Annotated in this window: 56 protein-coding genes (1 of these 56 running past the window's edge); 29 read left to right on the forward strand and 27 right to left on the reverse strand. The window is 40.8% G+C overall.

Annotated features, from left to right (window positions below; genetic code table 11):
• The first annotated feature begins 244 nt into the window (after nucleotides 1-244).
• The 3 genes from V7783_RS12670 (at nucleotide 245) to V7783_RS12680 (ending at nucleotide 2,702) form a co-directional block, all read left to right on the forward strand.
• Nucleotides 245-961, forward strand: a complete 717-nt coding sequence (locus V7783_RS12670; protein ID WP_335679017.1) for an enoyl-CoA hydratase/isomerase family protein — start codon at nucleotides 245-247, stop codon at nucleotides 959-961.
• Between the two features lie 62 nt (nucleotides 962-1,023).
• Nucleotides 1,024-2,013 (forward strand): RDD family protein, encoded by a 990-nt coding sequence (locus V7783_RS12675; protein ID WP_335679018.1) that lies wholly within the window; start codon nucleotides 1,024-1,026, stop codon nucleotides 2,011-2,013.
• Nucleotides 2,014-2,126: 113 nt separating this feature from the next.
• Nucleotides 2,127-2,702: a hypothetical protein gene (locus V7783_RS12680; protein WP_335679019.1), complete on the forward strand. Its 576-nt coding sequence runs from the start codon at nucleotides 2,127-2,129 to the stop codon at nucleotides 2,700-2,702.
• Between the two features lie 75 nt (nucleotides 2,703-2,777).
• On the opposite strand, the gene V7783_RS12685 is transcribed toward V7783_RS12680, so the two are convergent.
• The 3 genes from V7783_RS12685 to V7783_RS12695 all read right to left on the reverse strand — a co-directional run bounded on the left by V7783_RS12685 (nucleotide 2,778) and on the right by V7783_RS12695 (nucleotide 5,662).
• A complete protein-coding gene (locus tag V7783_RS12685) occupies nucleotides 2,778-3,749 on the reverse strand; it encodes a glutathione S-transferase family protein (protein ID WP_335679020.1) in 972 nt (323 codons plus the stop codon).
• A 21-nt stretch (nucleotides 3,750-3,770) separates the two neighbouring features.
• Complete coding sequence (locus V7783_RS12690) at nucleotides 3,771-4,613, reverse strand: pirin family protein (protein ID WP_335679021.1); 843 nt, start codon at nucleotides 4,611-4,613, stop codon at nucleotides 3,771-3,773.
• A 71-nt stretch (nucleotides 4,614-4,684) separates the two neighbouring features.
• Nucleotides 4,685-5,662, reverse strand: a complete 978-nt coding sequence (locus V7783_RS12695; protein WP_335679022.1) for a YihY/virulence factor BrkB family protein — start codon at nucleotides 5,660-5,662, stop codon at nucleotides 4,685-4,687.
• A gap of 189 nt (nucleotides 5,663-5,851) precedes the next feature.
• Here V7783_RS12695 and V7783_RS12700 point away from each other — a divergent pair, with 189 nt between their 5' ends.
• Nucleotides 5,852-6,943 carry a mechanosensitive ion channel family protein gene (locus V7783_RS12700; RefSeq protein ID WP_335679023.1) on the forward strand — a complete coding sequence of 364 codons (1,092 nt, stop codon included), beginning with the start codon at nucleotides 5,852-5,854 and terminating at the stop codon, nucleotides 6,941-6,943.
• 167 nt (nucleotides 6,944-7,110) lie between these two features.
• Nucleotides 7,111-7,983, forward strand: coding sequence for an MYG1 family protein (locus tag V7783_RS12705; RefSeq protein WP_335679024.1), 873 nt, complete (start codon nucleotides 7,111-7,113; stop codon nucleotides 7,981-7,983).
• A gap of 48 nt (nucleotides 7,984-8,031) precedes the next feature.
• Here V7783_RS12705 and V7783_RS12710 read toward each other — a convergent pair whose 3' ends face one another.
• Nucleotides 8,032-9,549: a DUF3360 family protein gene (locus V7783_RS12710; RefSeq protein WP_335679025.1), complete on the reverse strand. Its 1,518-nt coding sequence runs from the start codon at nucleotides 9,547-9,549 to the stop codon at nucleotides 8,032-8,034.
• Between the two features lie 353 nt (nucleotides 9,550-9,902).
• The gene (locus V7783_RS12715; protein ID WP_335679026.1) at nucleotides 9,903-10,301 is read right to left on the reverse strand and encodes a YkgJ family cysteine cluster protein; all 399 of its coding nucleotides are present in this window, start codon (nucleotides 10,299-10,301) and stop codon (nucleotides 9,903-9,905) included.
• A 157-nt stretch (nucleotides 10,302-10,458) separates the two neighbouring features.
• Between V7783_RS12715 and V7783_RS12720 the strand changes: the two genes are divergently transcribed.
• Nucleotides 10,459-11,049: a LysE family translocator gene (locus tag V7783_RS12720; protein WP_335679027.1), complete on the forward strand. Its 591-nt coding sequence runs from the start codon at nucleotides 10,459-10,461 to the stop codon at nucleotides 11,047-11,049.
• Here the strand turns inward: V7783_RS12720 and V7783_RS12725 are convergent.
• The gene (locus tag V7783_RS12725) at nucleotides 11,046-11,882 is read right to left on the reverse strand and encodes an AraC family transcriptional regulator (protein WP_335679028.1); all 837 of its coding nucleotides are present in this window, start codon (nucleotides 11,880-11,882) and stop codon (nucleotides 11,046-11,048) included. The two genes, V7783_RS12720 and V7783_RS12725, sit on opposite strands and share 4 nt — an antisense overlap.
• A gap of 150 nt (nucleotides 11,883-12,032) precedes the next feature.
• Complete coding sequence (locus V7783_RS12730; protein WP_335679029.1) at nucleotides 12,033-12,971, reverse strand: LysR family transcriptional regulator; 939 nt, start codon at nucleotides 12,969-12,971, stop codon at nucleotides 12,033-12,035.
• A 94-nt stretch (nucleotides 12,972-13,065) separates the two neighbouring features.
• Between V7783_RS12730 and V7783_RS12735 the strand changes: the two genes are divergently transcribed.
• The 6 genes from V7783_RS12735 to V7783_RS12760 all read left to right on the forward strand — a co-directional run bounded on the left by V7783_RS12735 (nucleotide 13,066) and on the right by V7783_RS12760 (nucleotide 15,905).
• Nucleotides 13,066-13,500: a DMT family transporter gene (locus V7783_RS12735; protein ID WP_335679030.1), complete on the forward strand. Its 435-nt coding sequence runs from the start codon at nucleotides 13,066-13,068 to the stop codon at nucleotides 13,498-13,500.
• Between the two features lie 9 nt (nucleotides 13,501-13,509).
• Entirely contained in the window at nucleotides 13,510-13,971 is a 462-nt protein-coding gene (locus tag V7783_RS12740) for a DMT family transporter (RefSeq protein WP_335679031.1), read from the forward strand.
• A gap of 233 nt (nucleotides 13,972-14,204) precedes the next feature.
• Nucleotides 14,205-14,621 carry a tetratricopeptide repeat protein gene (locus V7783_RS12745; RefSeq protein ID WP_335679032.1) on the forward strand — a complete coding sequence of 139 codons (417 nt, stop codon included), beginning with the start codon at nucleotides 14,205-14,207 and terminating at the stop codon, nucleotides 14,619-14,621.
• Between the two features lie 36 nt (nucleotides 14,622-14,657).
• Nucleotides 14,658-15,086 (forward strand): GNAT family N-acetyltransferase, encoded by a 429-nt coding sequence (locus V7783_RS12750; RefSeq protein WP_335679033.1) that lies wholly within the window; start codon nucleotides 14,658-14,660, stop codon nucleotides 15,084-15,086.
• 16 nt (nucleotides 15,087-15,102) lie between these two features.
• Nucleotides 15,103-15,321 carry a DUF6500 family protein gene (locus V7783_RS12755; RefSeq protein WP_335679034.1) on the forward strand — a complete coding sequence of 73 codons (219 nt, stop codon included), beginning with the start codon at nucleotides 15,103-15,105 and terminating at the stop codon, nucleotides 15,319-15,321.
• A gap of 62 nt (nucleotides 15,322-15,383) precedes the next feature.
• Nucleotides 15,384-15,905: a YgjV family protein gene (locus V7783_RS12760; protein WP_335679035.1), complete on the forward strand. Its 522-nt coding sequence runs from the start codon at nucleotides 15,384-15,386 to the stop codon at nucleotides 15,903-15,905.
• A gap of 37 nt (nucleotides 15,906-15,942) precedes the next feature.
• On the opposite strand, the gene V7783_RS12765 is transcribed toward V7783_RS12760, so the two are convergent.
• The 4 genes from V7783_RS12765 to V7783_RS12780 all read right to left on the reverse strand — a co-directional run bounded on the left by V7783_RS12765 (nucleotide 15,943) and on the right by V7783_RS12780 (nucleotide 20,032).
• Entirely contained in the window at nucleotides 15,943-17,913 is a 1,971-nt protein-coding gene (locus V7783_RS12765; RefSeq protein ID WP_335679036.1) for a pectate lyase family protein, read from the reverse strand.
• A gap of 486 nt (nucleotides 17,914-18,399) precedes the next feature.
• Nucleotides 18,400-18,879 (reverse strand): YchJ family protein, encoded by a 480-nt coding sequence (locus tag V7783_RS12770; RefSeq protein WP_335679037.1) that lies wholly within the window; start codon nucleotides 18,877-18,879, stop codon nucleotides 18,400-18,402.
• 38 nt (nucleotides 18,880-18,917) lie between these two features.
• Nucleotides 18,918-19,352 carry a SulA-like leucine-rich domain-containing protein gene (locus tag V7783_RS12775; protein ID WP_335679038.1) on the reverse strand — a complete coding sequence of 145 codons (435 nt, stop codon included), beginning with the start codon at nucleotides 19,350-19,352 and terminating at the stop codon, nucleotides 18,918-18,920.
• 224 nt (nucleotides 19,353-19,576) lie between these two features.
• Entirely contained in the window at nucleotides 19,577-20,032 is a 456-nt protein-coding gene (locus tag V7783_RS12780) for a tetratricopeptide repeat protein (RefSeq protein ID WP_335679039.1), read from the reverse strand.
• Nucleotides 20,033-20,159: 127 nt separating this feature from the next.
• On the opposite strand from V7783_RS12780, the gene V7783_RS12785 reads away from it, so the two are divergent.
• Nucleotides 20,160-21,452 carry an NCS2 family permease gene (locus V7783_RS12785; protein WP_335679040.1) on the forward strand — a complete coding sequence of 431 codons (1,293 nt, stop codon included), beginning with the start codon at nucleotides 20,160-20,162 and terminating at the stop codon, nucleotides 21,450-21,452.
• Nucleotides 21,453-21,489: 37 nt separating this feature from the next.
• Here V7783_RS12785 and V7783_RS12790 read toward each other — a convergent pair whose 3' ends face one another.
• Nucleotides 21,490-22,248 carry a hypothetical protein gene (locus V7783_RS12790; protein ID WP_335679041.1) on the reverse strand — a complete coding sequence of 253 codons (759 nt, stop codon included), beginning with the start codon at nucleotides 22,246-22,248 and terminating at the stop codon, nucleotides 21,490-21,492.
• A gap of 318 nt (nucleotides 22,249-22,566) precedes the next feature.
• Between V7783_RS12790 and cysB the strand changes: the two genes are divergently transcribed.
• Nucleotides 22,567-23,544 carry an HTH-type transcriptional regulator CysB gene (gene cysB / locus V7783_RS12795; RefSeq protein WP_335679042.1) on the forward strand — a complete coding sequence of 326 codons (978 nt, stop codon included), beginning with the start codon at nucleotides 22,567-22,569 and terminating at the stop codon, nucleotides 23,542-23,544.
• 60 nt (nucleotides 23,545-23,604) lie between these two features.
• Here cysB and V7783_RS12800 read toward each other — a convergent pair whose 3' ends face one another.
• The 3 genes from V7783_RS12800 to pabB all read right to left on the reverse strand — a co-directional run bounded on the left by V7783_RS12800 (nucleotide 23,605) and on the right by pabB (nucleotide 27,017).
• The gene (locus V7783_RS12800; RefSeq protein ID WP_335679043.1) at nucleotides 23,605-24,981 is read right to left on the reverse strand and encodes an L-serine ammonia-lyase; all 1,377 of its coding nucleotides are present in this window, start codon (nucleotides 24,979-24,981) and stop codon (nucleotides 23,605-23,607) included.
• A 99-nt stretch (nucleotides 24,982-25,080) separates the two neighbouring features.
• A complete protein-coding gene (locus tag V7783_RS12805) occupies nucleotides 25,081-25,665 on the reverse strand; it encodes a CoA pyrophosphatase (RefSeq protein ID WP_335679044.1) in 585 nt (194 codons plus the stop codon).
• Between the two features lie 5 nt (nucleotides 25,666-25,670).
• Nucleotides 25,671-27,017 carry an aminodeoxychorismate synthase component I gene (pabB, locus tag V7783_RS12810; protein WP_335679045.1) on the reverse strand — a complete coding sequence of 449 codons (1,347 nt, stop codon included), beginning with the start codon at nucleotides 27,015-27,017 and terminating at the stop codon, nucleotides 25,671-25,673.
• 175 nt (nucleotides 27,018-27,192) lie between these two features.
• Between pabB and V7783_RS12815 the strand changes: the two genes are divergently transcribed.
• From V7783_RS12815 to V7783_RS12845, 7 genes are all read left to right on the forward strand, one after another.
• Nucleotides 27,193-28,719 carry a fumarate hydratase gene (locus V7783_RS12815; RefSeq protein WP_335679046.1) on the forward strand — a complete coding sequence of 509 codons (1,527 nt, stop codon included), beginning with the start codon at nucleotides 27,193-27,195 and terminating at the stop codon, nucleotides 28,717-28,719.
• Between the two features lie 402 nt (nucleotides 28,720-29,121).
• The gene (locus V7783_RS12820) at nucleotides 29,122-30,162 is read left to right on the forward strand and encodes a Leu/Phe/Val dehydrogenase (protein ID WP_335679047.1); all 1,041 of its coding nucleotides are present in this window, start codon (nucleotides 29,122-29,124) and stop codon (nucleotides 30,160-30,162) included.
• 249 nt (nucleotides 30,163-30,411) lie between these two features.
• Nucleotides 30,412-31,047, forward strand: coding sequence for a CatA-like O-acetyltransferase (locus tag V7783_RS12825; protein WP_335679048.1), 636 nt, complete (start codon nucleotides 30,412-30,414; stop codon nucleotides 31,045-31,047).
• 185 nt (nucleotides 31,048-31,232) lie between these two features.
• Nucleotides 31,233-34,145: a two-component regulator propeller domain-containing protein gene (locus V7783_RS12830; protein WP_335679049.1), complete on the forward strand. Its 2,913-nt coding sequence runs from the start codon at nucleotides 31,233-31,235 to the stop codon at nucleotides 34,143-34,145.
• 208 nt (nucleotides 34,146-34,353) lie between these two features.
• Nucleotides 34,354-35,574 (forward strand): M23 family metallopeptidase, encoded by a 1,221-nt coding sequence (locus V7783_RS12835; protein ID WP_335679050.1) that lies wholly within the window; start codon nucleotides 34,354-34,356, stop codon nucleotides 35,572-35,574.
• Between the two features lie 197 nt (nucleotides 35,575-35,771).
• Complete coding sequence (locus V7783_RS12840; RefSeq protein WP_335679051.1) at nucleotides 35,772-36,596, forward strand: M90 family metallopeptidase; 825 nt, start codon at nucleotides 35,772-35,774, stop codon at nucleotides 36,594-36,596.
• A 130-nt stretch (nucleotides 36,597-36,726) separates the two neighbouring features.
• Nucleotides 36,727-39,909, forward strand: a complete 3,183-nt coding sequence (locus V7783_RS12845; RefSeq protein WP_335679052.1) for an amidohydrolase family protein — start codon at nucleotides 36,727-36,729, stop codon at nucleotides 39,907-39,909.
• A gap of 49 nt (nucleotides 39,910-39,958) precedes the next feature.
• Here the strand turns inward: V7783_RS12845 and V7783_RS12850 are convergent, their stop codons facing one another.
• Nucleotides 39,959-40,540 carry a TetR/AcrR family transcriptional regulator gene (locus tag V7783_RS12850; RefSeq protein WP_335679053.1) on the reverse strand — a complete coding sequence of 194 codons (582 nt, stop codon included), beginning with the start codon at nucleotides 40,538-40,540 and terminating at the stop codon, nucleotides 39,959-39,961.
• 94 nt (nucleotides 40,541-40,634) lie between these two features.
• Here V7783_RS12850 and V7783_RS12855 point away from each other — a divergent pair, with 94 nt between their 5' ends.
• Nucleotides 40,635-41,111, forward strand: a complete 477-nt coding sequence (locus V7783_RS12855; RefSeq protein ID WP_335679054.1) for an HPP family protein — start codon at nucleotides 40,635-40,637, stop codon at nucleotides 41,109-41,111.
• A gap of 29 nt (nucleotides 41,112-41,140) precedes the next feature.
• Here the strand turns inward: V7783_RS12855 and V7783_RS12860 are convergent, their stop codons facing one another.
• Nucleotides 41,141-41,509, reverse strand: a complete 369-nt coding sequence (locus V7783_RS12860; RefSeq protein ID WP_335679055.1) for a hypothetical protein — start codon at nucleotides 41,507-41,509, stop codon at nucleotides 41,141-41,143.
• Nucleotides 41,510-41,659: 150 nt separating this feature from the next.
• Here V7783_RS12860 and V7783_RS12865 point away from each other — a divergent pair, with 150 nt between their 5' ends.
• Nucleotides 41,660-42,412 (forward strand): Nif3-like dinuclear metal center hexameric protein, encoded by a 753-nt coding sequence (locus tag V7783_RS12865; protein WP_335679056.1) that lies wholly within the window; start codon nucleotides 41,660-41,662, stop codon nucleotides 42,410-42,412.
• Between the two features lie 9 nt (nucleotides 42,413-42,421).
• On the opposite strand, the gene V7783_RS12870 is transcribed toward V7783_RS12865, so the two are convergent.
• The 4 genes from V7783_RS12870 to V7783_RS12885 form a co-directional block, all read right to left on the reverse strand.
• Nucleotides 42,422-43,186 (reverse strand): YdcF family protein, encoded by a 765-nt coding sequence (locus V7783_RS12870; RefSeq protein ID WP_335679057.1) that lies wholly within the window; start codon nucleotides 43,184-43,186, stop codon nucleotides 42,422-42,424.
• A gap of 54 nt (nucleotides 43,187-43,240) precedes the next feature.
• Complete coding sequence (locus V7783_RS12875) at nucleotides 43,241-44,128, reverse strand: LysR family transcriptional regulator (RefSeq protein WP_064667478.1); 888 nt, start codon at nucleotides 44,126-44,128, stop codon at nucleotides 43,241-43,243.
• A gap of 536 nt (nucleotides 44,129-44,664) precedes the next feature.
• Nucleotides 44,665-44,811, reverse strand: coding sequence for a DUF2897 family protein (locus tag V7783_RS12880; protein ID WP_335679058.1), 147 nt, complete (start codon nucleotides 44,809-44,811; stop codon nucleotides 44,665-44,667).
• A gap of 57 nt (nucleotides 44,812-44,868) precedes the next feature.
• Complete coding sequence (locus V7783_RS12885) at nucleotides 44,869-45,411, reverse strand: acyloxyacyl hydrolase (RefSeq protein ID WP_335679059.1); 543 nt, start codon at nucleotides 45,409-45,411, stop codon at nucleotides 44,869-44,871.
• A 243-nt stretch (nucleotides 45,412-45,654) separates the two neighbouring features.
• Between V7783_RS12885 and V7783_RS12890 the strand changes: the two genes are divergently transcribed.
• Nucleotides 45,655-46,251 carry an MlaC/ttg2D family ABC transporter substrate-binding protein gene (locus V7783_RS12890; RefSeq protein WP_442961374.1) on the forward strand — a complete coding sequence of 199 codons (597 nt, stop codon included), beginning with the start codon at nucleotides 45,655-45,657 and terminating at the stop codon, nucleotides 46,249-46,251.
• 216 nt (nucleotides 46,252-46,467) lie between these two features.
• Nucleotides 46,468-47,805 (forward strand): ankyrin repeat domain-containing protein, encoded by a 1,338-nt coding sequence (locus V7783_RS12895; protein WP_335679060.1) that lies wholly within the window; start codon nucleotides 46,468-46,470, stop codon nucleotides 47,803-47,805.
• A 57-nt stretch (nucleotides 47,806-47,862) separates the two neighbouring features.
• On the opposite strand, the gene V7783_RS12900 is transcribed toward V7783_RS12895, so the two are convergent.
• Genes V7783_RS12900 through V7783_RS12920 form a run of 5 tightly spaced genes read right to left on the reverse strand, consistent with a single transcriptional unit; the run spans nucleotide 47,863 to nucleotide 51,410 of the window.
• A complete protein-coding gene (locus V7783_RS12900; protein WP_335679061.1) occupies nucleotides 47,863-48,330 on the reverse strand; it encodes a DUF2069 domain-containing protein in 468 nt (155 codons plus the stop codon).
• Nucleotides 48,327-48,881 carry an NAD(P)H:quinone oxidoreductase gene (wrbA, locus tag V7783_RS12905; protein ID WP_335679062.1) on the reverse strand — a complete coding sequence of 185 codons (555 nt, stop codon included), beginning with the start codon at nucleotides 48,879-48,881 and terminating at the stop codon, nucleotides 48,327-48,329. Before wrbA ends, V7783_RS12900 begins: the two co-directional genes overlap by 4 nt.
• Nucleotides 48,881-49,228: an arsenate reductase (glutaredoxin) gene (arsC, locus tag V7783_RS12910; protein ID WP_335679063.1), complete on the reverse strand. Its 348-nt coding sequence runs from the start codon at nucleotides 49,226-49,228 to the stop codon at nucleotides 48,881-48,883. The genes wrbA and arsC overlap by 1 nt, the downstream gene beginning before the upstream one ends.
• Before the next feature lie 54 nt (nucleotides 49,229-49,282).
• Nucleotides 49,283-50,743 (reverse strand): M48 family metalloprotease, encoded by a 1,461-nt coding sequence (locus V7783_RS12915; RefSeq protein WP_335679064.1) that lies wholly within the window; start codon nucleotides 50,741-50,743, stop codon nucleotides 49,283-49,285.
• A gap of 1 nt (nucleotide 50,744) precedes the next feature.
• A complete protein-coding gene (locus tag V7783_RS12920) occupies nucleotides 50,745-51,410 on the reverse strand; it encodes a hypothetical protein (RefSeq protein ID WP_335679065.1) in 666 nt (221 codons plus the stop codon).
• 133 nt (nucleotides 51,411-51,543) lie between these two features.
• Between V7783_RS12920 and V7783_RS12925 the strand changes: the two genes are divergently transcribed.
• The 3 genes from V7783_RS12925 (at nucleotide 51,544) to V7783_RS12935 (ending at nucleotide 55,198) form a co-directional block, all read left to right on the forward strand.
• Nucleotides 51,544-51,762 (forward strand): sulfurtransferase TusA family protein, encoded by a 219-nt coding sequence (locus V7783_RS12925; protein WP_335679066.1) that lies wholly within the window; start codon nucleotides 51,544-51,546, stop codon nucleotides 51,760-51,762.
• Nucleotides 51,755-52,828 (forward strand): AI-2E family transporter, encoded by a 1,074-nt coding sequence (locus V7783_RS12930; RefSeq protein WP_335679067.1) that lies wholly within the window; start codon nucleotides 51,755-51,757, stop codon nucleotides 52,826-52,828. Before V7783_RS12925 ends, V7783_RS12930 begins: the two co-directional genes overlap by 8 nt.
• A gap of 120 nt (nucleotides 52,829-52,948) precedes the next feature.
• On the forward strand, nucleotides 52,949-55,198 hold the full coding sequence (locus V7783_RS12935) for an aminotransferase class V-fold PLP-dependent enzyme (RefSeq protein ID WP_335679068.1): 2,250 nt from the start codon (nucleotides 52,949-52,951) through the stop codon (nucleotides 55,196-55,198).
• A 71-nt stretch (nucleotides 55,199-55,269) separates the two neighbouring features.
• On the opposite strand, the gene V7783_RS12940 is transcribed toward V7783_RS12935, so the two are convergent.
• Nucleotides 55,270-56,298, reverse strand: a complete 1,029-nt coding sequence (locus V7783_RS12940; RefSeq protein ID WP_335679069.1) for a LacI family DNA-binding transcriptional regulator — start codon at nucleotides 56,296-56,298, stop codon at nucleotides 55,270-55,272.
• A gap of 349 nt (nucleotides 56,299-56,647) precedes the next feature.
• Between V7783_RS12940 and pgi the strand changes: the two genes are divergently transcribed.
• Nucleotides 56,648-57,671, forward strand: partial view of a glucose-6-phosphate isomerase gene (gene pgi, locus V7783_RS12945; RefSeq protein WP_335679070.1) — the 5' portion only. It continues 623 nt past the right edge of the window; only the first 1,024 of its 1,647 coding nucleotides appear in the window; the start codon lies at nucleotides 56,648-56,650; its stop codon lies beyond the right edge, outside the window.

Raw genomic sequence — 57,671 nt, forward strand, 5'->3', positions numbered from 1 at the left:
AAGTAACAACGCTGAGAGTAAGTGCCTGTGAAACGCCCAAAGGGTTGGTTTAAAAGCGATTTATACTGCGTTATTGACTTTAACAATAGAACCACTATTACTTGCAATCAATGCCTTGCCTAAATCACTTTTAATTCCAACTGAAACTCGCATCTTGAGGTGGTTTGGGTATAAGTTAATAATCCTCTAGTTATTGAAGAGGAGCTCCATTACAGAATGACAATAAAAATATCAAGGGATTTTCATGAGTATTATGACATTGACGACTCAAGACAGCGTTGCTGTAATCACATTAAGCAACGGCGAAAACCGCCAAAACCCTCAATTTGCAGCAACATTAAAAGATACACTTGCACAGGTATTAGAAAACGAGCAGCACAAAGCGCTAGTGATCACTTCAAACGATGAAAAGTGCTGGAGCTTAGGTATCGATACGGATTGGTTTCTACCAGCGATGAAAGCTAATAAAGCCGATGAAATACGTGGCTTTATGCATGATATGGACGATGTATTTAAAACCTTATTACTGTTTCCAATGCCTGTGATCGCAGCGATTAATGGCCATGCCTTTGGGAACGGTGCAATTTTAGCGTGCGCGTGTGATTTTAGGTTTATGCGCGGCGATCGAGGCTTCTTTTGCTTCCCCGAAGTAGATTTATCCATTCCATTTCTGCCGGGCATGATTGCCTTTGTAAAAAAAACCATGCCTTACTACCGTTTTAATGAAATGAAACTAACAGGGCGTCGCGTATCTGGAGCAGAGCTGGCAATTGACCACGTTATTGAAAAAGCCTCAACAGATCAGCAAAGCTTACTTATTGATGCGATGACATTTGCCGCTACGTTTGATAAAAAACGCGCCATTTTCGCCGAGCATAAAAAGCGTTTACACAAACAGATAATTCAAATCATTGATGAGGAAAATAAACCCTTTATAGATAATTTGGCTTTAATGGTTTGATAAAAAGTAATTTGTTAAAGCTGCTGTAACAGCGCGGAATAATGTTTAAGGACGAGAGCATAATGAAAGTCGAACAAATAGAAGAGTTAGGGTTAACGCGTGCTGAAACTAGAGAAGTCATTACTCCTTATGCATTTGAGCTTGATCAAGCGTTATTGGGGTTGCCGCTGGCGTCTCCTTCACGGCGTGCTGTGGCGATGATCATCGATGTTATGTTGATTTTTGTAGCAGCAAAACTCAGCGCTGCGTTAATCGCCTTTGTGGCTGCAATGGCTCTTTATAAAGGCACAGCCCAAAAGCATCTACCGAAAATGTCGATGTTTTGGCGTAGAGTACTAAAAGTGACCGCGGCCAGTATACTATTTGTAAGTTCGTTGGCAGTACTTTCACTCGCCATTGATTTTTTTGAGGACGATAGCGCAATTCAAGGGATAAAAATCAACCAAGAAATGCCATTAACTACAGACGAAAAGCAGCTGATCCAGACGTATTTAGCTAACACAGCGCAAAATCAACATTGTGACCAATCATGCCAAAGTAATGCATTGGCTAATTTACTGACGCAAGTACCGACACTTTCCCAAATTGAGGGGCTTGAAAATCAGCAGGTCACTCGCGTGTTATTGCAAGTAATGGTTGAAGCTGATGGTGCTAAGCCTGCTCTTGAAGACAAAAACGCGCAAACAGAACCCGTAAATAGCGTGCTGCAGTGGGGCAAGGGCATTATTCAAGATTTAGGCCTTGGCTTTGGTTGGGCTGCTGTGTACTTCACACTATTTTCGCTGCTTTGGAAAGGCCAAACACCGGGCAAAAAAATATGTGACATTCGAGTAGTCGCACTCAGTGGTGAATATTTAAGTCTATGGGATTCGTTTGGCCGCTACGGTGGTTACGGCGCAGGATTTGCGACTGGTTTATTAGGGTTTTTACAAATTTATTGGGATCCAAACCGCCAAGCGATTCAAGATAAAATTGCTGCAACCGTTGTAATAAAAGGTAGTATAAATCAGCCAGTCAATGCACATACCATCGAACAAGCCATTAAGGATTAAGATTTTTTTAAACGTATGTTGTACGGTTTTACTCAAATTACACTGCTATAGTTTGTATAATAGGCACTTACTACGCCACCTCAGGTCATAATTTATAAGGATTTTAAATTTTTATGGCAAAAACTCAGCTTTTTTGGATTATTTTAATATTATTTATTACCTGCATCATGCCTTGCGGTTTTATCATCTGGCATGAAAGTGTGGATCCCGCATTTATTCCTAACGCTAATTACCATTTTATCCTCAACTGGGTTTTACCCTCGCTGACAGTGCTGACGATTGGTTACCTTTTTAGCCGTTATAAGAATTTTGCTCAAGTGAAGGAAAGTTTAGATGAGCACTTTATTGCTGAGGGACGCTTAGTTAAGTATTTTACGCTGCTTTTTAGTCCTGTGTTTATTTACTTTTACTTTTGGACATTCATCAATATCCCAATACAGTTATGGGCACAGTACCGTTTAGCTGAGTATTGGTCGCAAGAATATTTATTAGTAGAGGCAACAACATGTAATAGTGACTATGAAGCGCACTGTGTAGAGCTAAAGTTTGCCGATTTAGCAAATGAAGAAACACATTCAGTAAGATGGTATTTAGATAAAGCTGAATTATTAACGCTTAAGGATAAAAGAGTAAACCTAGTCGGAGAACAAAGTTATTTTGGCTATATTATCAATGAAATACAGTGGTAAGTTGGTTTAAAAAGGCGATTAGTAAGATTAACCCCAGTTATTTTGCTGGGGTTAATTTATAGCAAGTTTCAACAGTTAGCCGCGCTTATGTTGGCGCGAAAAATCTATGTTGGGACCTTTAGGCACTACTTGGGTTGGGTTTATCATGGTATGGCTAAAATAGTAGTGCCGTTTAATATGATAAAAATCAACCGTTTCTTTTACCCCGTCAACTTGATAAAGCTCGCGTAAATACTCACTCAGTGCAGGATAGCATTCTATGGTACGCAGGTTACATTTAAAATGCCCAACATACACGCTATCAAAACGGATCAAGGTGGTAAACAGTCGCCAATCTGCTTCAGTTAATGTGTCACCCACTAAGTAACGCTGCTTGAGTAAAATACTTTCTACTTTATCCAGCGCGCTGAACAAGTCATTAAATGCCTCTTCATAGGCTTTTTGTGTGGTTGCAAACCCTGTACGGTATACACCGTTATTAATGTTGTTGTATACCAGCTCATTTATTTCATCAATTTGAGCCTGTAAGTGAGCGGGGTAAAAGTCGAGCTCATTGCCTGTTAAATCATTGAAGGCGCTGTTAAACATGCGAATGATTTCTGCGGATTCATTGCTCACAATTTTATTTTGCTGCTTATCCCACAAAACGGGTACGGTCACTCGGCCTGAATAATCAGCTTTATTTTGTGTGTAAATTTGATGCATAAATTGTTTATCAAATAACGCATCCCCTGTACTGTGATTATTTTTATCAAATGTCCACCCGTTATCAAGCATATCTGGGCTTACCACTGATACATCAATATAGTCTTCAAGGCCTTTTAATTTTCTGAAAATCAAGGTGCGATGCGCCCAAGGGCAAGCTAGTGAAACATATAAGTGATAACGGCCTTTTTCAGCCTTAAACCCTGCTTCTCCGGATGGACCAGCGCTACCATCTTCGGTTACCCAGTTACGTAATTGTGCTGACTCGCGTTTAAACTCACCGTCACTTTTGTCGGTATCGTACCACTTGTCTTGCCATTTACCGTTGACTAGTAATCCCATAATTGACTCCTGTATTTTGTATTAAAAGGTACCAAATTTACCGCTTTGATAATCACTAATTGCTTCTTTGAGTTGCGCTTGCGTATTCATCACAAACGGCCCCATGTGAGCTATCGGTTCATTCAGTGGGTTACCGGCTAAAATAAGTACCCCCGCGCCGGTTTGAGAATTAAATTTAATGTCACTGCCAGGCTCTAAAATCAGTAAGCTACCGGCCATTACAGGGCCACCTTGCTCAGTGTTGATTGAGCCTGTGTGAATATAAATCATCACTTTGGTTGGTGTCACTGGTGGGTGAGTAAACTCAGCGCCTGCCGGCACAGTTACATCCGCTAACATGCCATTTGCTGCCAGCTCTTGCAGGCTTGAAACTTGCTCATGCTGGTCAAATTGCCAACTGCCAGCTAGCGCTTTTAGTTGAGTACCTTGGCTATTTTTATGTGCTGGCGCTGGGTGCTCGGTAGTATCTTGATATCTCGGTGCTCTGAGCTTTTCAGTGCTTGGCATATTGAGCCAAATTTGGAAACCGTGCATGCCCTCAATTGAATCTGCCAGGGGCATTTCGCTGTGAATAACACCAAAGCCGGTGCTCATCCATTGTACATCACCTGCGCGAATAGCTTTTTTATTACCCATTTGGTCTTGGTGCTCAAAGCCACCTTTAATAATATAGGTAAACGTTTCTATTCCTCGATGTGGATGCGCTGGAAAGCCACCCATAAAATCACTGTGGTCGTCGGATTTTAATTCATCGATCATTAAAAAAGGATCTAAATGTTTGCCATCAAAGCCTGGAATACGGCTGATGTTTACGCCATCACCATCTTGGGTTGCGTGGCTATTGAGTTGTTTAATTACTTTCATTATTGTGCTCCGGATCATGTATATGCTCATTTAATCACATTAAAATTAAACAACCATGGGTAAAAATAGCACTATTCATTCGATTTAGAAGAATGCTCGCGCTGTTGTTTAGTTAAGTGATCGGCCACAAAGGCACCACGCTCGCCAGATTCACGGGCAGGGCCAATGGTGCTATCAAGCATGGTTTGTTGCTCCGTGCTGGCATTGATGGCTGCACCAAAAATAATAATATAGGCGCTGATATACAGCCACATCAGCATGATCACCACGCCACCAAGAGAGCCATATGTTTCATTGTATGAAGCAAATTGTGACACGTAATATGAAAACCCTAATGATGCGATGATCCAAAGCCCTGTTGCCATGATTGAGCCCGTTGTAACCCAGCGCCACTTGGCTGGTTTTCTATGTGGCGCATAACGATAAACAAATGCCAATGCAAAATGAAAGGTTGCAGCCAGTAATGGCCAAGTGAGTAGCTTGATTACGGTATCAATACTGTCTTTGAGGCCAACGATATTGATCACAATAGGTAAAATACCAATGATCAGCAGTGCGACTACAGCAACAAAGATAGCGCCAAGTGAGAATAAAAAGCGTATTAACAGCGCTTTGAAAAACTGCCTTTTGGTATGCTCATGATAAGTAATGTTGCAAGCCGTGATCAACGCCTGACAGCCTTTACTGCTACTCCATACCGTTAGTAAAAGCGTACCAACGGCACTAATACTCAACACTTTCTGTGATTGTTGAGTGACCTCTGATACTTGCTGCATAAGGATTTCGCGGCTACTTGGCGGTAATAAGGTAATGAATTTACTAATGTGTTCACTGATATCCGCAGGAGAAGTGAAATAAGCATACACTGATACGCAGGCAGCCAGAGCAGGGAAAATAGCCAGTAATGCATAGAAGGCGACGCCTGCGGCAACAAACGATAAGTTATCTTGCGACAGGCTGTGGTAAACCCGTTTGCAGATATCCCACCAGCCAAGCAATGGAATATCTGTTGGTTTATTAGCCGTAAAGCCACGCTGTTTCTGTGCCATATTCTTTCCTTGCTTAAATTTTTTAGTCACTATTTATTAGAGGTTATTTATTAAGATCATTAGACTTAGACGGACGTTAGACACTAGAGGTTAGTGCAAAGTGCTTGCCAGCTTAAACTGGCGTTTTATTTGCAATAATTTTTACTATTAGAGTTAATATTTATAGCTGATCAGCAATTAGGTATGTATATGGAAATCATCAATATCATTAAAAATCAATTGTTTATTTTATTACCTTCACTCAAGGTTAATGCAGAACCCGTTGCTATCGATCCTGTATCTTGGCAAGCAATTAATGTACAGATCGCGCATTTTTTACAAAGTACTTGGCAAATGTTACCTGCGCTTACGTTGGGAATTGTAGCGATTATAGTGTGTTATTTGCTTGCGAGGCCGCTGTCTTATTTATTTGTTAAGCCCATCAGTTATGTGAGTGAAAGCCGATTACTGCATGTTGTCACTCGTCGCTTCATCAGCATTGTAATTATTTTGTTTGGTGTTTATTTATTTTTACGATTAGCAGGCTTAAGTGAATTTGCTGTAGCGGTGATGAGTGGCACTGGCTTAGTGGGTCTGATTTTAGGCTTTGCATTTAGAGATATTGCTGAGAATTTTATATCAAGTATGCTGTTGAGCGTACAGCGGCCTTTTCGTATAGATGATGTGATTGAAGTTGATGGTCGTTTAGGCGTAGTTAAAAAAGTAACTGCACGTGCCACCACTTTAGTTGATTTTGATGGCAACCATATTCAAATTCCTAATGCGACAGTGTATAAAAATGTGATTAAAAATCTCACTGCAAATCCCAAAATGCGCGGCCATTTTAAGTTAGGTATAGGCTACGATAACGACATACGTGCGGCGCAACAACTTGCCGTAAGTTTAATGAGTCAACAAGAGGCGGTGCTAAACGATCCAGCCCCGCAAGTGTTACTGGATGAACTGGGCTCTGCCACTATCAACTTAACCATATACTTTTGGGTTAACAGTGAGCAACACAGCACAGTTAAAGTGGCATCACAGTTAATGCGAGAAATGGTTAACAGCTTTATTGAGCACGGTATTAGCATGCCTGATGATGCTCGAGAGCGAATTATTTTAAATACACCAACGAGTGAGCAGCCACAAAAACAACTGCCACACCCTGCAATTCCAGAGAAAAAAGCCAAGACAACCGCTCACAAGCACACTGATATTGATGATGTGAGCAGTGATGCTGATGAAATTCGAGAGCAAGCCGATAGCTCACGTGACCCAGAGCAAGGCGATAATATTATTTAGCAGTTGCGTTGAACCGTTTTTTGCAAAAAACGCAGTGCTGTTTTGTGACAGCAGCGCAGATAGCGTATACTGCTGTGCTTGTAATTTAGACTGACCCAGAGTGCTTTCACTGAGCTGTTTACATTACGCCGTCTTCTTACTCCTTTTCTAAAAATGACACTAAATATATGAATGATTTAACAGTAGTAACCCACAATGGTAATTTTCATGCAGATGATGTGTTTAGTATCGCAGCACTAAGGCATGTTTTTCCTGACTTTAAGCTCGTACGTACACGTGATGCGCAGTTGATAGCACAAGCTGATATTGTTATCGATGTGGGCGGTGAATATGACCCAGAAGCTGGGCGCTTTGACCACCATCAACGTGGTGGCGCAGGTGAACGTGAAAACGGTATTCCATACTCGTCATTCGGTTTAATTTGGCAAAAATATGGCTTACAACTGTGCCACGGCGATGAAAATATCGTTAAAGCTGTTGATTCATCTTTAGTATCTACAATTGATGCCATTGATTGTGGTCATGTTGAAGGTGTGTCGCAAGGGATCAGTCTAAGCCAAACTATTTCTATGTTTAATCCAACCTGGCAAGAGGAAAGTCAGTTTGATCGTTGTTTTGATGAAGCGGTTGAGTTTGCAATGCGTATTTTATCGCGTTTTATAGCCTCGGCCAGTGGCAGTATCAATGCTAAAGCAATTGTTGCAAAAGCGATTGAAAACGCAGACGATCCTCGCGTTATTGTGTTAGAACAATATACACCTTGGAAAAAAACAGTGCATGCGTTATCGCAACAAGCACTGTATATGGTTTATCCATCGCACTCAGGTAAATGGATTTTGCAAACTGTGCCAGTGGAGCCAGGCTCATTCGAAGATCGAAAATCATTGCCAAAAGCATGGGCGGGTTTATCCGATAAAGAGTTTCAAACTGAAACGGGTATTGATGATGCAATGTTTTGCCATAATGGCTTGTTTATCGCAGGGGCTGAGTCATTTACCAGTATTATGAAACTGGCAACGATGGCGTTACAAGACGAATAAAATAGTTTGAAAATGGGGAAGCACTCGCAGGCTTCCCCATTTTTGGTATTAATGCCTAAAGTTTTCTAGCAAAGCAGGAATGCCTGGCAGCATACCGACCATGGCCATAACACTGGTGAGTAATACAAACATGATCAATGGAATGATCCAGCGGCTCATATGAGTGAGCTCTGAGCTGCGATCTTTGCAACCAATTAAGCCTAAGTTATCGAGCAACATGGTAAGTGACCAGCCAAATGCGGGGTTTACTAACGTTGAAGCAAATACCACGATGGCAGCTGATTGCGTGGTCTTACCTTCGCGGGTCATTTCCATGCCAGCCTCTAACAAAGGGATAAATACCCCCACAATTAACGCTACACATAAAACGGGCTGCCAAATCGCAAGATCCATTGGGTAACCCCACACCCCAGCAATCACACAGAATAATGCAGTTAAAATTGCACCGGCTGGAATAGGGCGCTTAGCAATTGCAGCAGGCACAATATAGGTCCCCCAAGATGAGGTGAAATTAGAGCCACCTAAAATAGAACCAAACGTTTGTCTAACCGATGCGCTGAGCATTGTATCGTCGATATTCATTTGCACTTTTTCAGTACGTTTTGGGTAGCTGATCTTTTGGAACACTTGGTGCCCTAAAAAGTCTGGGGACCACATGGCCACCGCAAGTATCGCAAACGGTAATACCACCACAAAGCTTTCAAGGGTAGGTAAACCTAGCATCCAACCGGTGTTTTCGCCCCACCAATACATTGGGTTCATATTTGGTAAGCCCGGGGCGGTTTTAAATTCAAACGGTGCACCTAAAGCAAAAGCTGTTAAGCCACCAATGAGACAACTGAGCGGCACCGCTAACCAACGTTTTTTAAAATGTTCGAGTAACGCATACAGTAATATAGTGGCCAAAATAACAATGAAAGCAATGTGGGTCATTTGGATTTCTTCGGCCCATGCAAACAGTTTTTTCACCTGTGATATGGTACCGATAAAGCCCAAATAGAGTAATAACCCGCCGCACACGCCTTTACTGGTGAGCCGTGCAAGTAAACTACCTCCTTTACTTATCGCAAGTAGCAATCCTAACGCGCCAATGAGCAACCCGAATGCCATAGGGTGACCGCCCGCGGCGACCACAATAGGAATGAGTGGGATCAATGGCCCGTGCGTGCCCGCTAAGTTTGCAGTGGGCAAAATAAAGCCAGAGAACAAGATGATAAAAATAGCCACTATGAGTAACTCATAGCGCACGTTTTCTAACACAAAGGCATCACTCAAGCCAAGCGGTGCTGCAAATGTGGCGGCAATTGCACCTACCATTACAACTTTGCCTATGGTTCCTGCCATCGCTGGGATTGTGTCTTCAAATTCGAAACGGTAATCGCGAAAAGGTAAATTAGGGCGCCAGCGCTTGGGCTGCATAATTTGCAGTTCATGCTCAAGGTAGTCATCTCGACTGGCGAATTCAGAACTGGGTTTATGAAGATTTTTATAGCTATCGGAAACGGTTTGAGTATCGCTTACCTGCTCAACTTGGGATGAAGAGTCATCTTTTTGCGTTGTTGTCATTACTTCTCCTGCAACATAAGTTGCTTACTCAAAATAAAAAAACAGCTTTATACCCAAATCACCTCAGATGCGAGTTTGAGGTCGTTTGGGTATATAAGCTATGAATATTGAGTTGGTACAGTAAAGCAGGGACGCCACAATTACGATTAGGCAAAGGTCGAGCATGGTGTTGAAAACGGTAAGTATATTAAGTAACCAAATTGCCAAGCATGAATGTATTTTATTGTTTTATATCATTGTTTTAATTTAATTTTAACGAGCAAAAACTGAAGGTGAACGGCGGATAAGGCCGAGGTTGGTTAACCAATTGGCTCTAAACCTTTAGTCTAATAAGAGCAGTAAAGTGTTAATAATCAATAACCAGCAGGGCGGCTGTCTTGCATGATTAAATCTAACTTGGTTTGTGCTTTTTTGTAGTTCTCTAAATCAATGACTTCGATCATTTCACATTCGTCCCTTACCATTTCGCTGATCAGGCTAGGGTAGTGACGACAATCCTCTGGTCTATCTAAGTAAATACTACAGGTGTATTTATCCGCTTCATGGGATGCTGCTTTAGGGGCTAATTCAAGAAAAGGGCATCGGCTTAGTTTTTCCCCTGTGTGCGGGTCGTGCCATATTTGCTCATTTTTAACAAATGCGAAAATGTCAGGGTTAAAAATTTCCCAAAGATCAATTTCTTCTTGCGTAGCACTGAGATCGCCATCGCCGTATTTAATACAGCATTTACCACACTGATTACATTCTTTCATAATTAACATTTCTGCAAGTTTGTGTGCTCACTATACAGCAATTGTTACTCAAGGCGGATACACCAGTCGATTATTATTGCATGAGGTCAATTTTGTTCAATACGGCACACCGATGAAAATTAATACTCCTCTGTAAATTAATTACTTAAGTACATTTATGACTTTTTCTGTGATCATCTCAATGGCATTATTTGCCTTAGCAGCCTCTATTACGCCAGGCCCAGTAAACCTACTTTCACTTAGTTGCAGCGCTCGCTTTGGGACAAGAAGCGGCCTGCTATTTGTGACGGGGGCAACGTTAGGTTTTATCGTATTATTTTTATTTATTGGTTTTAGTTTGCATTTGCTGGTGGATAAACTGGTGTGGCTCACAGTTATTTTACAGTGGTTTGGCATCGCATTTTTAGTGTACTTGAGTTACCAATTATTTATCGATGATGGCACATTAGATAATAAAGATCGTCGCCGCGCGCCCACTTTCATGACTGGAGTTATCATGCAATGGCTTAACCCTAAGGCGTGGTTGGCTTCGTTATCGGGGATTGCGGCGTATATCCCCAATGCTTTAAGTACAGAGCTTGTTACCTTTGCCAGTGTGTACTTACCGATTTGCTGGCTATCACTTGCTTGTTGGGTATGGCTTGGGATGCGGTTGGGGCAGCATTTTCAAAGCGCTGCGAAAGTACGATTGATGAATAAAGCGCTGGCATTGTTGCTGCTGGGCAGTTGTGTATTATTAGTAATTTAAACTAATGGTATGGAGCGCCGGTATTGCTCAGGAGTTGCGGCAACACGTTGCTTAAATACACGTTGAAAGTGAGCTTGATCACTAAAGCCACTGTCGTAGGCAATACTGGCTATCGCTTGTCCTTTTTTCAGTGCTTGTTGGCCTAATTGAATGCGACGATTTAGCCGAAAAGCATGAGGAGTCATGTTAAAATGACGTTTAAAAGCGCGCACTAAGTAGCTGGTACTAAAACCAAAATGTTCACTGATGCTACTAATTGAGGTGTCATCTAAGCTGTGCTTATTTAAATAATGAGCCACTTGATAAAGCCTGTTGGGAGCGAGTAAAGTGGGTTCTCCTGTACGTGAATTGCTATCTAGGTGGTTAAATAATTCAATAAAATACTGATGCAATTGACGACGCTTAGCATCAACAGGAGTGTTTGATAGTAGTAACTTGCAGAGACTGACAAACCCTTGATATAGCAATGGCGCGTTTAGGGTATCTACACGACTATCTTGCCAGTATGGCTCGGCTCTGACTTGGGATTCAAATAATAACTGCGTTAACCACTGTTTATCGACGTGCATCATATAATACGCCCACGCAGAGTTTTGCTGTGGGTTACAGGCATGCACTTTATCAGGATTCATTATCACTAGATGGCCTTGGCTGACTTGGTGTAGGCGGTTTTCACAAACAAACTCGCTTTGCCCAGCTAAAATAGCCCCGATTGACCATTGTTGATGTGAATGAGGGGCATAGGTAACGCGTCGGCCATCAAGTACTTGGCGCAGCTCTATACATGGCAATGCGGGATCACGCCAAAAAATAGGCTGTGTTGTAGGGAGCATAAAATTTACCACGATTGAAAATATGAGCTTAGCTGTTGATACATAAATCTACTCGTAATTTAAAATATTGTCTACAAAAGCAGCCCTTGATTGACGCTAAAATACATGATTAAAGGGAGTGAGATAAATCACTAATCATGGGCTCATAAATTAATTTTGGTACTTCCAATAAACGGGGTTGCCATACACTTCGCTAAAATAATCAATGCAAACACGCACATTTAGCGGTGGTTGCTTTGTGTTTGGGTAAATTGCGGTTATGTTTTGTGAGCCTACTTTTATTGTTGGTGCAAACGAACCTAAAATGGATACTAGGGTTCCAGCTTTTAGGCTTTCACCGATTAACCAGTCTGGAAATAAAACAATTCCCATGTCATTTAATGCGCTAATGAGCAGCGTTTCGGCATTATTAGATACTAAGGTAGGTATAACCGCTTGTTGTTGCCATATGGATGAATTATTTTTAAATAACCATCGATTTTGCCCCGATGAGCCGCGATATATTAAACCATGATGTTCACTAAGATCTGATGGTTGTTTAGGTATGCCATACTTTTTAAGGTAACCGGGAGATGCCGCCAAATGATATGTTTGCACGCCTAATGTTTTGCCGTGTAGTAATGAGTCGCTGAGTGAGCCAATACGAAAAATTATGTCAGCGGCATCGGTATGCGGATCAATAAAATCATCTGTTTGCGTCATCTCAACTTGAATTAACGGGTAGCGATTTAAAAACTCGCCAAGCCAAGGTGCAATGTGTTTTTGGCCGAAAAATACCGGAGCATTAATTCTGATCAAACCTTTTGGCTGACTTGCTCTGTCTTGCAATTCATTGCGTACTTCGCTGAGCTGTTCAGTCATTGAACGTGCATAGCCGTGAAAAATTCTCCCCGCTTCGGTTGGCATTATTGCGCGTGTGTTACGGTAAAAAAGCTGCTGACCAAGGGCTTCTTCAAGTTGCAAAATCACCCGCGAGACCATTGAAGGGGATACATTTTCACGGCGAGCAACAACAGAAAAACTCTTACTTTGATACACGTCAATAAAGAACTTTAATGCGCGGATATTAATTGAGCTAATATCATTCATTTGTGCAAATCCTGCAAAAGTGTTTTCTATATAATCCCATTTTTTACGTTGAATCACTAGGCTATGATCAATTTCTTATTAATAGGAGATTTGCATGCAGTTTATTTTGATTCTAATTGTGGTGATGGGAGGAATGGGGCTGTCTGTAGAAGCGGGTCTATTGGGCCCTTTAGGCGGCGAAGTTGGAGAGCTATGGGCTACCTTCAGTGTATTTAGTGTGGGTGCTGCGCTTACCTTTATGTTGATGCTATTTTTTAGTCCTCGCAATAGCCCGTCATTTTTCAAGCAACCATCATGGACATTATTAGGCGGCGTTTTAGGCCCGGTTTATGTCGTTATATTGACGATAACAGCACCAGTTATAGGTATTGCTATGACGATGATCGGTATTTTAATGGGGCAGATAGCGAAAAGTTTATTGATCGATCATTACGGCTTATTTGGCACACAACATCGTCAGGTCGACCGGAAACGGCTTGTCGCACTGGTTTTTATTATTATTGCATTGCTTTTGATGGCACAAGGGTAGGGGACGAAAATGACGTTAATAATGATAATTCTCGCTGTGATTGGCGGCGCTACATTAAGTATTCAAGCTGCAATTAATGCTCAGCTTGGCAGTAAAGTGGGCGTTTTCCGCTGCGCATTTTTGACTTTTTCGGTTGGTGCTTTGATCACCGGATTACTTATTTTTTACTTTGAACCTAGCCGCGCGGTGACATTAATAGATGTGCCTAAATGGCAATTACTCGGGGCAATGTGTGGTGTGCCCTATATCGTGATTATGGTGTTTGCGGTACAACGCATAGGTACTGCGGTTGCAACGGTTGCGGTTATTTTTGGGCAATTATGTATGAGCATGCTTATTGATAATTTTGGTTGGTTCGGTAATGACATAATAATTTTTACACCAACTCGAATTGGCGCCATTATTTGCTTAGGTATCGCATTATATTTTATTCATGCAAGTAACAAAGCTGCAGTTAAAACTGAGGGTTAATATTAACCCAGTTGGAAGGTGCGCTGAGCCACTGCAATTGAACAATTACTTTATTAAACAGACCTTTTTGCCCTGCGATAATAAAACATGTAGTGTGATCACTTAGCATGAATCATTTTTGCGTAGAGTGTATTAGAATAGCGCGTTATTGGCCTCACATAGATTGCTTGTTTGGGATTACTTTACGCAATCTAATGAGCTGGCCGTTATTTCTAACAAAAGGTAATGATAGAATGATGAATACAAAACTGTATAAGTCAGTATTGGAGCTCGCAGGTGAGCTAATGAATGCAGCGCAACAGCAACAGCAAGTGAGCTTTGATTCACTTTACGAGCAGTTAAAAGCGCTGTGCATCGAACATGAAAATACTGAGAAAGATCATCCTGTTCAGTGGGAAACACTGGCTGATTTTACCGATGAGTTTGCTGATGCTTTGTTGATATATGAAAAGGCGTTAGCTAAAGCGACAGCTATTAACGCCAAAGACTATATGTCGTCAATTGGCTATGCGATGGCAACCATGCATGTCGAGCTTGGTCAAACTGATGCCGCTATTGCCTGTCTACAAACTGCACAGGTTAGTGCAAATAAAATCCCAGACAAAGCCTTAAAAGCTGAAATAGCTGAGTTATTAGACACCTTAAAATAGAGTGTTTAATGGATTATCTGGAAGAGAGGGTAATCAATGGAAGTTACGCTAGGCAATAGCCCGGAATTAATTGCGCAAGCGCATATTATTCGCCAGCAGGTATTTGTTGTCGAACAGAGTATTCCGCAACAGTTAGATTTGGACGGCTTAGATAAAGAGGCCGTACATGTTGTAGTGACTGATGCCGGCTCTTTAGTTGCAACAGCGCGTTTAGTCCAACGTGATAAGTGGTGTGCTGTTATGGCAAGAATTGCGGTGTTAAAACAATACCGAGGAGCAGGTGTCGCAAAGTTGCTTATTAATGCTTTGCTATCGCATGCAGCTAAAGTAGGTCTTACTGTGATTGAAATTCATGCCCATGCCTATTTACGTGATTATTACCAACATTTTGGTTTTCATTACGTCAAAGATGTAGAAACCGTTGGCGAACACCCATTAATTGAAATGCGCTATAGCGTAAAATAAAGGCTGCAAAGATTTAATGCGCGATGAGTTAAGAGCGAAGATCATTCAAGTTTGCAATAAAAAAATAGCGGCGAAAGGTGATAATGTAGGGTTATCATTTTATGCCTTCTTTGCAAATAAAAATGATGACCCAGAGTTATTGATGGAAGCCGCGACCTGGTGGATACACACTCATCAATTAGACCATTTTGTTAAAGCAAAAACGATTAAAACGATGGTTGAAAATAATATGTAACGGTGTGGTTTATTGTAGTTTTGGTTCACCTGAACGTGGTTAAGGGAAATTTATAGAGGGTTATGCTGGTGGCAGATACATTTATTGCGCAAGGCTTCGGTTTTTTAAGTTTTTTTTTAGCATTGCTGTGTTTTATGCAAAAAGATGATCGCCGTCTTAAATTAATGATGATTGTGATGAATTTGAATCACGCCTTACATTTTTATTTACTAAATGCTGTAACCTCATCGTTATGCTGCTTATTTTCAGCAGGGCGGACCGCTGTGTCAATGAAAACCAAGGCAACTTGGGTGGCGTGTATATTCATTATTTTAACCGCTTTGATTGGCTATTTGACGGCGCAGCAGTGGACTGATTATATTGCTGTTTTAGGTGCATGTTTAGGTAGTTACGCTTTATTTTGCCTGAGTGGGATCGCCATGCGCTGGGTTTTATTTTGTGGCTCATGTTTATGGCTTATCAATAATATTATTGTTGGCTCAATTGGCGGAGTATTATTAGAAGTAACGGTTATCGTAATAAATTTAACCACCATTTACAGGCTTCATAAACAACGTTTTATGGACCCAGAGTTTACGCAGTGAAGGACTTAGCTAAGCCCTTCACTGCGTAATTTATGGGTTACTGTCTGGTTAATTCAAACATTTGATTTTCTGCACCAGCTAAGCATGTCCACTGCAAAATATTAGCGTCATCACTGGTTTTGCTGCCATCTACATCCAAACACAGTTCGCTATTGCGATTGATTATACGCCATTTACCAGAGCCCGCACTTTGGAAGCGAAACTGCTGGTTATAACTACCTGTGTAGGTCCAAAGATTAATATTTTCCCCCGCGGTTGTTGAATGGGTATAAACCTCTAATCCTTTAGCTGGGGCATTGGCGGGTGAAATACGATGCCAAACACCGTCAACAGTGGTGATATTAAATTTTTGGCAATTATTATTAAGCCAAGACCATTGCCTAATATTTGCCCCATCAGCAGTATCACAATTAGCTACATCAAGTGAAGCACCACTGTGTTTTGGCGTAATTCTATAGCTACCATTAACTAAGGTATTGGTAACGCTGCCATTAGCTCCATCTGTATAGCCATTATAAACTTCAAATTCTGCAACTTGTGGTACGCCGCTGGCTGAGTGAATTACAAAACTTACTTTTGATAAGTTAATATCAGAGAACGTGATCACATTTGGTACTGCCCCCCCATTCGCTAGCGTCACACCTGTATTGTAGTTGACTAAAGACCAAGCCGTAATACGTCCTTTGCTTGCAGCTGTTTCGATAATTCTCACTGCATTAATAGTCGTATTTAGGTTTTTAATATTAATGGTGCCTGTTGTCGATGCCGGTGACCAGTAACTAGAGGTATCGCCGTCATTAGCATTTCCATAGCTTGAACCACTGGCCTTTGAGCTACCATCCACTCCAGCATTGAGTGCTAGGTTTTCGCCTGCGGGGGTTGGCTCAGGAGTTGGATCTGGTGTCGGTGTCGGATCGGTTGGTGTTGTTGTTCCACACTGCCCATTGGATGTTTGTAAACCTTTGTTTGCTCCCGCTGTTGCAGCGATAATGCTAGGTATGCACTGTGCATTATCAAGTTGATAGCTATAAGGAATGTTGATTGTTGTGGTGGAGCTTGGGTTAGGTCCAGCAGGGTGAAGTTTGCTTTCTTGCTGTGACCAATCGATATTATCCCAAATATTACCACTGACTTGCCAGTAACCCATGTCGTTTGTATAAAACGTGCCCAGTGGATCTTTTGAATCCTTGAAGTAATTATTCTCGGCTCGCATTTTGCCACCAATACGTGGATTCATTCCTGATGAAGCAAGCCCATTGTAATAGTTATTGTAAGCATGAGCTGTAGCATGCCTTAATAAAGGCGTGCGAGAAGTGATATTTTCATAGTAGTTATGATGAAAAGTTACAGGGCCGTTATTCTCATCGCTATCACTTGAGCCAACAAGGCCGCCACGGCCTGAATTACGTAAAATACTGTATGATAACGTTACGTATTTAGTATTACTTTTCATGTCAAATAATGCATCATAACCTGAGCTTTCTCCTCCACTGGCTTCAAGTGTCACGTGGTCGACCCAGACATTACTAACATTCGATTCCATGCCAATTGCATCTCCACCGTTTGAAATAGGGGAGCCAGACTTTTTGACGTTTCTGACATGGACATTCTGAATAATGATATTTGAAGAAGATCGAATATGAATGCCCAATTGATCAAAGAGAGCACCGCTTCCTACACCGATAATAGACACATTACTAATTTCTTTCAGTTCAATTAAATCTGGCCCAGTATTACAGCTGTCTCCAGAAACTTTACTGGTATTGCCATGATTTATGGTGCCCTCAACATGGATAATAATTGGTGTGTCACTTGATGCTCGGTTACATAAAGCTTGATGAATTTGCGTGCCAGTTGTTGCATAAACAATATCACCGCCAGCTCCACCGGTTGTTCCGCCATTTGATGTGGCAAAGCCTGACGCATTCGCAAACGCACTTTGGCCATAAATTGCAGCAGTAATGGCTAAAGCCCGCACCGAGTAGTTAAAAAGTGTACTTTTACTCATTGTTGTTCCTAATAATTGTGTGTTTAGATCAAAATAATTAAATTAATTAATTGTAAAATTAGTTAACACAATCAAGTTTTTTAATGCTTGTACTTCAGTGCTACCGGTGGCATTATTGCGGTAAATATAATCTTTAGCAATATTAATTACTGATTTTTTAGTTTTTAATTCATTATTTAGGCTTGTTTTATTTGTTTCTAAATGGTTTTAATTAATTTAAATCATTATGTTATGTGTTTTTTTTTGGTATAAAAATAAATGACAATAATAACAAGTTTGATTTTTAATTTTTTTTTAAGAAGGTTTCATTCATGATTTTATTAAATTAACATTTGTTCCCTTTATGTTGGTGGGAAAGGGTCCTCAGCACATAAATAATAACGTTAATGCTGAGCGCTATAACAGTTTAAGGGGGCACTCTAGGGTTGTTTGTGGGTATATGCTGCATGAATGCTCTTTGCAGCATTAATTTATACAAGGAATTATCTACACGCTATGGCACTTTTTATATTTTTTACCACTACCACACGGGCATTCATCATTACGGCTAATTTTAATATCTGCAATAGGGAATATTTCACCATCTATATAGCGCCATAGGTCCGCTTCTTTTATAAAATTAGATTTTTCATGCAGCTGGCAAAATAAGTTTTGATAAAAATAACTAACGCAAAATTCAACATCAGCAGTGCTGTCGTGTTGCTCTGCATCTATCACATCTAATTTAATAAAGCGGCAGCTGTTGGCAAACTCAGCGATTTCTTTGACTGGATTTTCAGCTTGTTTTTCTTGGGCGTATGTTTGATATATATATTTGGCATTTTTTAATGCATAGGCTACATAGCGAGAGCGCATAAGTTGCTCTGCTGTGGTTGCTTGTTTAGTGCCTAAATGGAGCTTTTGGCAGCAGTCTTGATAACTGTGTTGACTGCCGCATAAGCAATTACTGTCAGTAAGTGAAGTCATGTTCAATCGTTAGGATTCAAAAGCGCCATTTTAACAGCTTATTGCGCTAATGCTATATCTGTACTTTGTTGGGTTTTAGTAAAACAGTATAACTTGGCACTAGCTTGATCTAAGTTTAACGATAGATCAGCAATTTGATTATCTTTTACAATGTCTGTCCAAGTGATCACTGCTGCAAAATTACCATTATGTAATGCAGAGTTTAAAACATACTCTAAATTAACAAGGTGCTTTTGGCGTATTACTAGTAACTTACTGGTATCAATAGAGCATGAATCAAGTAGTGCTTTACTCGGTACGTGATCAGGAGCAATCAGTAATGTCCATGCATTTTGATTATTGTAATGGTGCAATACCTTTAGCAATTCAAACGTTGCTGAGATCTCATCTTCAATTTGAATTAAGTTAACTGATGCGCTTTGGTTATCTTGTTGGTAGCTTTTAACAGTTCTTACGGTAATTGGCTGTAACATAATGTTCACTCACTGGTTGTTTATACAGTATGTGTATACAGTAGTTTATACAGTTGTTTGGTGCAAGTGTTTTTTGCTAATTTTTTATACGATTTTCAGCTTTCGCTGATCACCATAAAGATGCAACACATAATGAATACTAAATATTTATTAAAAATCAGTGTATTAGTTATTTATCAGGGGTGTTGATATTTTGAACGATATAAAGTGACCATTATCATTTTTTATACAGTAGTTGGGATCAAGTGTGAAAATTGCTGTTGATGGATCTGTTCATACAGTGTTGCTGCATAGCACTGAGCATCTTTATAGCGACGTGTAGTGAGATGCTTACGAAGATCTGTAAGGGCTGCTGTGGCGGGTTCATAACCTTGGCTACTAGCTAAACTTAGCCATACTGCACCATGAAATACACTACTAGGCACGCCTTGGCCCTTGATAAAAAATAAGCCAAGATAAAATTGTGCTCGGTGATTTCCTGACATCGCAGCTAAACGCATCCATTTAGCTGCGAGGGGAGGTTGTTCATTTTTTAAATAATACAGCGCTTTATTCACCGTGTTTTCAGGTGTATCAACTTTAACATCACTGTGAGGGACGCTGTTTGGTTGAGTGATAAACGATAACACGTTATCTAGCTGTTGTTCTAAATCTAAGCCAATGGGTGAGGTATCTGTCATAGTGCCACATATATTATTGTTGTCTATTACCGCGTAAGTTTAGTCTAATACAAGGTAAAATGTCCTGCTATTCTTGAAATATATGATAAAATTACACAATTATTCCTATCTAAAATGAAACTCATCTATGCTTGACGCGTTATTTAAAATTAGCGACCACAATTCAACTGTGCGTCGTGAATGTATTGCTGGCCTTACCACCTTTATTACCATGGTTTATATTGTTTTTGTAAATCCAGCCATGTTAGCAGAAGCGGGTATGGATCAGGGAGCGGCGTTTGTTGCAACCTGTATAGCTGCCGCAATTGGTTGTTTTATTATGGGCCTTTGGGCTAATTATCCATTAGCGCTGGCGCCAGGTATGGGGCTAAATGCCTTTTTTACTTATGGTGTTGTACTTGGCATGGGCTATACCTGGCAGGCTGCGTTAGGTGCGGTGTTTATGTCGGGTTGTATCTTTTTGTTTTTAAGTTTGTTTAAAGTCAGAGAGTGGATCATTAATGCAATACCTTTGGTTTTAAAACAAGCAATCGCTACGGGAATTGGCGCATTCTTAGCATTAATCGCCCTAAAAAATGCCGGCATCATCGTGGCAAGCCCTGCGACTTTAGTTCAGCTAGGTGACATAACCGCAGCAGGACCATTATTGGCAATTTTTAGTTTTTTTATTATTGCAGCTTTGTTGTATCGTGATTTTAAAAGTGGCGTGCTGATCAGTATCTTATTAGTAACTGCCATTGCATTAAGTTTAGGTTTAGTTGAGTATCAAGGAGTGATGTCTATGCCTCCTTCAATCCTACCTACCTTTATGCAACTTGATTTTGCCGCGGCAGTGGAGTTGTCAATGCTGAGTGTTATTTTTGCATTTTTGTTTGTCGATTTATTTGATACCTCAGGTACTTTGGTCGCGGTAACTCAAAAAGCGGGTCTTGCTGATGAAAAAGGTAATATGCCGCGCTTAGGCCGTGCTTTAAGTGCTGATAGTACAGCGACAATTGCAGGCGCAGTGCTTGGTACTTCTACAACCACGTCATACATCGAATCGGTCGCAGGGGTTTCTGTTGGTGGTCGTACAGGCTTAACAGCCGTTGTTGTTGGTCTGTGTTTTTTATTGATGATGTTTTTTGCACCGCTGGCTAAAATGGTCCCAGCGTATGCTACTGCGGGCGCTATCTTATATGTGGCGGTATTGATGCTACAGAATCTCAAGTTTGTTAATTGGGATGACATGACAGACGCAATTCCAGTGAGTGTTGTATTACTGATGACTCCCCTGACATTTTCAATTGCCCATGGAATTGCGCTTGGCTTTATTTCGTATACGGCGGTAAAAGTATTGTGTGGTAGACGTGATGAGGTGAGTATCAGTGTGTGGATCTTAACGGCGATGTTTGTGGTTAAGTTTGCGTTTTTATCGTAATTCGATTTTTAACAATTACGACAAAGAAAAAGTGGTTTTACCACTTTTTCTTTGGTGCAAATAATACATCTAAATCGTCTTGTTCTTGCTCGGCTTTTTTCTTCAGTGCTGTTGCATTTGATGCTTTTAACTCAGTACTAATGGCGTCTAAGTAACCCTCTAACTCTTGACGTTTACCAGTGATGTAGTCATCGCTGTAGGCCACTGCAGATACTGTCGCGTAGGCTTTTTCAAAGTATTGACGTGCTGATCCTACCATGTTGGCTGAGCGTGCGGAGATACCGCGTTTGATTTGGCTTTCTATATTGATTCTTAATTGTAATTTTTCTAAACGTTTATCTTCAGCAACAAAAATTTGGCTATCTACTTTACCTTTACCGTGTTCAGAGCGCAGCACTGCGCGTAATTTTTTAATACCTTGGATCAGTGATATCAATTGCTTGTCGTTATCAGGTAGCACTAAGTTTTCTGAATTAGTGGCGTCAAGTGGGTTGCCCAAACGTTCTTTTGCTTCTTTTAAGCGATTTTTTAATTCTTTAGAACTGGGAGAAAGTTGCACCATAGTTACTAGTGCATCGTGAATACGACGCTGAAGAATACGTAAAATATTCTCAGACATAGGGATGTTAGCGCTATTTAGTAATACGTCTTCGGACTCTTCAATGATTTTTTTTTGTTTAGTTAAATCTTTACGACGTTCGGTTTCTTGTTTCTCTTTATGCTGTTGTACTGCACTGACCCACAGGGCAATGACAATAAGTGCAACAATCAACATAATAATAATAGAAACGATCATGGTTTAGGTCTCAGGTTTCACAAGCTAATAATTTTTATCTTACATTAAATATATGCTAACAGGGTAGTTTTGCGCGTTTTATGTCAAAAAAGAATTCATTTTCTCAGTATTTATTACTATATAGATTGTGATTTTTTTTATTTTTAGGTTCCGTCAAAAAGATGGCTACCTCAATACGAGGGTTTATGCTAGCCTAAGCGTATAACCTTATAATTCTGATCTCAGAGAGCCTTTTTCTATTATTAAGTAGAAAACACTTGGCTTGACGCGATGTAGCATTTATAAATAAGCAGTATAACTACACTAAAAAATGCAGCCATGAAATTACAACAACTCAGATACATCGTCGAAGTCCAAAATCATAAACTAAATGTTTCAGCAACAGCTGAGAGTTTATTTACCTCACAACCAGGTATTTCTAAACAAGTACGTATGTTAGAAGATGAGTTGGGCGTGCAAATTTTTGGCCGCAGCGGCAAGCACTTAACGCATGTTACTAGTGCGGGCACAGAAATTATTAACATTTCTCGTGAAATACTTTCTAAGGTAGAAGGTATTAAAGCGGTGGCAAATGAACATACTTTACCAGATCAAGGTAAGTTAAATATTGCCACCACGCATACACAGGCTCGTTATGCTTTGCCAAGCGTGATCCAAGGGTTTATGAAAAAGTATCCAGCTGTGTCATTACACATGCATCAAGGTACACCACAGCAAATTTCTGATGCGGCGGCGCGCGGTGATGCCGATTTTGCCATTGCCACTGAAGCACTTCATTTGTATTCAGACTTAGTGATGCTACCGTGCTATCACTGGAATCGTAGTATCGTGGTTGCAAAAGATCACCCACTGGCGAAAAAAGCGGAGTCTCTCACTGTTGCTGATATTGCTCAGTATCCATTAATTACCTATGTATTTGGTTTTACTGGCCGTTCAGAGCTAGATAAAGCGTTTAATGCACAAGGGCTTGAGCCGCATATTGTATTTACTGCAACCGACGCTGATGTTATTAAAACCTATGTGCGTTTAGGTTTAGGTGTGGGTGTTGTTGCATCTATGGCGATTGACCAAATAGCCGATACCGATTTAGTGTGTATTGATGCCAGTCACTTATTTGAAGCTAGTACGACTAAAATTGGCTTTCGAAAAGGCAGTTTCCTGCGCACCTATATGTATGACTTTATAGAGCGTTTTGCGCCGCATTTAACCAAAGAGCGCGTGGAAAGAGCGAGCTTATTACGTAATCAAGAAGACGTTGATAAGTTGTTTGCTGATATCGAGTTGCCAGTTAAATAAAGGCGATTTTTTAGAATTAAAAAAGCCGCATAATGCGGCTTTTTTGATCATACTAAAAAGTTAGCATTCAATAATGTTTACAGCCAAACCACCCCGTGCGGTTTCTTTGTATTTAGTTTTCATATCATTACCGGTATCAAGCATGGTTTTGATCACTTTATCGAGTGATACTTTTTGCTCGCCACTACCACGAATAGCTAAGCGCGATGCGTTAATCGCTTTAATAGCGCCCATTGCATTACGTTCTATACAAGGTACTTGTACTAAACCACCGACCGGATCGCAGGTTAAGCCTAAGTTATGCTCCATGCCAATCTCGGCGGCATTTTCAACATGTAATACACTGCCCCCGACGATTTCTGTCAGTGCGCCAGCTGCCATAGAACAAGCAACCCCAACTTCGCCTTGGCAACCAACCTCAGCGCCTGAAATCGAGGCATTCTTTTTGTATAAGATGCCAATCGCAGCGGCAGTGAGCAAATAACGAGTTGCAATATCGCGGTCAACTTCTTTGATAAAAGTGTGATAATACATTAATACGGCTGGTAGAATGCCCGCTGCACCATTGGTCGGTGCTGTAACTACCCGGCCACCGGCGGCGTTTTCTTCGTTAACGGCAAGGGCAAATAAGTCTACCCAGTCCATTGCTCGCAGTGGATCGTTACTTACTTCAATATTGAGCTTTAAATACAGGCTCGGAGCACGGCGTTTTACTTTTAAACCGCCGGGTAAAATACCTTCGGTGCGCATACCGCGTTCAATACAGGCTTTCATTACTTGCCAAATATTGAATAGTTCATCTTTGATTTCATCTTCAGTACGCAGCGTTTTTTCATTTTTCATCATCAGGCTAGATACGCTAAAACCTGATTCTTTACACATCTCAAGCAGTTCTTTGGCACTGCCAAAAGGATACGGTGCTGGGTTTTCTTCACGAATATCCAGCGCTGCTTGTTTTTCTTTTTCAAATTCTTCATCGGTAACGATAAAACCACCACCAATTGAGTAATACACTTTACTATGGAGTTTCTCGTCACCTTTGAATGCAATGATCTCCATTGCATTTGAGTGTTTAGGTAAGGTTTTACGACGATGAAATACGATCGCTCCCTGTTTGGGGAATTTCGCTTTATGAACTTGATTTAAATAGATAACTTGTTCGTTTTCAATTTTAGCGAGAATGTCGTCAACTAAATCGGCATCTATGGTTTCCGGGTCATAACCCGCAAGCCCTAAAATAACGGCTTTACCAGAGCCATGGCCAATACCAGTTTGGCCTAATGAACCATATAGCTCAACTTTAACGCTGGTGACATCGGTTAATAAATTTTTTTGTTGTAGTTCGTTAACGAATAAACGCGATGCACGCATAGGACCGACTGTGTGTGAAGACGACGGGCCAATGCCAATACTAAACATATCGAATGCACTGATCATAATAACTTTACTCTACTTTTACTCAGCACGATTGCTGCCTTTGAACGGTCGCACATAATAACGCGTAATTGTACCCTTGTAACCCTTTGCGACAGAGATTTAAACTGGTATGGCGAGCTGTTTTGTAAAGTTTTTTATAATGCTAGCCGTTGCCCCCCAAAGTAGTCCGTAAGGGGTTGAAAAGCCTTGTAAAGTAATTACCTTTCCGCGTCGCTCAAAATGCAAGGGTTGCCAATTGTTTACATTCGCTAAAGTATTTACGGGTAGTAAAAAACTTGCCGCAACTTCATTGTGATCGGGATGCCACTGGGTGTTTGCTGCGAGCACACCAACAAATGGCGTAATGGTGAATCCTGTAAGGGTAGAGTAATCGGGTAATTGGCCAATTACACTGACATACTCAGGAGCAATATTAAGTTCCTCATGTAGCTCGCGTAGGGCGGTGTTGCGTAAATCGATGTCACTGTGTTCATGTTTACCGCCAGGCAAACAAATTTCGCCAGGGTGATGATTTAAAAAGGTTGGACGTTTACATAATAAAATGTGCGCAATGTTGTTGATATCAATCAAGGGCAGCATCACGGCACTGGCTCGTTGAGTACCTTGTAAATAAGCATGATGCGCTGGAATGTCAGTATTAGGCGCCGTTAGCTGAAAACGAGCTATAAGCTGTTGGCTATTCAAATGGGTTACTTCAATAAAGGCAAAATTTTATTTACTTTATCGTAAGTTTCTTGGTATTCCAAATCCACTTGAGAGTCTGCCACAATCCCGCCGCCAGCCCAACAATAAATATGTTGATTATGACAGACTAAGGTGCGAATGGTAATGCTGGTATCCATGTTGCCGCATGCACTTAAGTAACCAATTGAGCCACAGTAAATACTGCGGCGATGCGGTTCTAATTCTTCAATAATTTCCATCGCGCGTATTTTTGGTGCGCCAGTAATAGAGCCTCCGGGGAAAGCAGCTTTGAGCTGATCAACTGCGGTTTTATCATCGGCTAACTGTGCTGTCACGGTGCTAACTAAATGATGCACGGCTGGAAAGCTCTCAATTGCAAACAACGAAGGTACGTGTACGCTGCCTGGCTTGGCAACTTTACCTAAATCGTTACGCAGTAAATCTACAATCATCACATTCTCGGCGCGATCTTTTGCTGAATTTTGTAAGCGAGTGGCTTGTGCGGCATCTTCTTGCGCGTCTTTACAGCGCGGCAAGGTGCCTTTAATAGGCTTAGTTTCAATGTGGCCTTGCTTGATGGCGATAAACCGCTCTGGTGAAATTGACACAATAGCGCCATCGGGGTGATTTATAAAACTAGAGAATGGCGCTTTGTTGGCTTCTCTAAGCGTACAATACGCTTGCCACGGCGAGCCTTGATATTGCGCCGAAAAGCGCTGTGCTAAGTTTATTTGGTAGCAATCACCACTTTTTAGGTAGGCTTGGATTCTGGCAAATTTATCGCTGTATTGAGCAAGACTCATATTGGAGGACCAGTCACGGGTTATTTCAAACTCAGGATAAACAGGCACTTGCGTTGCTATCGGATCAAGATACAGGGCCTGCCTATCAATATTTGGCTGCGCGATATAAAACCAATGGCCGCGTTGTTTGTCGTAAATTAATGCGTCAGGATATAAGCCAATTGCCATTTGTGGCATGGCAATATCATCAATAGCTTGTTTTGGTAAGTGCTCAATTATGCGACCTAAATCGTAACCAAAATAACCCAGCCAACCACCACTAAACGGCAAGTCGTGCTGTGCTTTACTGTTATCAAGCTTGGCAAGCTCGCTTTGGATGACGCTGAAGCTGTCTTGCGTTGTCAATTTGTCATTAATATAGGTGTGATTATTTTTAACCTCAAGGCGTAGGCTAGGCGCTATCGCAATAAGATCATAACGGCTATTTACATGCTCGCTATTGGCAGAGTCGAGCAGTATTGCATAAGGTAAATCAGCAAAATAGGCGAAAACCTCTACGCAGTTGAGCGAAATGTCTAATTGAACGCAGGTTTTATGTTGTTTTATCATCTATTTTTTTACCCTGAAAAACTGGCTCGAAACGGGCAGGGAGGGTATCATAAGTTAAAATTTTTTGGCAGCGTTTAGTGAATAACAAAGGCTGCCTCTGGCTTTGCAAACCACCGTCACCGGTTTGATTTATGTTACGTGTATAAAATACGTAAAGGTAACTTAAGGAACCCCTATGAGTACAATTCGTCAGCAAGACTTTATTGATAGCATTGAAGATGCTCTACAATATATTTCGTTTTATCACCCACTTGATTTTGTCCAAGCACTCGAAAAAGCCTATAACAAAGAGCAAAGTAAAGCGGCGAAAGATGCTATTGCGCAAATTTTAATTAACTCGCGTATGTCGGCTGAAGGCAAACGTCCACTCTGCCAAGACACCGGCATTATTACCTGCTTTGTAAAAGTAGGTATGGATGTGAAATGGGATAAAACAGATTTAACCGTACAACAAATGGTTGATGAAGGAACGCGTCGTGCTTATTTGAACCCAGATAACCCTTTACGTGCATCGATTGTTGCCGATCCTGCTGGCACCCGTAAAAACACCAAAGACAACACGCCATCAGTAGTCCACATTGATTTAGTGGCAGGCGGCGAAGTAGAAGTAATGGTGGCAGCTAAAGGCGGCGGCTCTGAAAATAAAACCAAGATGGTGATGCTCAATCCGTCTGATGACGTAGCAGCATGGGTTGAAAAAACTTTACCGACGATGGGCGCTGGTTGGTGTCCACCGGGCATGTTGGGAATAGGGATTGGTGGTACAGCTGAAAAAGCAGCGGTGCTTGCAAAAGAATCATTAATGGATCCTGTTGATATCCATGAGCTTATGGAACGTGGCGCCGAAACTACGGAAGAAAAATTACGTTTAGATATTTTTGAACGTGCAAACAAACTGGGCATTGGTGCACAAGGCCTCGGTGGTTTAACTACGGTCGTTGATGTGAAAATCAAAACCGCACCAACACACGCCGCATCAAAACCTGTGGTAATGATCCCTAATTGTGCAGCGACTCGTCATGTTCACTTTACCCTTGATGGTTCTGGCCCTGCGAACTTAAAAGCGCCAAAACTTGAAGATTGGCCAGAAGTAACGTTTGAGGTAGGTGAAGGCACACGTCGTGTTGATTTAAATACGTTAACCAAAGAAGATACCCGTGAATGGAAAATGGGCGAGACAGTATTATTGTCAGGCACTATTTTAACTGGCCGTGATGCGGCGCATAAACGTTTACAAGATATGATCAACTCAGGCGAAGGTTTACCAGAGGGCGTTGATTTTGATAATAAATTTATCTACTACGTTGGCCCAGTTGACGCGGTACGTGATGAAGCGGTAGGCCCAGCAGGCCCTACAACGGCTACCCGTATGGATAAATTTACCGACATGATGTTAGAGAAAACAGGCATCATTGGTATGATTGGTAAAGCAGAGCGTGGTCCAGCAACTGTAGAATCTATCAAAAATAATAAGTCAGTGTATTTGATGGCAGTGGGTGGTGCAGCATACTTAGTATCTAAAGCTATCAAAAAAGCCCGCGTTGTGGCGTTTGAAGACTTAGGTATGGAAGCTATTTACGAGTTTGAAGTAGAAGATATGCCAGTTACCGTTGCAGTTGATAGCGAAGGCGCCAATGCGCATACGCAAGGCCCTGCGATTTGGAAAGCTAAAATTGAAGAGCTAGACGGTAAGTTAAAATAATCCGTCGCTGATTCTGTGCGGTATTTAGCAAATGTTAAATACCGCTGGTCAGATCTGACCAGTTTCAATAATTTCCGCAAACCTCGCATAACTCACTCTATTTAAACATATATTATCGTTATTCTGGTTGTAATATTTACTTTACACTAAACTTGCCTTTTACGTTCACGTAAAGCTACTGTGGCAATTTTTCAATTAATCTGCATTTATATTCTTCGCATTGCTACTTTTATGAATTAAACATGCATCTTATTTGCTTTATTTCATTTGTTTATGATGTTTAGCTATTTTGATTAGTTTTATCATCTCATATAGTGGTAAGGCGCAATTTGAAGTGATAAAGTCTCGGCAATTTCAGCGTGCATACCCTCTCACGGGTTACAAATTTCGGAGTAAGATAAAGTGGCTGTGTTTAATCAAGTTGACTTTGATAACCACGAACAAGTGGTTTTTTGTGCAGATAAAGAATCAGGCCTTCGAGCAATTATTGCCGTTCATAATACTAACCTAGGCCCTGCTGTAGGTGGTTGCAGAATGTGGGATTATGCCAGTGACGACGACGCGGTAGTAGATGCGCTGCGTTTATCAAAAGGTATGACCTATAAAAATGCCGTAGCACGTCTGCCATTTGGCGGTGGTAAGTCAGTGATTATCGGGAATGCGAAAGAGATTAAATCTGAGCAGTTATTTCGTGCCTTTGGTCGTCAATTAGAACGTTTAAATGGCAGCTATTATTCAGCCGAAGACGTTAATATCACCTGTGATGATGTTGCCATTATGAATAAAGAAACCAACTACGTATTAGGCCTTGAAGGTAAAAGTGGTAATCCATCACCTTTTACTGCCTATGGTACTTTTTTAGGTATTAAAGCGGCATTACAGCATCAACGTGGCCATCAGGACCTAACCGGTATTAAAGTCGCCGTGCAAGGTTTAGGTGCCGTTGCTTATGGTTTATGTAAACATTTACATGAAGCTGGTGCGACTTTATTTGTTACTGATATCAACCAAGTTGCCATTGACCGAATAGTAAATGACTTTGCAGCAACTGCAGTGAGCATAGATGAAATCTACGACCTTGATGTAGACGTTTACGCGCCATGTGCGTTGGGCGCAACCGTTAATGATGTAACGATCCCTCGTATTAAAGCGACGATTATTGCTGGATGTGCAAACAACCAATTAGCAGAGTCGCGTCACGGTGAAATTATTCGTGAAAAAGGTATTTTGTATGCGCCGGATTATGTGATAAACGCCGGTGGTATTATTAATGTTTATTATGAAACTGCGCCAGAGGGCTACTCTGTTGCTGCGTCAAATAAACATGTTGAAGGGATTTACGATACTTTAACTGAAATTTTTGCCCGCAGTGAAAAAGAGCAAAAATCAACTCATTTAATTGCTGATGAACTAGCTCAAGAGATCATCAAAAACGGTTTGTAATAGCTAATACCAATCGTGTTAAGTTATTAGCCATTTATAGCGACAGATAAATAGAGTGATAACAAGGCATAAATTTCGACACGTAGTTGTTCTACTTTAGAAATTTATAACGCAGTTAGCGCTTTATTTAGCACGCTAGAATGGTTAAATATTTAAGCCGATTGGTATATAGGCGTGTAATTACACGCCTTTACTTTATGTAATAAATCCCTCACGATACGCTTATCCTAAGCTGTTTAGTTTGCAATAATGACTCCAATTGATTTAACTTCTTGGCCTCGCCAACAACATTTCTCGTTGTTTAAAGAGTTTACCCAACCTTATTTTAATGTTTGTGTGCAGCTAGATATGGCAGCACTTTATCAGTACTGTAAAACACAACAATGTTCATTTTTTCATGCGTATATTTATGCGACGCTTCAGGCGAGTAATAGTTATCAGCCAATGTTGTTACGTATCATTGATAACATGCCTTGGCAATTAGCCGCCCAACGAGCCAGTGTGGTTGAGCTTGCGGATGATGATACTTTTCGCTTTAGTTATTTATTACCAAAGCCGAGTTTTGCTGATTTTCAAGTGCATGCGAGTGCTGTGAGCCTAGCCGCAAAACAACAACCGTTATTTTCTGAAGCGTTTACATGCACCGAAGGGCAGGCCGATTTGCTGCATATTTCAGTATTACCGTGGCTAGACTTTATGAGTTTTTCGCATGCTTTTAGCCAAACCGATAATTATGGTATTCCAAAATTAGTGTTTGGTAAATTCAATGCCAAAACCGGTAAAATGCCGTTTTCTATAGATGTGCATCATGCCTTAATGGATGGTTTGCATGTGGCTAAGTTTATTGAGCAACTGCAACGCAGTATTGATGACTTTTGTGTTTAGAATAGTTTAGTTTAGACGTAAACAAATTGTGTTATTTAGTTAATGAAAATAAAACTAACACTATGTTAGTATAATTACCAAGCAGTGAAATGTAATGATAATTAACTACTAATAAATCATTATTAATTTAATTTGTGTTAGTGCTAAGTTGTTAGCTCGCCATAATTGCTAAGGCGTTTAGTATAATGATCCGTTTAGGTTTTTGCTTTTTCATTTTTGTGATGTTTAGCAGCTTGGCTGCTGAGCAAACTCGTTTACCTCTTAATGACTATTTTGCTGAAACATGGAATACCCGCTCGGGTTTACCCCATAATAGTATCAATAGTGTTGCGCAAACCAACGACGGCTATGTGTGGATTGCGACTTGGGAAGGACTAGCCCGTTTTAATGGTCGTGAGTTTAAGCTATTTACCCGCTCAGAAATATCCGGTTTGCCTGATTCTGGTCTACGCAGCTTAGCCCCGCAAGCTGATGGTAGTTTGTATATTTCAGGTGCGCGTGGCGGTGTTAGTCATTTAAAAGATAGACATTGGATCGCGCAAGCCGATGCCTCAGCCATGGTTAATTACATATTAAAAACGCGCTCTGGTGAAATGTGGTTGGCACTTGAAGGCGATGGTGTGACCTATCGTGAGTTTGATAATGGGCCTGAACATACTGTGTTAGTTAATCTTAGTGCGTATAGATTAGTTGAGGATAACAAGGGGGTGATTTGGGCCGCTACCAGCGATGGTTTGTATAGAGTCGAAAATAAAACGGCGCAGTTGGTCACGCCAAGTCATGGATTACCGAATAATTCTATCTATTCGCTATTATTAACTAAGCAAGGCCAACTGATTGTTGCTGGTGAAAAAGGCGCATGGCGATTAGTGGGTGATATGTTTGAAAGTATCCATCAACTTGATGGGGAGTCTATTTCTAGCTTATTACAAGATGATCATAATGACATTTGGTTTGGTACTATCAATAAAGGCCTATTTAGGCTCAGTGAAATTGGTTTAGAGCAACTTGATGCCGATGCAGGCTTGCCAGCAAATCGTATTTTATCGTTAATGCAAGACCGTGAAAAAAGTATCTGGGTCGGTACTAACGGTGGCGTATATCGCTTACGTGAAGCGCCATTTTCATCATGGACGAAAAAACGAGGTCTCAATGGTGACTATGTACGCAGCGTACTCTCTCGCGCAGATGGCAGTATGTGGGTGGGTAGCAGCTTAGGTTTAAATCGTATTAGTGATGATAAAGTTGAAGCGATTAAACCGGCATTAGATCAGGACCCATTATCTATTCTTAGCTTAACTGAAGATCAACAAGGTAATGTGTGGGTTGGTACTTATACCAGCGGTTTAATGCGTGTTATCGATAAAAAAATCTACCCAGTCATTAATCGTGATAATGGTTTGCTCAGTAATGAGATCAGAGCCCTTTTATTTGATAATGAACAACGTTTGTGGATAGGCTCCGCAGCAGGTTTAACACGTATTGATACTGATGGCTCATTAACTCAATTTACGACCGAACAAGGGCTGCCAGGTGACTTTATTATGGCGCTTTCCCTTGATAGCCATGGCAATGTTTGGGTGGGCACAGGTGTTGGTGTTGCCATGTTTAATAGCGCGCTGGGAGAATTCAAAGGGCAGGCATTTCCTCAGCAATTTAACGCAAAATATGCATTTGGTTTTTACGCTCAACAAGACTTTATGTGGATGACCACTGACAGAGGTTTAATTCGTTTTAATGTTATTACTGGCGATATTGCTATGCTCGGTCGTGAACAAGGTTTACCCGTTGATAAACTCTTTCAGCTTGTGGCACAAGGAGACTCGTTTTGGTTGTCGAGTAACCGCGGTATTATTCAAGTTAAGCAGCAACAAGTGAGTGATTTTTTAGATGACCCAATCAACACGAGAGGCCAAAAATTACAATACCAGCTCTATGATGAAGGTGACGGTATGCTTAGCGCGCAAGCCAATGGGGGTTCTAACCCAGCTGCAACACTGCATAACGACGGCAGTATTTGGTTTGCAACTTCTCAAGGAGCCAGCACTGTTATGCCCGAGCGTATAAAAAAAGCCACACAAATATCACTGCCAACAGTCATTGAAAATTTGTATGTAGATGGTAAAAATACCCCCTTATTATACGACGAAGAAGTGATACTTTTACCGCCAAGTACGTCGCGGTTATCATTTCATTATGCTGGCTTGAGTTTTATTATGCCGCAGAGGCTGAATTTTCAAACAAAATTGCTTGGTTATAATAATGAATGGGTTAATCGTCAGCGCTTAACAATTACAGAATATACTAACCTTGCTCCGGGTAAATACACTTTTATGGTAAGAGCGGGATACCCGAATAGTCAGTGGCAAGATAATTATAAAACCGTTAACTTTGTTATTCAGTCATATTTTTGGCAAAAAACAAGTTTCAAACTGGTCATGTTTTTTACGTTACTATTACTTGCATACGCCTTGTATCAATACCGTCTTTATCATTATAAGAACATTGAAAAAGAACTCACTATTCGTGTTGAGCAACAAACGAGCGATTTACAACAACAAACGGATGCATTTGCTCATCAAGCAACTCACGATCAGCTAACCGATTTACCAAATCGTCGTGCTTTTGATAGTTGGCTTGCTGATAATTTTTCGGACTTTAAACAGCGAGCTTTGCCACTAGCAATCGCGATTATGGATATTGATCATTTCAAACGTATCAATGATGGCTGGTCACATATTATTGGCGATCGGGTTATTTGTGTCGTCGCTCACCTGTTAAGCCAGTGTGGTGAGAATGACGCGAGTCTTGTCGCTCGCTGGGGAGGTGAGGAATTCACCTTATTATTCCCTAATAAAACCGCGCAACAAGCCGCGCAATTATGTGAACAGTTACGGGTGGAAATTGCAAACTACGATTTCTCAAATATTGCCAGTGGGCTAACTGTTACGGTTAGCTTTGGTATTGCGGACTCATTGACCGTTAATGATTATGATCGGTTACTAGCGCAAGCAGATCAGGCATTATATAAAGCAAAAAATAATGGTCGAAATAGGATAGAGGTAACATTTCCGGATACGGTGAGTGTTAAACCATAGAACTCTTAACCTGCTTGTTTGCTATAATTAATTGTGCATATTTTGTTGTTTTGTTTTTTCATAAAAACGCCACAGGCCATACGATATCAGGTACATAAAATTTATTAATATAAACATAAAAACATTTCATTAACATTAATTTAACCTTGGTGCTATACCTTTTGTTCCCAGTTAGGGATCTTTTAGATATTGATACAAGGAACAAAAGATGAAAAATACCATAATTAACTTCGTACTCGCAGGTGTTTTAGGCGTCTCTCCCGCGGTGTTTGGCGAAGGTCATAACCACGATAGCTTTTCGTTTACTACCCAGTCTATTGAATCACTAAAATTAAACTCTTTACTGGCAGTTGATGATACTCAGTTTGTATTTAATAATGCTTTATTGAATGAGGATTGGGATAACTTTTTTGCTCTTCATGCCCCTGCACTAGAAGATAAAAAAGAACTTATTTTGCATTGGGCAGGTTTTACCAGCATTAATCCCAAAATTATTTTAGCCTTGATTGAACAGCAAAGCAGTTTACTTTCAAACTCGGATGCTGACTTCACTAATCCGTTATCAGCTTTATCTGATAAGCAGGGCTTTGACGCACAAATAAAAGATGTGGTAACAAAATTAAGCCAGCGATTTTACGCTTACAAACAGTGGCAAGAGAGCCAAGCGACGGCAACAACAGCTAGAACTAATTCGGCTAGTGCCAATAGCAGTACTGCGGCTACCGCAGCTTTAGTTAGTGTGTTTAAAAAACGCAATAAATTGGCAGTGGATCAGCATGAAGTTAATCACGCGAATGACGATTTAAGCGGCTTTTTAGCCACTTTTGATCGTTTATTCCCCGAAAGTAGTGTGCAGCTACAACGTTCATCAAAAAATACTGCACAAAGCAGTAATCAACAATTTGTAGCTGCCAGTTTTTCTATGGATCTCCCTTGGCCGTCAGGCTACTGGTATAGCGGCGGTGCTCATTCAAATACAGGCTCTGGTTACCCATATTCATCGCTTGATTTTAATAACGGCTCAGGTAACTGGGGGAGTAATACGCCATACGTGCAAGCGGCGCATGGCGGCACAGTTACACGTTTTTCATCATGTAATATCCGCGTAACACATGCTAGTGGCTATTCAACCAACTATTATCATATGTCTAATCTACAATATAACAGTGGTGATTCTGTCCAGCCTGGAGCGTGGCTTGGTCGCTATGCTAATAGTTATAATCAAGCGTTATGTGAAGGCGGACAATCGTCTGGTCCGCATGTACATTTCACTTTGTTATATAACGGCCAGCAAGTGTCACTGCATAATCAGTATATGAGTGGTCATCGCATCGATGTAGGTAACAGTAACTATGATGATAACTGTAACCGCTTCTACTTTGAGCGTAATGGCTACCGAACTTGTGCATGGCAGCCACTGTATCGTTAATTTATGGCCTTAAAGCCTGTTATTAGAGCAGCAGGATGTATGCAGCCGTAGATCTTACATAACCAGAAATCTGGATACTAAATCAGTCTCCAGAGTTCAGGTTAAATAGGTATGCGGCTTTTTATTTGTAGTTAACTAATTGAATTTACCAGCCAACGGACATATTAATACTGCATAGCTTTTTAGTGGACACTAATATGGTAAACGGATTATTAATGCTGGCGCTGATTGCGTTTGTGGTTGTGTATTGGCGATGGCCAATAATCCAAAATCGATTGTGGCAAAGGAAATACCAAGACTTCTGTTTAAACGACCAACAAAAAGCGTTGTTACTTCGCTGCATGCCAATTTACCAAAAAATGACTGACAGCGACCGTGAAAAATTAGAGCGTCATATTGTATGGTTTTTAAATGAGAAACGTTTTATCGGCTGTGATGGCTTAAAGCTCAATGATGCGATGAAGCTAATTGTTGCGGCTGACGCATGCGTTTTAGTGCTCAATAAACCATGGCCTTTATATCAAAATGTGAAAGAAATTTTGCTTTACCCAAGTGCATATTATGCCCCGCAAACGTCCCGTGACAGCGCCGGGTTGGTGAGTTATCACAATACAGTGCGCCAAGGAGAATCATGGCCTGGCGGCACTTTAGTATTAAGTTGGCATGATGTATTAGAAGGTAATCGCTTGCCCAGTGACGGCCATAATTTAGTGTTTCATGAATTTGCGCATCAGCTTGATCAAGAAACAGGGCAAACAACCGGTACGCCGTTGTTAGCAAAGCAAACGGATTATCAACAGTGGGGGCGTGTTTTTAGCCGTGCCTATAACCAGTTAAAAACTCATGTGGCTTATAATATGCCGCATGTTATTCATAGCTATGGCGCGACTAATGAAGCCGAATTTTTTGCTGTACTTACAGAAACGTTCCTTGAAAAACCCGCGGAGCTGCGCCATTACGACCCTGAAATATACAGTTTGCTGGTCGGTTATTACCAGTTTGACCCGATAAAATGGCATTAACCGCCAAATAACTGCGCTTTATCAGATATCGCTGGTAACTTGTTGCTGATTTTGTTGCAATCGATACTAATAAATCTATTTATTAGAGTTTAGGTTGATAAACAAAACAACAAGAACAAGCGAGAATACAATGAAAACAATGCTCCATACAGCGATGGCTGTTGCTGTGTCATTGGCACTTTATGGCCAAGCTCAAGCACAAGACAGTAATGATGAAAAATGGCAAGTAGATGCCCCACAAGGGCAGTTTGCAGATGCGGCCATCAGTGTCTCACAAGGCACGTGGATGAATATTGATATCAGCCCCGATGGTAAAACCATCGTATTTGATTTACTTGGTGATATTTATACCATGCCTATGGCAGGTGGCACGGCGGTGCAGCTTACTTCTGATATTGCTTGGCAAATGCAGCCACGCTTTAGCCCTGATGGAAAGCATATTGCGTTTACCTCAGATCAAGGTGGCGGCGATAATATTTGGCTAATGGATGTAAACGGTGAAAACCAAACGCCGGTAACCGATGAAACGTTTCGTTTACTCAATAGCCCAGCATGGAGCCCTGATGGTGATTACATAGTCGCTCGTAAGCATTTTACAGCAACTCGCTCATTGGGCGCAGGTGAGGTTTGGCTTTATCACAAAGCCGGTGGTAAGGGTGTACAACTAACTAAACGCGCGGATGACCAAAAAGATTTAGGTGAGCCAATGTTCTCACCTGATGGCCGTTATGTGTACTTTTCTCATGATGCCACACCGGGGAAAACCTTCCATTATTCAAAAGACTCTATCGCTGGTATTTATAAAATCAAACGCTATGATCGCCAAACGGGTGAGATAGAGACGATTATTGATGGTGTCGGTGGCGCGATTCGACCAACGCCATCACCAGATGGCAAAAAGCTGGCGTATATTAAGCGTGATGACTTTCAAACGAGCCTCTATTTATATGATTTAACCAGCGGTAAACACACCAAACTATATGATAAGCTTGAACGTGATATGCAAGAGACTTGGGCTATCCACGGTGTGTATCCAACGATTGCCTGGACGCCGGATAATAAAGCGCTGGTATTTTGGGCCGGTGGGACTATTCACAAACTGGATGTCAGTGATGGTGATGTAGAAACAGTGCCATTTGCAGTTAAAGCGACGAAGAAAATTCAAAAAGCAGTTCGTTTTACGCAAAACATTGATAGTGATGAGTTTGATGTAAAAATGCTTCGTAATGTACAAGTGTCACCCGATGGTGAAACGGCTATTTTTGAAGCACTAGGTCATATTTATAAGCGTGATTTAGAGTCAGGTAAAGTCAAACGTTTAACTAAACAAAACGACCATTTTGAATTGTTTGCGCAGTTTTCACGCGATGGTAAAAAAATTGTTTATGTAACGTGGGACGATAATGAACAAGGCGCTGTAAGGGTTGTGTCAGCACGCAGTGGTCGCGGCGATGATATCACCACCGAGCCGGGTAAATATGTTGAGCCAACATTTAGCCCTGATGGAAAAACGGTGGTATATCGCAAAGCTTCAGGTGGCAGTATTTTAAACCCTGATTGGTCTTTGCACCCTGGTATTTATGCCGTTAGTAGCAAAGGCGGTAACGCAGAGCTTATTACGAAAAGTGGTTATCAGCCACAATTCGCAGCAGCAAATGATCATATTTATGTAATGAGTCCGTGGCCAAAGCCCACTTTGAGTGTGGTTGAGCTGGATTCTAAAAAAATCTCTAAATTGTATGAGTCTGAGCATGCCACTGAGTTTAGAGTATCGCCGGATGGCAAATATTTAGCCTTTGCAGAGCGCTTTAAAGTGTTTGTTACTCCCTTAGTGCAAAGTGGTAAAACCATTAATATTGGTCCTAAAGACAACCAGTTCCCAATTGAACAGTTATCTGTGCGCGCCGGTGAGAATATTAGCTGGAGCACTAATAGCGATAAACTGTATTGGAGCTTAGGCCCTGAGCTTTATCATGCGAGTTTAGCGGGTTTGTTTGATATAGATAAAGCCGATGATGTCGATTTCAAAGTAAAAAGCGGTGATAACATTGGTTTCACCACTAAAATGGCTGAACCTAAAGGTATGATAGCGCTAACTGGTGCGCGCATCATCACTATGCAAGGTGAGCAAGTAATTGAAAATGGTGTATTATTAACTGATGGTAAGCATATTAAAGCCGTTGGCAAAGCAGCGGATGTAAGCATTCCAAAAGATGCCAAAGTGATTGATGTTAAAGGCAAAACGATTATGCCTGGTATTGTTGATGCACATGCCCATGGCTCACAAGCCAGTGATGAAATCATTCCGGAGCAAAACTGGAAAAACTTAGCTGGTTTATCGCTGGGGGTAACCACTATTCACGATCCATCAAATGATACGACGGAAATTTTTGCAGCCAGCGAAATGCAAAAAGCGGGGAGTATTGTTGGCCCGCGTATTTTCTCAACTGGCACTATTTTGTATGGTGCCAATATGCCTGGTTATACTTCGCATATCGATTCGTTTGAGGATGCTAAATTCCATCTCGAGCGTTTAAAGAAAGTTGGCGCATTTAGTGTTAAGTCATATAACCAACCACGTCGTGAGCAACGCCAGCAAGTAATTGAAGCCGGTAGAGAGCTTGAGATGATGGTGGTGCCAGAAGGTGGCTCATTGCTGCAACATAACTTAACTATGGTGGTTGATGGCCACACTGGGATTGAGCATTCAATACCTGTGGCAAATATTTACGATGATATAAAGCAGCTTTGGTCACAAAGTGATGTGGGCTATACGCCAACCCTAGGGGTTGCCTATGGCGGTATTTGGGGTGAAAACTATTGGTACGATAAAACCGACGTGTGGAATCACCCTCGTTTAAGTAAATTCGTGCCGAAAAATCAATTGCTGCCGCGTTCAATGCGTCGTGTTAAAGCTCCCGATCATCACTATAACCACTTTAATAATGCCCGCGTTGCAAAAGAGCTACAAGATTTAGGGGTGTTAGTGAATTTAGGTGCCCATGGCCAACGTGAAGGACTTGCCGCGCATTGGGAGATCTGGATGTTTGCACAAGGCGGTATGACCCCACTTGAGGCAATTCGTGCCGCAACACTTGATCCGGCTAAATACATTGGTCTTGATCAAAACATAGGTTCGCTAGAGGTTGGTAAGCTTGCTGATTTAATGGTGATTGACGGCAATCCGCTGACCAATATCCGTGACACGGATAAGGTGGATTACACGATGATCAATGGTCGCTTGTTTGATGCCGCAACAATGAATGAAGTGGGTCAAAAACAACGCGATAAATTGTTCTTTGAAGAGCAATAGATAACTTGCTCTTTGCATAATAACTAAGCGGCTTTAATAGCCGCTTTTTTTATGCTTGCGCATCCATTAACTGAGCTAAAAACTTAGGGTTTTGTAAAAAGTGATTGGTTGTATGCGTGACTCGTGCTTGGCAGATCATACCCTCTTTTAGAGTCATTAGTAACTGTGCCAATTGAGTTGCTTTAGCTGTCTGATTTTGTAATTGCGCAGTTTGACTGAGCGTAGTAATTAGCAGATCCAACACCGCTTGTTTATGCGCTTTGCACTGTAAAGCAATTGGATGATCGGGCTGAGGGTATTCGGCCGCTGTATTAATAAAAAAACAGCCATTAAAATCGCCAAGCTCAGGCGCTTTATTATCTATCCAACTTGTGATAGCGCTAAATAATGCACTGGCAACTTGTTGCGGTGTTTTACAGTCTGCAATTTGCTTACTGAGCCATTGATTAAAGCGTTGATCTCTTAATTCCAGGCATGCGCAGACGAGCTCATCTTTACTAACAAAATGGTTATAAAGGGTTTTTTTTGCCACATTCGCAAGTTTAAGTATTTCGTTAATACCAACACTGTGAATGCCTTTTTGATAGAAGGTATTCAGCGCCGTATTAATTATATGGGTGCGTTTATCCATGTTCACTCCTAAAAATGTAAGCTTGACATAAGTAGACCGACTTGTCTATATTGACGCATGTAGACAAGTCGGTCTACTTTGTTTGGAGGTAACTATGAATTATTCGTTTTATAAAGCGCTCAGTGCTGGTGTGTGTTCTGCAATGACATTATTGGTATTGGCGTATTTAGAAAGTGTAGGGAATTATGGAATGTGGTTAATGGCCCCATTTGGTGCTACAGCGGTACTCGTGTTTGGCGTACCACATAGCCCGTTAGCAAAAGCAAAAAACGTCATAATAGGGCATTTTCTGACTGCGTTAATCGGCGTTGTTTTTGTAAACTTTGTGGGGGGGGATCCAATGAGCATTGCTGTAGCCACAGGCTTAGCTATAACAGCGATGATGCTAACTGACACTATTCATCCAGCAGCAGGTGCGAACCCTATTCTGATTATATTAAGCGGGCAAAGTTGGGATTTTCTGCTCATGCCAGTGTTGCTGGGTACCGTATTCATTGTGAGTTGCGGGTTATTATCTAACAGAGTAAATAATAAACTTGAGCAATACGTAATGCACAAAAAAACCGCTTAACAGCGGTTTTTTATTAACACTAAACTAGCTTACACAACACCGCGTGGTAGGCGACAATCATGCTCTTTTTCAGCTAGGTACACAATCCAAAACTCTTCGGCTGTGTAGCCATCTTCATTGGCTGTTGATACAGTAAATGGCGCTTTTTTAACAGCTGCTTTAGCGGGAGCTACTTTTGTTTTAGTTTTTTTAGCTGGTGCTTTAGCGGCAGGTTTGTCAGACGTTGCGCCTGATGTTAGCTGCTCAGTTAATTCAGCAATATCTGCAAGGCGCAAATTTTTGCCACCATCGATGCTATACCAACCAGGTTTAGTGGTTATTTCAGGTTTCTTACCATTGGCTGCTTTATATGCTGCTTCAAAGGCATTTAATACTTCTGTTTTGTCTAGTTTGCTCATCAGAGGCCCTATACGTTGTAAACACAGATTGAGAATATTTATTTATACCTATTTTTGACTTACTTTTCAATTTTTTGCGATTTTCCTTCCATTTTAGCCCTATAAACGCCAAAATTTGCACAGAATTTAACGCCAATCTGGAATAATAAAATGCAGCGCAGAGAATTTAACCACTTATTAAATACTATTTTAAGACCTGATTCTATTCAAGACTTTTGCCCAAACGGATTACAAGTTGAAGGACGTGAGCAGATCAAAAAAATTGTCACTGGTGTTACTGCCAGCCAAGCATTAATAGATGCGGCAATCGCTCATAACGCAGATACTATATTAGTTCATCATGGCTATTTTTGGAAAGGTGAAGCGCAACCTATTACGGGGATTAAAAAACGTCGAATAGCGGCGCTGCTTAATCACGATATAAATTTGTTTGCTTATCATTTACCGCTTGATGTTCATCCAGTGATAGGCAATAACGCGCAACTTGCCCAATTACTTGATTTAGAAATGACCGACGGCTTGGAACCTGTGGCAAATAGTGTAGCGGTGAAAGGGCGGTTGAAAACCCCACTGAGTGGCGAACAGTTCGCACAAAAGATAGCTGGCGTATTGAACCGAGAGCCACTAGTTAGTTTAGTGCGCGATGAACCAATTGAAACAATTGCTTGGTGCACTGGCGGCGGACAAGGGTATATTGATTTAGCGGCAAGCCAAGGGATAGATGCTTACTTAACAGGCGAGGCATCAGAGCAAACCATTCATAGCTCTCGTGAGCAGCATATCGACTTTTTTGCTGCAGGCCACCACGCCACCGAGCGCTATGGTATAAAAGCACTCGGTGAATTGTTAGCTGAGCAACATGGCTTTGATGTCACCTTTATTGATATTGATAACCCGGTATAAACCTAATTGTTATAGCGCTTCTGGATCAATCCAGCGGCGCATGCTTATCCAAGTACTTCCTAGTACTTCATGCCAATAACTGGTAACAGCCTTTAAAACTTCAACATTTGGAGCATATTGTTTGTGGCTAGGCCAGGCGGAGAAATCGTAAAAATCCGTCGCGGCTGGGATCACATCAACGCCTTGGGCATTAAATAAGTCAGTTGCCCGTGCCATATGACTGGCTGAGGTGACTAGTGCCACTTTAAAATCAACAAGGCTCGGGGCTAACAGCTTTGCTTCGTCGGCGGTATCCATGGCTGCGGGGTTTTGTTTGATTCGCGCAGCAGCAATCCCTAAACTGATAGCCGTTTGTTGCATCAAGCTGCTATTGGTGATTTTTCCATAGCCACCGCCTGACACAATAAGTTGTGCATTAGGGTAAATGTTAGCTAGCCGCAGACCTTCAACTAAGCGACTTTTAGCACAATTGCCCAGTTGGCTATTAGCATTAAGCTGCGGGTTTGGGTTTACGTCACAACCAAGTACCACTATTTTATCGAGAGTTGGCTGTTTATTTGCGTGAAAGGTGTATTTTAATTGCGAGGTTGGATCTATTATTTTTTGGCCAATAAATGGGGTGCTGATAAGTAGTAAGCAGCTGATTGCGATGAGACCAATATACGCGCTGAGCTTATTGGTGCGCAGAGCGATAAGCAAAGCAATAAAGCAAAGTAAGCCTAATAAAGGTAACGGCATAAGCATTGCGCCGAGGATTTTTTTCAATTCAAACATTACAGTAGCACACAAATAAAAGGGTTTTTTGTATGCTACTGCGTTACTGTTATTTTATCGACCGTTATTTAACTTACAGGTATTTAAAAAGTGGCGATATACAGGATTATCTTTCATATTTTTTTTCATCGCCAAATACATAGGGCGTGTTAACCCAAGCGCTCCCAGCGGAATTGACTTTATTAGCCCTTGGCTTTCATAAGGTGTTACTAGCCAATCTGGCAATGCTGCAACGCCCATTCCTGCGCTAACCAGTTGAAAAATTAATAAGCCTTGATCAACGGTTTTTAAGGTGCCGTCAAAACGTGCATTTTGAATGAAATGCTTAAAAATATCCTGACGTTCACGAGGAATAGGGTACGAGATAATAGTTTCGTTTTTCAGATCAAGTGCTGTGACATAGGCTTTTTTTGCCAGCTCATGATCAGGAGCAACAATAAGCTTAAGTTTAAAATCAAATAAATGTGCATATTCTAGTTTATCGGGTTCACGGATATCCGATGTTAATACTAAATCTAACTCATCACTGAGAAGATCTGGAATAGCGTCATAGCTAAAACCACGTTCATAATCCACTTTGATATCTGGCCAAAAGTTATTGAATTCTTTAATCGTTGGCAGTAACCAATGGAAACAGGCGTGGCACTCTACACTTAGACGTAATTGGGAAATGGGCTGATTAAGGCTTTCTTTTAAACGGCACTTGGTCGCTTCAACACGTGGCAGTACTTCGTTTGCTAATTCTAGCAACAGCATACCTTGCGGGGTAAAACGCACCGGTTGCGTTTTTCGTTCAAATAGTTGGCAATCAAGCTTGTTTTCTAAGTCTTTGATTTGATGTGATAAAGCGGATTGAGTCAAAAATAATTCCCGCGCAGTATTTACCAATGAACCCGTTTCTTTCAAGGTTGCGATGGTTTTCAAATGTTTTACATCAATCATCTTTAATAATTCTCATAGTAAAAGTGAGTCGAACTCAGATTACAGACATAATACGCTTTTGTTGAAGATGCTTCAACGTCTAGATGGCTAAATAACGTCATTTGTTTTACGTAAAGTTTACAAGTTTACTATAGCATCAAAATTGACAGCGTTGTCATTTTATTTTTTAGATTTTAAATAAATATTTTCATGAATTTACCTCAAGTTGAAACTGAGAAAGCCTCAATTGTATGATTGAAATCATAAGTGTAAATTTTAGCCATCTAGGCAAGTGAGGGATAGTGCACAATTAAATAACTTAGTTTTTCTTTGTGTAGATCAAAATCGCGAATTGGAATTTACGACCGAATTATGTTGGGCAGGTATTATATTCGGCAGATAGTTTATTAGGCAGGTATTTTATTGGGTAGGTATTCTATTGGGTAGGTAATATCGCTCAAGTAGAGCTATGAATGCAAACAGAGGCGACCCGCCGAAGAGAATCGGGTATTAAGACTAGAACATCCCCTACGATGCAAAGCCCTAACTGAATTAGGTTAGGGCTTTTTTTGCCGATTGGGTTTGGGAGTATCTTCATTGCTTGGCTTTTTAAAATCCATCGTAGTCGAATGTTTTATCAATAAAATATTACCGATAATGATTGCCAATACTAAGATGATAATGAGTATATGCCAAAGTTGCATGATATTGAACGCTAGTGAATTATTGATAAGTAGTTACTGTAGCAAAAATTTACCAACTTAAAAACGCCGAGCTAACGATAGGGAAATAAAATCAAGGCCAGGATTAGGGCTTTTAAATCCGGCATTTGAATAATGTAAATAGCGTAGTGCGGCCTTAGTTTTTCCAAAGTCAGCAACCAATCCAAGGCGGTCTTCAAATTGGTAGTGGGTGCTTACATTTTTGCCTGCAAAGTGAGTGTCATTAATTAATGAAACACCAATTCCAGCTTCAAAATACAGGTGAATGCTTGCAACTGACCCGATCGGGTATTGAAATACCGGCGACAAAGCCAGCACTGTATTGGTCTGGTGATTATTTTCAGCGCCATATTGCCATAAGTTAATACTTGATTCTAAGTAAACATGAGTGTTTTTAAACAGCGATTGTAGAGACTCAGGATGGTACTGATAGGCTAATTTTATCCCTTTTACATCACCTTCACCTTGAATGTAATCAACCGCATAGCCATGAGGTGAAGGTTTATTATCGCTGGCATACGAGAAGCAACTGAACATCGCAATAAAAACTAAAATTGATAAGGTGTATTTTTTAAATAACATATGAAAAAACTCTTCGAGTGATAAATGTGTTATTTACAAAATAAGGGCGCGAAGAATGCTAATTCAAGAAGCATAAATTCACAAACTCTGTGCATTTATGCAGGAGTTTAGTTAACAAGATGAAATAAAAAGATTAAATCAATTGGTGTCTATTTGGCATTAATAAGGTGCTATTTTGTGGCTTTTTAATCTCTTATGAACAGCGTAAATTACACGCTAAGATTTACTCAGGACTTATCAACAATGATTTTACTCAGCCGTTACTTTTTATTTATCTCAATTTTTTTTAGTGCTTCGTTGTTTGCGCAGGCTCAACCGTCGCCACATCAGTTACTAACCCAAGTTGGGGATCAGCTGTTTAGCGAAATTGGCAAAATAAATAGCCAAGGTACTGCAAGTAAAGGAGACATGGCAAAGGTTGTTGATAAGTTTCTAATGCCAAATATTGATGTGAAGTTCGTATCGTATAAATTATTAGGCAAGCATATAAAAGGGATTGAGCGCGAACAAGCGACTGCTTTTATCAGTGCGGTGGAGCATTACTTAACCACTACATACGCAAGTGCATTAATGAAATACACTGGACAAGAAATAAAGTTTGAAGAAAGCAGCGACACAACGGCTGGTGATTTTGCAACAGTAAAAACTCAAATTATCGATGATAATGCACCAACGATTGATTTACATTTTAAACTTCGCCAAGGCAAAGATGGCAGTTGGAAGGTATATGACATTGTTGCTGAGGGGATTTCATTACTTAGTGCAAAACAAAAAGAAGTGATCCAACGAATTTCAGAAGTTGGGCTTGATCAAGTGACAGCTGAACTCAATAGTAAGTAACTCTTTCCAAGTACGTCTCCAACCTAAAGCGGCACGCTGTGAAAACACCGTGCCGCTTTGTTATTTTCTTTTAAAATCACATTGTTTGTCTATAGCGTGTGGTTTTGGGTATGCTAGAATAACCGACATATTAAGCGCAGTGTCAGTTTGTGGTTGTTATAACTAGGCATTGACTTATTTCCCTAGCATTTCAGACACTGGAGTTGTGTTTTTTTAATGGAAAATGTACTTATTTGGCCGAAAGAATACCCGTTGTTAGTCAAAGGACTTATTGAGCAAAACGGTGCATTTATTTTAGATGCTTTAGACGCATGGCCTGCCTGTCGCTCGACTGAAGAAGACGATGGTGTATGTACTACTGTGCTGCCACCTATTTATTACTTAACGTGGTTAACTCCCCTTGAGCCGTTTGAAGAATGCTTTTTTCAACATATTTGTGAATATGATGAAGCTGCCCAAGAATATATTAATGCAGCCAAAAGCTATTATTTCGAAAACGAATATACGCCTGAAAGTTTAGTGTTATTGCTTTGTCAGCGACTTGAAAAGTATGCAGGCGTCGCGGCGCAAACAACCATAAAAACCCCCATTACATTATTATCTCAATTATTTTCAAAACGCTATTTCACAATTATTGAGCATGCGCTGAATGCGGGCAGTAAAATGACGGCCGAAGATGCGTTAGCATTGTGGAAAGAAGTAGACTTTAGAGACCGTTTAAGTAGCTTTATTCCGGACTCCATTGATGATGTGAATGCGCTGAGTGACTTGGCCGCGCAAAAGGTGGCTGGCGGCAAAGATTACTTTACCTTGCTGACGCAAGTTTCGCCTGATGTGGACTCTGTGGTGCTATTAGAACAAGCACTGTTGGCACATTTAAGTGTTGATGCTGCGAAACAAACCATGGCGATGCGTTTTATAGAGCAAGGCGCAACAGGTACACTCGCTGATGACAACGGTAAAACTGCGTTTATGTGGGCGGTTGAAAAAGGTTTTGTTAATTTAGTACAAACTCTTTTAGATAAACAAGATAAAAAGCAACGCGATGCGCTTGGTAATAGTGCCTTGCACTATGCAGTACTTGCCAAGAATGAACCGTTAATGGTGCTGTTATTGAAATCTGGTTATGATTTTCGTGCGCGCAATAGTGACGGGTTAAGTTGCTATCGTTTAGCTGTTAGCATTAAGGCAACTCAGTTAGTTAAATGCCTAGAGCGTGATTTTGGTATTAAAGAACTCTCGCCAGAAGGGCAGTTTTCACGCATTAAAAAAGTGCATGCCTTACATGCACTAGTGACGCTGTTATTGCCGTTTCAGTTGTTTTTCTTTTTCGATGATTCGATTGCAATTAAAAGTGAACTAACACTGTGTTTAACCATGCTGGCAATTGTCTGCTTCTTTTTTGCAATGAGCTTAAAACGTTGCGCACTTTATCCACACATCAAACACCCTTGGGGGTTGTTTGTATTACGCTGTTTTTCGTTTTTCAGTTTGATAGCGCAATTGGGTTTAGCGAGTATCGTTGCACTAGCCACTCTAAGTGAAGTTGTATAACTTACTCACCTGAATAAAAAACGCGCCAAGAGGCGCGTTTTTACTATCTATAACGAGTTAACGATTTTTTCTGTCGTATTCTTGCTCGGCTTTTTCTTGTGCTAGTTCATCTTTTAATTTACGAATCTTCAGTCCAAGCTCTTGGCCACGATGGCGTGCGTAATACGTACAACCTATAAACATCATACTGGCAAATAGTAATTCGAGTAACACCCATAGTAATTGATCTTGTGCTACCCAGAGCAATGTAAAGCCGTGAATAAAGTAGAACATAACAATGAAGTTAGCCCATGCGTAGGTATATGGTTTATCTTGAATGATGCCTTTGAGTGGTAATAATAGCGGTAAAATATACACCACAAAGATAAAACCATTACTATGGCCTTCTCGGGGGGCAATCAAAAACAACCAAAGTGGCATTAGCAGTAATAGGCCAACATAGCCAATAATAGCAATACGCTGAAAGCGAACCGTGAGGGCTTTTTTCGGCGTTAATTGTGGATTTAAATCGCTGCGGGTTGTCATTGTAATTTTCTCGTGATTTTAACTAAGCGTTGGCCAACGCTTTGGCAAATTTTAATTTCGTCTTTACTCAATTGAGCACTATTTTGTGCACCTGCTACATGGCTTGCGCCATATGGGGTGCCCCCTGTTTGAGTGGCTAACAATTCAGGTACTTCGTAAGGTACTCCCATTAGCATCATGCCATGGTGTAACAGTGGTAAAGACAAGTTAAGCAAGGTTGCCTCGTTACCGCCGTGCATACTACTTGATGATGAAAACACACACGCTGGCTTATCGATTAATTGTCCTTTTAACCAAATATCGCTGGTGGTTTCCCAAAATGCTTTCGCTTGTGCAGCCATCATGCCAAACCGAGTGGGTGTGCCAAATGCTAGACCATCACATTGAATTAAATCTTCTTTGCAGATCACAATATCGTGCGGGGCTCTTTGTTCAAATGTGCGCAGTAATGCAGTGGCGCCTTGGCATTCAATCGATTCTGCAATCTCATGTGCCATGGCAGCAACAGAGCCATGACTTGAGTGATACAAAACAACAATAGTGGTGCTCATTAAAGTACGCTTAATACGTTTTCAGGTGGGCGACCTAACGCGGCTTTATTGTTGTTAACAACAATTGGGCGTTCAATTAATTTAGGGTGAGCTTGCATCGCGGCGATTAAGGCACTTTCATCATGCTCATTTTTAAGGTCTAGCTCTTTGTAGATATCTTCTTTTGTACGCATTAACTCACGCACCGATGAAAATCCTAACTGTTGAACTAAAGTGCTTATTTGCTCGGCGCTAAGCGGTGTTTTTAAATATTCGATGATATCTGGTTGAATCGATTTTTGTTCAAGTAGAGCTAAAGTTTCACGTGATTTTGAACAACGCGGATTATGAAAAATAGTAACAGACATAGTAACAATCCAATTAGATAAAGTAGGGCTATTTTAGGGCAAGCAGCACGAGACTTAAAGTCTCGCGAGCTCTTTTTGCATTTGTCGGTATTGAGTCAACAGAGCTTTGAGGCGTTGTTGTTTAATTAGCTCTTGCGGCTCTACAAAGTTGAGTGCTTTTTGAACTTCGTCGGCGGCTTTTAAATAGGCGCCGTATTGTGCTAACACTTCAGCATTTGATTCATGGTAAGCGGCCAAGTTTTCTTGCTTTTTGTATGCATCAGCTAATAATTGCATGCCTAAATTATGCTCGGGCTTTTCCAGTAAAAATGATTTTAAAATTGTTACTGCAACATCGTATTGTTCAGCTTCTATGGCAGCATTGGCGTAGTTTAGAGTGATAACTTGATTGTTGGGGCGGTTGACATGCAATGCAGCTAAAAATTTTACCGCTTCGGCAGCTTTATTTTGTGCAATTAATAAATCTGTATGTGTATCAATGTAAAATAAATTCTTCGGATCGGATTTTAAAAGCTCGTCTAAAATTGGGGCCGCTTCATCAAGCTTTTTTTGATCTAATAAACTGATACCCAAACCATAGTTAAGCGCTGTTTTATTATAGAAGCTGTTTTCACGAATGAGCTTTCTAAATAAGTTCTCTGCAGCTGCCGGTTTTTGGTGATAACGGGCAATTACGCGACTTTTGGCTAAATTAAATTCTAAACTATCAGGAAGTTGACGTTTTTCAAATTGTTGTGCTCGCAACCGAACATCAGACACTCGACTCTCAGGTAAGGGGTGAGTCAGTAAAAATGCAGGGGGTTTATATTTGTAACGAATTTGCGCCGCAAGCTTTGTTAAAAACTCGCTTGATGCATAGGGATCAAATCCTGCGTTATTGAGTGTTTGCATGCCAATGCGGTCAGCTTCTTGCTCCGCAGAGCGGCTGTGAGTTAATTGGCTAAATGCACTTTGTGTTTGACTGGCAGAAATAATAGCAATACCAGCATCTGGTGATACTACGGTGGCTAAAATACCTGCAATCATACCGGCAATAGTCATTGCGCTGTTATCTTGTTGTTGCTGCATGCGACGGGCAAGATGGCGCTGTGTTACGTGAGCTATTTCGTGGCCCAGTACCGAAGCAAATTGGCTTTCGTTATCTGATTGTGCGATTAAACCGGTGTGAACACCTACATGGCCGCCATAAAAAGCAAAGGCGTTGATCTCTGGGTTGTTGATCCAAAAAAATGAAAATGGAAAGCGCACGTCATTGGCATTGGCAACTAATTTACGGCCAAGTGTGGTTAAGTACTCATCAAGAACGGGATCGTTAACAACAGGGGATGACCCGCGAATTTGCATCATCATCACTTTACCGATCGCCTGTTCTTTTTCAAGGGGCAATGCTTGCAATGCGGAAGTACCAAGATCAGGTAGTGTAAAACTCGATTGTGCCTTTAATGGCTCACTTACCAGCACACTAAATGTTAAAAGTGTACTGAATAATGTAATAAAGGCTGATTTAAGCTGCATTTTATTCCTTGTTATGATTTTCACCGAGCATCAGCTTGGCAATGTCGATTTCGTCACTGCACGCTCTGCTGTCTCGTTCGCATAATTGGTATAACTCTTTGATTGTGACCCCATCTAGCTTTACAACGTTCAATTCTCTTTGTAAAAAACTAATGATTTTGTGCACGACCTTGTGTGCATGCAGAATAAGCGCTTTATCAGCTTTATCGCCACGCTCAAAGTAAAAGCCAATAAATTTGTGTAATTGATTAATGCGGATCAAACTTTTCATTGAAACCGGATCCCACTCATTAAACTCCATGAAACGATTATCTTTTACATATTTGTCTATGGTAACGTCTTTTGCATAGGGCAGTGCCCATAATTCAAAGCCACGGTCAGTAAATACTTGGTGTAACGCAATTCGCGGTTTGTTTTCACAGTGAATTTCTCCAGCAGCGTCTTCATGACCTTCTAAGATATCGAGATTCCAATTGCGTTTATCAATGATTTTTTTCACTGCATTATCAAAACCGTGTTCTAATATCCCTTCAGATTCACTCACTGACGATGCAACAAGGTGATAGAAAGGGGGAAGTTCACCCCAGTTTATTTGCTTTTTATACCAGTTAATTTCTTTAAGAGTTGGATTACTGGGTAGTTGCGCTTTATTATGCGTACCAGACATTAACTTATCCTTACTACAAACTATGCTATAAGGATAAACTATTGCGATGCGTGTTTTAAGAAAAAGTTACACTTGTTATCAACATCGTTGATATGAGACTTATTATTCATTTTTATAGAGTAGATAATTGGTTATGCTAGAACAAGATTTGCGTGGATTTAAATGTCCACAGCAATTCATCCAGTTTAAATTGGCTTTGCGGGAAGCGTTAAAAACTGCGCAGACTATTAAATTTACTTTCTTGGCGCACCAATCGACTCGAGATATTGAGCGCTTTTTGCAAAAAAATCATTACTGTTACAAATTAGAGCAACAACATGGGTTGTTAATCGTGGAGCTTAATCGTGTTTGAATATGTAAAAACGTGGTACGAAAGGAAGTTCTCAGATCCACATTCAGTTACTTTACTGCTTTTGTTACTCGCTTTAATGGCGATGTTTTATTTCTTCGGTGCGTTTATCGTACCCGTATTAATTGCCTTAGTAATTGCTTATCTACTGGATTGGCCCGTTGCACATCTAGAGCGATTTGGCTTACACCGATTTACTGCCACAATTATTGTGATGTTAATTTTCTCAGGACTGATGTTGACGCTAGTGATTGGCATGGGTCCAGTACTTTGGCAGCAAGCAAGTAACTTAGTGCAAGAAAGCCCGCATATGATAGAGCAGGGTAAGTCATTTTTATTGCATCTTCCAGAGCAATACCCCAGTTTAATTACGGCAGAGCAAGTACAGTCAGTGGTGACAAGCGTTGAAAGCAAAGCGATTGAGTTTGGTCAGGTGTTGTTATCGGTGTCTTTAACGTCATTAAAAGATGTTGTTGCTTGGCTTATTTACCTCATTTTAGTGCCATTATTAGTGTTTTTTATGCTTAAAGATAAGCTTGAATTGGTCACTAGTGCAGAAAAATTGGTCCCTAAACAGCGCCGTTTAATTTTGCAGGTGTGGCATGAAATGAACCAACAGATCATGAATTACATTCGCGGTAAAGTGTTTGAAATTTTGATTGTTGGTACAGCCTCGTTTATCGCATTCACTATTTTTGATTTACGCTATGCAGCGTTATTAGGTGTATTAGTTGGTTTATCGGTGTTAATCCCTTTTGTTGGGGCTGCTCTTGTAACAATTCCAGTTGCAGCTGTGGCACTTTTTCAATTTGGTTTAGAAACGCAGTTTTGGACTATCTTAATTATCTACGGTGTTATTCAGGCTCTGGACGGTAATGTGCTGGTTCCGTTATTGTTTTCAGAAGCGGTTGATTTAAACCCGGTGTTTATTATTGTCGCAGTATTGTTTTTTGGCGGTTTATGGGGATTCTGGGGAGTATTTTTTGCAATACCACTGGCTTCTCTAGTTAAAGCATTACTTAATGCTTGGTCAACTAAACATGAAGAACACGCGATCGAGCAAAAATAGCGTTAGTCATAAATAGCATAGATAACGCACTTGAGAGACTAATTGATTATTACGCAGCCCATCAATTTTATGTAGAATGGGTTATAAGATATATCTTTTAGTAATATGGTGCGTTTTTTAATGTCTGACTTATTATTTCCTACTGACACTTGTTCACAAATTTACCTTGATGCAAACGCAACGACTCCTGTGTTACCTTGCATTGCCGAGGTTGTGTCACATACGATGCAAATTTGCTTTGGTAACCCTTCTTCTTCTCATATTACCGGTATTCAAGCTAAACATTTACTTGAGCAAACGCGGCAAAAAGCGCGTGATGTTATTGGCGCGCAACAAGGCGATATTTTATTTACCTCAGGGGCTACCGAAGGTATTCAAACTGCCGTGGTATCGACATTAATCGCAGCTAAGAATCACACCATAAAAAACCCTGTTCTATTATATGGTGCAACTGAGCATAAAGCGGTTCCAAATACTTTAATCCATTGGAATGCGGTATTAGGGATTAATGCCACTGTGCTTGCAATACCAGTGTCGAGCGTGGGGATTTTAGATTTAGATTTTATTGCCCAACATGCCAGCGATGCCCTGATGATTTGTACTATGGCTGTTAATAATGAAACTGGTGTTTATCAAGATCTAACCGCTATTGAAGCAGTTATTCGCAACCATAACACTGAAGTTGCCTGGATGGTCGACTGTGTACAAGCGCTGGGGAAAACGGCACTTGCGCTCAGTGAGACGACTATAGATTATGCGCCTTTCTCAGGCCACAAGCTGTATGCACCAAAAGGTATTGGCGTGTTATATATTCGCCAAGGCAGTGCTTATACGCCTTTTATCGCCGGTGGCGGGCAAGAAAGTGGCATGCGTTCAGGCACTGAAAACTTACCGGGTATTGCAGGACTCAACAAACTGTTTTCTTTATTACTTGATAAAACGGACGACACGTTTAAATCACTCGATGTGCTAAATAGCTACCGTGAGCAATTACACCATGCGTTAGTGGACACCTTTGGTAGCCTAACATTTAATCATGATTTTGAAATATCAGTGCCTACGACTTTAAACTTCTCGGTTGATGAGTTAAGTAGTAAAGAGGTGATGGATTTATTTGATGCGGCCGGTATTCGTATTAGCGGTGGCTCAGCGTGTAGTTCTGGTGCAAACCGTAGTTTTGTATTAGATGCAATGGGCGTAAGTGATTGGCGCAGTGAAAATGCAATTCGCTTGTCATTTGGACCTGCGACAACACAAGCTGAAATAACCACGGCTTGTACTCGTATTCGTTCACTTAAAGCTATTTTACAAGCAAACTGCTTAGTGGTGTCAGACTCATCATTACCGAATCAAGAGGTATGCGCGCTAGGGCTAACCCAATTTAGGCACCAAGGAGCATGCTGTTGGCTTTATGTCAGCGAAGATAAACAAGCAGTGATCATTGACCCGATCGTAGAGCTCATTCCACGTCTTGAAAAAATAGTGCATACCCAAAATCTAACTGTAGCGGCAATATTAGACACTCATGCTCATCAAGAGCGTTGTGGTGCGACTGTATTATTAGCTCAAGCGCTACAATTTAGTTCTGAGGATGAAAACCAGCTAGGTTGGCCTGTGTCAAGGAGCGTGATTGAATTGCCTGAGTGCACTATTGAGCGGGTAGCAACAGCTGGGCACAGTGAAGATAGCGTCAGTTACTTGCTTAGATGCAATGCATCTAAGCAAGTGCGTTTTTGCTTTTGTGGTGATTTACTTCTACCTGCCGGGCTTGGTAATACAGCTATTGATGGCGGCAATGCGTTAGTGATGGCGCAGTCGTTACGGCAATTATCCCTGTGCTTAGATAGTTCTACAGTGATCTGCTCAGGTCATGATTACCAGCAATGCTTTGCTATAAATTGGCATGTACAACAACAGCAGGCACCGTTGCTAAAAGCATTACTAAGCAATGAGATATGTGATGAAGAATTTGCACAGCAAAAACAGCAAAGTGATGAATCAAATCTATCTAAATTTGCAACCTTGTGTGGCTATGCCGATAGTTTACAGCAAAGTACTGCGTATGAACTAAATGCCGCACAGGCAAGAGATATGTTAGCCACAGAAGATGTATATTTAATTGATACTCGTGAACCCTATGAGCATGGCGCGAATAATATTTCTCAGCAATTTGCGATCGACCCTGCACGCGTAATGAATATTCCGCTCAGTAGAATGGCTAATGCTTTAGTTGATGGGCAATTAAGTTCACACGGGAAATATATTTTACTTTGTCGAAGTGGTAATCGCTCAAAACAAGCAGCCACTAATTTATCTCAGCTTGGTTTTACTGATGTGTATAACCTCAGCGGTGGTATGGCATTGCTTTAATGTAGAAATTAAAGACAAAAACAATAAAGGCGCTTGTAAGCGCCTTTATTGTTTTCAATCGTATTATAAGGTTACTGTTTTGGGCCAGAACTTTCACGGATAACGAGTGAAGGTGTAAATGAAGTAATAATATCTTTATCTTGATTGCGAGCACCGCGGGTTTTGGTGAATAGCAATCGAGCTGCATGTTGAGAAATAACATCATTTGCTTGGTGTGCAGTTGTTAACTTTGGCCATGTTTGGCGAGAGAAGGGCGAATCCTCAAAGCCGGTAATAGATAACTGCTCAGGAATAGCGATACCCATTAAGCGTGACGCAAATAATGCGCCTGCGGCCATTTCATCGTTGCCGCCTAAAATTGCTGTGATCGCCAGTTTGTTGTCATCGGCTAACAATGCTTTTGCGCCTTCAACACCCGACTCAAAGGAATACTTGCCATCATAAATAAACTCACTGTTAAATAGAGTTTTATGATCTGCTAATGCAGCTTTATACCCTTCAAGACGCTCAGATGTAGATTTATGCTCTTTATCACCACAAATAAAGCCTATATTTTCATGGCCATGTGTTAATAGGTGAGTAGTGATCTCATACGCTGCTTTATAATCGTTAACATAAATACAGGTATCTTGGTCATCATCAGTTGGACGCCCTGAAAGTACTCGAACGTAGTGAATATTCAATTCATCCAATAAATTAGTGATGCTGCTTTGCTCTGATAACGGCGGAGTAAGCACAAGCCCTGCTAGACGAGAACGCTTTATCATAGTGATAAAATCTGCTTCCATATTTGCATCAGTATAAGTGCATGGGTGGATCACTAACTCATAGCCTTCGTCTTTACATCGAGAGAGCACACCATTTTGCATATCGATCACATAATACGCATTGGGGTTGTCATAAACTAAACCTACAGTAAATGATGATGTACCGGCTAGATTTCGAGCCGCAAGGTTAGGTTGGTAATTCAATTCATTAACAGCTTCCATAACGATATCGTAAGTTTTTTTACGCACAGAGGGTTCTTTATTGATCACCCGGGAAACTGTCTTCATTGAAACTCCTGCGAGTCTCGCTACATCATTTATAGTTACTTTCATAGAGTTACTTTTAGGTTATAGTTTTAGTGTTGTCTTGTTCTTGTGATGAGTACTTTTGAGTAGACTTCGTAAAGTCCTATCCATTAATTCTTCATCAAGACCAGTTAGTGTATCTAATGTTCAGTTAAATTAGCAGTAAAATAATTGAGAAAATTTTTATGATACCGGTGTCAAATGAGTAAAAGTGCGTTATTATCTCGATATTAAAATATAAAAGTAGCTTATTGACAGCGTTGTCATTTTAACTTATCGTTAACTTCGTTTGTAGGTTAATACGCTATCAGTTCACTTTATTTATATAAAGATAGTTATAAATCAGTTTGTTGCAAGTTTAAGGGGATGTTAAAAAATGAGTTGTCGTTCACAGTTAGCTAGTTGGCAAGCATTACAAACAAGTGCAAATAAGATGAAGGAAATTCATCTTAAAGATTTATTTGCCAATGACAGCACGCGATTCGAGCAATTTTCAACTCAAATCCCTGGTGTTTTATTTGATTATTCAAAACAATTGATCGATAACAGTGTGATCACGCAGTTAATTTCTTTAGCACAAGAGTGCGATATCGCCACTTGGCGTGACAAAATGTTCAGCGGCGAAAAAATCAATATCACCGAAGATAGAGCGGTTCTTCATACAGCGCTGCGCAACCGTAGTGAGTCAGCACTGGTTGTTGATGGCGAAAATGTCAGTTCAGTAGTGAACGCCGAATTGCAAAAAATTAAATTGTTCGTTAATAAAGTACGTAGCGGGCAATGGTTAGGTTATACCGGTAAAGCGGTTAAAGATGTTGTAAGCATTGGTGTAGGTGGTTCAAATTTAGGCCCGCAAATGGCAACTGAAGCACTTAAAAGCTTCGCTGACGATACGCTGAAAGTGCATTACGTATCAAATGTTGATGGTGTACAAATTGCTTCAGTATTAAAAGACATTGACCCAGAAACGACGTTGTTTGTGATTTCATCAAAAACATTTACAACATCTGAGACCATGACTAATGCAAAAACGGCTGTCGAATGGTTTTTAGAATCAGCCAGTGACAACCAAGCGATTGCTAAACACTTTGTAGCAGTAAGCACTAATCTAGAAAAAACTGCAGCGTTTGGTATTGCAGATGAAAACGTATTCACAATGTGGGATTGGGTAGGCGGTCGCTTTTCATTATGGAGTGCGATAGGATTACCAATCGCATTGTACTTAGGCTTTGAGGCCTTTGAAGCCGTGCTTGAAGGCGCATTTGAAGTTGATGAACACTTTAAAACAGCTGAGTTCCAAGAAAACATCCCATTGTTAATGGCATTATTAAGTGTGTGGAACACTAGCTTTTTAGGTTTCGATTCACAAGCAATCTTACCTTATGACCAAGCTCTGCATA

It is taken from the genome of Pseudoalteromonas sp., assembly GCF_036960685.1.
Taxonomy (GTDB): Bacteria; Pseudomonadota; Gammaproteobacteria; order Enterobacterales; family Alteromonadaceae; genus Pseudoalteromonas.

Coding starts and splice junctions, on each gene's coding strand:
- V7783_RS12790 (WP_335679041.1), bottom strand. CDS start 22,248: ATGATCGTTTCTATTATTATTATGTTGATTGTTGCACTTATTGTCATT.
- V7783_RS12715 (WP_335679026.1), bottom strand. CDS start 10,301: ATGAAAGAATGTAATCAGTGTGGTAAATGCTGTATTAAATACGGCGAT.
- V7783_RS12740 (WP_335679031.1), top strand. CDS start 13,510: ATGACGTTAATAATGATAATTCTCGCTGTGATTGGCGGCGCTACATTA.
- V7783_RS12710 (WP_335679025.1), bottom strand. CDS start 9,549: ATGACAACAACGCAAAAAGATGACTCTTCATCCCAAGTTGAGCAGGTA.
- V7783_RS12675 (WP_335679018.1), top strand. CDS start 1,024: ATGAAAGTCGAACAAATAGAAGAGTTAGGGTTAACGCGTGCTGAAACT.
- V7783_RS12830 (WP_335679049.1), top strand. CDS start 31,233: ATGATCCGTTTAGGTTTTTGCTTTTTCATTTTTGTGATGTTTAGCAGC.
- V7783_RS12925 (WP_335679066.1), top strand. CDS start 51,544: ATGCTAGAACAAGATTTGCGTGGATTTAAATGTCCACAGCAATTCATC.
- V7783_RS12705 (WP_335679024.1), top strand. CDS start 7,111: ATGAATGATTTAACAGTAGTAACCCACAATGGTAATTTTCATGCAGAT.
- V7783_RS12700 (WP_335679023.1), top strand. CDS start 5,852: ATGGAAATCATCAATATCATTAAAAATCAATTGTTTATTTTATTACCT.
- V7783_RS12815 (WP_335679046.1), top strand. CDS start 27,193: ATGAGTACAATTCGTCAGCAAGACTTTATTGATAGCATTGAAGATGCT.
- V7783_RS12895 (WP_335679060.1), top strand. CDS start 46,468: ATGGAAAATGTACTTATTTGGCCGAAAGAATACCCGTTGTTAGTCAAA.
- V7783_RS12915 (WP_335679064.1), bottom strand. CDS start 50,743: ATGCAGCTTAAATCAGCCTTTATTACATTATTCAGTACACTTTTAACA.
- V7783_RS12870 (WP_335679057.1), bottom strand. CDS start 43,186: ATGTTTGAATTGAAAAAAATCCTCGGCGCAATGCTTATGCCGTTACCT.
- V7783_RS12855 (WP_335679054.1), top strand. CDS start 40,635: ATGAATTATTCGTTTTATAAAGCGCTCAGTGCTGGTGTGTGTTCTGCA.
- V7783_RS12690 (WP_335679021.1), bottom strand. CDS start 4,613: ATGAAAGTAATTAAACAACTCAATAGCCACGCAACCCAAGATGGTGAT.
- V7783_RS12755 (WP_335679034.1), top strand. CDS start 15,103: ATGCGCGATGAGTTAAGAGCGAAGATCATTCAAGTTTGCAATAAAAAA.
- V7783_RS12785 (WP_335679040.1), top strand. CDS start 20,160: ATGCTTGACGCGTTATTTAAAATTAGCGACCACAATTCAACTGTGCGT.
- V7783_RS12825 (WP_335679048.1), top strand. CDS start 30,412: ATGACTCCAATTGATTTAACTTCTTGGCCTCGCCAACAACATTTCTCG.
- V7783_RS12845 (WP_335679052.1), top strand. CDS start 36,727: ATGAAAACAATGCTCCATACAGCGATGGCTGTTGCTGTGTCATTGGCA.
- V7783_RS12840 (WP_335679051.1), top strand. CDS start 35,772: ATGGTAAACGGATTATTAATGCTGGCGCTGATTGCGTTTGTGGTTGTG.
- V7783_RS12670 (WP_335679017.1), top strand. CDS start 245: ATGAGTATTATGACATTGACGACTCAAGACAGCGTTGCTGTAATCACA.
- V7783_RS12780 (WP_335679039.1), bottom strand. CDS start 20,032: ATGACAGATACCTCACCCATTGGCTTAGATTTAGAACAACAGCTAGAT.
- V7783_RS12770 (WP_335679037.1), bottom strand. CDS start 18,879: ATGACTTCACTTACTGACAGTAATTGCTTATGCGGCAGTCAACACAGT.
- V7783_RS12750 (WP_335679033.1), top strand. CDS start 14,658: ATGGAAGTTACGCTAGGCAATAGCCCGGAATTAATTGCGCAAGCGCAT.
- wrbA (WP_335679062.1), bottom strand. CDS start 48,881: ATGAGCACCACTATTGTTGTTTTGTATCACTCAAGTCATGGCTCTGTT.
- V7783_RS12835 (WP_335679050.1), top strand. CDS start 34,354: ATGAAAAATACCATAATTAACTTCGTACTCGCAGGTGTTTTAGGCGTC.
- V7783_RS12935 (WP_335679068.1), top strand. CDS start 52,949: ATGTCTGACTTATTATTTCCTACTGACACTTGTTCACAAATTTACCTT.
- V7783_RS12860 (WP_335679055.1), bottom strand. CDS start 41,509: ATGAGCAAACTAGACAAAACAGAAGTATTAAATGCCTTTGAAGCAGCA.
- V7783_RS12920 (WP_335679065.1), bottom strand. CDS start 51,410: ATGTCTGGTACGCATAATAAAGCGCAACTACCCAGTAATCCAACTCTT.
- V7783_RS12940 (WP_335679069.1), bottom strand. CDS start 56,298: ATGAAAGTAACTATAAATGATGTAGCGAGACTCGCAGGAGTTTCAATG.
- V7783_RS12720 (WP_335679027.1), top strand. CDS start 10,459: ATGACTTTTTCTGTGATCATCTCAATGGCATTATTTGCCTTAGCAGCC.
- V7783_RS12800 (WP_335679043.1), bottom strand. CDS start 24,981: ATGATCAGTGCATTCGATATGTTTAGTATTGGCATTGGCCCGTCGTCT.
- V7783_RS12865 (WP_335679056.1), top strand. CDS start 41,660: ATGCAGCGCAGAGAATTTAACCACTTATTAAATACTATTTTAAGACCT.
- V7783_RS12725 (WP_335679028.1), bottom strand. CDS start 11,882: ATGCTCCCTACAACACAGCCTATTTTTTGGCGTGATCCCGCATTGCCA.
- V7783_RS12775 (WP_335679038.1), bottom strand. CDS start 19,352: ATGTTACAGCCAATTACCGTAAGAACTGTTAAAAGCTACCAACAAGAT.
- V7783_RS12735 (WP_335679030.1), top strand. CDS start 13,066: ATGCAGTTTATTTTGATTCTAATTGTGGTGATGGGAGGAATGGGGCTG.
- V7783_RS12745 (WP_335679032.1), top strand. CDS start 14,205: ATGATGAATACAAAACTGTATAAGTCAGTATTGGAGCTCGCAGGTGAG.
- V7783_RS12880 (WP_335679058.1), bottom strand. CDS start 44,811: ATGCAACTTTGGCATATACTCATTATCATCTTAGTATTGGCAATCATT.
- V7783_RS12885 (WP_335679059.1), bottom strand. CDS start 45,411: ATGTTATTTAAAAAATACACCTTATCAATTTTAGTTTTTATTGCGATG.
- V7783_RS12695 (WP_335679022.1), bottom strand. CDS start 5,662: ATGGCACAGAAACAGCGTGGCTTTACGGCTAATAAACCAACAGATATT.
- V7783_RS12760 (WP_335679035.1), top strand. CDS start 15,384: ATGCTGGTGGCAGATACATTTATTGCGCAAGGCTTCGGTTTTTTAAGT.
- V7783_RS12680 (WP_335679019.1), top strand. CDS start 2,127: ATGGCAAAAACTCAGCTTTTTTGGATTATTTTAATATTATTTATTACC.
- V7783_RS12730 (WP_335679029.1), bottom strand. CDS start 12,971: ATGAATGATATTAGCTCAATTAATATCCGCGCATTAAAGTTCTTTATT.
- V7783_RS12890 (WP_442961374.1), top strand. CDS start 45,655: ATGATTTTACTCAGCCGTTACTTTTTATTTATCTCAATTTTTTTTAGT.
- V7783_RS12850 (WP_335679053.1), bottom strand. CDS start 40,540: ATGGATAAACGCACCCATATAATTAATACGGCGCTGAATACCTTCTAT.
- pabB (WP_335679045.1), bottom strand. CDS start 27,017: ATGATAAAACAACATAAAACCTGCGTTCAATTAGACATTTCGCTCAAC.
- cysB (WP_335679042.1), top strand. CDS start 22,567: ATGAAATTACAACAACTCAGATACATCGTCGAAGTCCAAAATCATAAA.
- V7783_RS12900 (WP_335679061.1), bottom strand. CDS start 48,330: ATGACAACCCGCAGCGATTTAAATCCACAATTAACGCCGAAAAAAGCC.
- V7783_RS12875 (WP_064667478.1), bottom strand. CDS start 44,128: ATGATTGATGTAAAACATTTGAAAACCATCGCAACCTTGAAAGAAACG.
- V7783_RS12685 (WP_335679020.1), bottom strand. CDS start 3,749: ATGGGATTACTAGTCAACGGTAAATGGCAAGACAAGTGGTACGATACC.
- arsC (WP_335679063.1), bottom strand. CDS start 49,228: ATGTCTGTTACTATTTTTCATAATCCGCGTTGTTCAAAATCACGTGAA.
- V7783_RS12765 (WP_335679036.1), bottom strand. CDS start 17,913: ATGAGTAAAAGTACACTTTTTAACTACTCGGTGCGGGCTTTAGCCATT.